We start from the raw sequence: 57,138 nt of genomic DNA on the forward strand, positions 1-57,138 counted from the left end.
GGAGCACACGAACCCGCAAGTTGCCTCCGTGGACTCGGCATAGCCGAGACTCCCAGCGTGAGGAAACCCCGGCGTTCACGCCGGGGAGGATGTCATTCGCCGTCGCTTTCGGTGACCCGACCGCGCTCCCGCTCCCGGCGCCGGTCGAGGACCAGTTCGAGTCCCTTCCCGGGACCGCCCTCGATCGGCCACCCCTTCGTGCGCCACTGGGGCGGCTCGGGCGAGAACTCCGCGCAGGACCCGGAGCACTCCCGCGCTGTCGGACTCTTCTCTTTCGCGGCGCAGTACGGAATGAGCGCCCGCCCCTCGCGGCGGAGCTCGAAGTGCCGGCAGTCCGGCCGCATCGTGTCGGCGAAGGAGCGCCACCCCTTCCCGTAGGCGCGCTCGGCGATCTCCAGCCGGCGGGTGACCGTCTCGGGATCACGGCGTTCGCCTTCTCCAGGCGCCAGACCGCTCGGGTGCCACGCCACGTCGGCCGCGTCGGCGTCGACGCCCTCGGAGAAATCGGTCGCGAGGATGCCGGCCTCGACGGGCATCTCGCGGAGCAGCGCGGGCTCGACGCGCTCGCCGGTCGTCTCCGTCGCGAGCCACGCCTCGTCCGCGAGGCCGGCCTCCACGTCGTGAGCGAGCTGGTCGGCGAGCCGGTCGGCCGCGGAGCGGTCCAAGTCCGGCTTGTTCTCGATCGCGACGATCCGCTCGACCCAGTCCGGGTACGGTCGCTTCCGGCGGAGCTGGATGCGGTTGTTCCGCCGGCGCTTCTCGATCAGATCTCTGCCCGCCGCGCGGTGGACCGCCTGCCGGACGTAGCGCCACGGGTATCCGGGGTGCGGGAGCGCGTCGCGGTACCACTTCCACTCGGCGGGCGCGTTCCGGACGACGTGGAGGAGGTCCGAGTCGATGGTCCGGTCGCCGAACGCGCGGCGGGCCGCGAACGCCGCCGGGTCGACCTCGATCACGACGGTGTCCCAGCGACGCTCCTCGGTCCCGAGCTGGCGGGCGACGAACGCTGGACGGGTGTCGTCGCGAGCGCCGTCGCTCGGGTGCCACGCCAACTCGGCGTACCGGCAGACCAACAGCTCGTAGCCGAACTCGGCGTCCGGAGTCACGGTTGATGTAGTCGACGCCGATATAAAAAACGAATCGCCACGGGTCGCCCGAGGGTCAGACGTACTTGCCCGTCTCCTCGTCCTTCCGCTCGTCGAGGTACTCGTGGGCGTCTTCGAGGATCTCTCGGGGCCCGGTCTGCGTGATCGTGTTGAGCGCCTGATCGTAGTCGCGCCACTGCAGGTCGCGGTGTTCGTTCGAGATCTCGGCGCTCGCTTCGAACGAGCGCGCGATGAACAGGTGCACCGTCTTGTGGATGGTGTCGCCGTTCGCCTCGAACACGTAGTCGTACTCCTTGCGGAAGCCGTCGATCAGCCGGAAATCCTCGATCCCGGCCTCCTCGCCGACTTCCCGTATCGCCGTCTGCTGGAGCTCCTCGTCCCCCTCGACCCCGCCTTTGGGGAACTCCCAGTCCCCCGGCCGGCTCTTCAGGAGCAAGTACTCCCGTTCGCCGCGGGTGTCGCGGAAGAGGATGGCTCCAGCACTGGTCGCTTCGACCGTCATTAGCGTCAGGTAAGCAACCACCCCTAAAGAGGGTGTCGGAGTCGCGAACGCACCGGCCGTTGCAGCCCTCTTCGGACGATCTGCGCGCCGCTGATCGCCGCTGGACGGGCGTTTTATACGACTTCCTCGGCGGCGGATGTTTGAACCCCCGCTCGGTAGATGCGTTTTTACTCCTCGGGCCACCATCACCGGACGACCCCCAGCCATGACCTTCGTCACGAAACTCTCCTTCGCGTCCGGCGACCGCGACGTGCTCGCCGAAACCGTCCAGGAGCTCAAGTCGACGCTCGAACGCAAGGGCGCGGAGTGTAAGGGCCCGCACGCCACGCCCGCCGAGACCGTCCGTGTCCCGCTTTACAAGCAACTCCGCGCCGGCGACGAGTTCTCGCCGTGGACCTACGACGTGTATAAACGCTCGATGGAGATCCACGGGGCCGACGACATCGCCCGCGAAGTCGTCGCCACCGACTTCTCTGACTCGATCCACGTCGAGGTTGAGGTCGACCAGAAGAAACCGCTCGGCCATCGCCGCGACTGACTCTTAGAAGCCGCTGCGCCGCAGGAATCAGTCGTCGTCGCCGGCTGCGACGATCCGCTCGCCGGAGACGAGCCACCCGTCGTCGTTCGCGCGCGCCGCGATCTGCGGCCGGAACACCCACGCCGTGAGTCCCAAGATCGGGATCATCGACGCCCCGACGATCGCGTAGCCGACGTGGAGGTTCGGGAGGAACGCGGCGGAGAAGGCGAGCGGGTACACCACGCCGCCGACCGTTCCAATTCCGCCCACGATCCCCGCGACCGACCCGGAGTTGTCGGGGAACATCGCGGGCACCTGCGCGAAGATCGCGCCCTCGGAGAACGCGCAGCCGACCCCCACGAGGAAGCCGGCGCCGACCGCGACGTAGATGTTGCCGGTCAGGCCCGCGGCGGTCATGCCGAACACCGACAGCACGACGAACGCCAGCGTGGCGAACGTCCACTGGTTGCGGTACTGCCCCTCGAAGAAGGGGAGCAGCTCCGTCTCGTTGCGGGCGACGCGGTCGCTGGCGTATCCGCCGATCGGCCGGAGAAGGCCGGCGGCGACCGAGAACGTCGCCGCGAACGTCGCCGCGATCACCACGTCGCCCTGTCCGAACGCCTCGCGGTAGTAGGTCCCGAGCCAGCCGTTCATCGCGAGTTCGAGCCCGAACGTCATCACGTACGCCACGGAGAGGACGACCGCCCCGTAGCGGGTGGCGATGAACCGCCACTGGTCCCAGCTCACGCCCGCCTTCGTCGCCTCCCGCTTCGCCTCGCTCTTCGCGGCGGCGCCGAAGACGTAGTAGACGGTTCCGAGCACCACGGCGAGCACGCCCGTGTAGAAGAACGCCGCCCGCCAGTTCGACGAGGTGGCGAGGAACGCGGACCCGAAGATCGGATCGACGTATCCCTCGCCGAAGATCCGCGGCAGGGTGAAGTACGCGCCCAGCCCGGCCCCCGCATTGCCGATCCCGGCGAAGATCCCCTCGGCGGTGCCGAGGTTCTCCTCCTCGAACCACTCGGCGACGTGCTGGATCCCGATGACGAACGTGATCCCCGACAGCGACGCGACGATCCGCGACCCGATGAACACCTCGTACGACTGCGAGAACGCGCTGACGATCGCGAACGTCCCGACCGTGACGAGCGTCACGCCGCCCGTGACGTTCGCCCCGAACCGGTCGGTCAGCGGCCCGATGACGATCCGGCCGAGCGGGACGGCGACGACGGCGGTGCTCGCGACGATCCCCAGCTGTTGGACCGAGAGACCGAACTCCTCGGCGATGCCGCCGGTGAACGGCGCGAACGAGAACCAGATCACGAAACCGAGGTTGAACATCGCCGTCGCGAGGACGAGGTTCCGGTACTTCCCGTACAGCAGGTCCGTCAGGTTCACCGCGCGTCACCCCCCGCGGAGCGGTCGGCGGCTGGACCGTCACCAGTCTCGATCGCCCGATCGACCGCGTTCTCGCACCGGAGTGTCCGGCTCGACGAGAATTCGGCGGCGTTGGAACCCGGATCGCGCACCGTTTGCGCGTTGAATTGTGTGTACATGGGATTTCGTACGTGAATTCAACATAAGCTAGATATTAATAAACAGATCGGTTGACAAACAGGTTATTTGAGGGCCTATACTGTGCCGTCCTCAAGAAATATTCTCACAGAGAAGAATTCCCTATTTCGGGATGGAAATTAAAAAATGCGAACCTCATCGGCATATCACCTGAAGAACGTCTCCGTTCGGCGCTAGTCGCTGATCTGTTTTACTTCTTTAACCACCATTGTATGGGTACCGGGCACACGGTGAGGACCCACGCCGGACAGAACTGACCGGTTGGCCGGCGGCTGCGGGGACGCGGGCCTCGGCGAGAGGCGTCGACGAAGGGGGGACTGCGGGAAGGAGGATACCGAAGAGAACTGCGAAGGGGTCGACGAAGGAGACTGCGGCGACCGGACCGTCTCAGGAGTAGGAGCCCGTCCCGTTCGGCTGTCCCGAACCGCCGGTGATCCCGGTGGTGGTGCGGTCCGGCGCTCGCAGTACGATCGCGCACTGTTTGAGGTTCGGCTCGGCCGACTCCGGGTCCGCGGCGGACAGCGTGAGCTGGTTCGCCGCCGGGTTGTGGACCGGGAGCCAGACGAGTCCCGGGGGCACGTCGGCGTCGGGCGCGACTCCGACCGTCACCGCGGAGCGCCGGGACTCGATCACCGTCTCGCCTCGATCGAAGGCCCGCAAGTGGTCGGCGATCGTCTCGGGGTGCATCCGCGCGGCCGTCGCGCTCTCGCGGCCGCCACCGTCGCCACCGTCGCCGTCAGCGGTGTCGGGTCGGGTCCGGACGCCGGTGTTGTACGCGTCCGGGCGCCGGCCGGTGGTGAGCGTGAGCGGGTAGGTCTCGTCGATCGGCTCCGGCACGCCCCCGTGAGACGCGTCCGAGAACCGCGCTCGGCCGGAGTCGGTGGGGAACGACCACGGGCCGTCGGCGTCTCCGGCATCTCCGGCGTCTCCGGCATCTCCGCCGCGTTCACCGCCGTCGTCGCCGGCGTCGTACCGGTACCCGCCCTCGCTGGCCTCGTCCGGGGCCGGCCACCGGACGGCCAGCTCCTCGGAGAGCCGATCGTAGGAGATCCCCGAGAGGTCGGCCGTCGTCCCGCCCGTCAGGGCGCTGACCTCGTCGAACAGCGCTTCGGGGTCGAGTCGCGTCGATTCGAACAGGTCCGGAACGACGCGGTCGGCGACGGCGCCGATGACATCCACGTCCTGCCGAACCCCTTCCGGCGGCTCCCGCGCGGCCGTGACCCGCGAGACGCGCCGCTCCATGTTCATCACCGTCCCCTCGGACTCGCCCCACGTCGCCGCCGGCAACACCACGTCGGCCAGCTCGACGGTGTCGGAGCGGAACGCGTCTTGGACGATCAGGAACGCGTCGTTGAGGGCGCTCTCGACGTGGCTCGCGTCCGGCATCCCCGCGACCGGGTTCGTCGCCACCGTCCAGCAGACATCGACGTTGTCCCGCGCCAGCTCGTCGATGATCCGAACGAACCCCGGACCCGGCGAGTCGGGAAGCCGGCTCAGGGGCACGTCCCACGCGTTCGCGATCGCCTTGCGGTGCGCCGTATCGTCGAACGCTCTGTACCCCGGCCACGACGACTTCGAGGCGCAGACGCGGTTCCCCATCGAGTTCGCCTGCCCCGTCAGCGAGAAGGGACCGCTGCCGGGGCCGATGTTGCCGGTGGCCAGACAGAGGTCGATCAGCGAGCGAGCGGTTCCCGTCCCTTGGACGCTCTGATTGACGCCCATCCCCCAGTAGACGAGGGTCCGCGCGTCGAACGCCGCGGCCAACTCGGAGACGCGTTCGACCGACACCCCGGCGGTCTCGGCCGCGACGCCAACCTCGGGCAGCGAGCCGACCATGGCCTCGAACCCGTCGGTGTGGCGGTCGACGAACTCGCGGTCGACGAGGTCGTCGTCGACGATCTGCGCGAGCACGGCTCGCGCCAACGCCAGATCGGTCCCCGGGTTCGGGCGAACGTGGAGGTCGGCGTCGGCCGCCGTCTCGCTCTCGACTGGATCGACGACGATCAGCCGGCAGTCGTCGCCGCTCGCGCTGTCGGCGATCCACCGGTACAGCACGGGATGTGCCACCGCGGGGTTCGCACCCCAGAGGACGTGGGTCTCGGCGTCAGGAACGTCCTCGTAGATCGGGGGCGGCGCGTCGCTCCCGAACGCCTGCATGTACGCCTGCACCGCCGAGGCCATACAGAGGGTGGTGTTGGCGTCGTAGTAGCGGGTGCCGAAGCCGCCGCGCGCGAGCTTCCCCAGCGCGTACGCCGCCTCGTTCGTCTGCTGGCCGCTCCCCAGCACGGCGACGTTGTCGTTCCCGTTCCTGAGCGCCTCGACGATCCGCACCGAGATCGTCCCGAGAACCGTGTCCCAGTCGGTCGGCCGGAGCGTCCCGCCGCGCCGGATCAGCGGTTCGGTCAGCCGTTCGCCGCTCGGATCGACCGTCTCGCGGACTCCCCGACTGCAGGTCTCGCCACCGTTCGTCGGGTGGCGGTCGTCGCCGCGAACGTCGACGAGCCGCCCGTCGTCGCCGCCACGCTGTCGGTAGCCGCAGCCGACCGCGCAGCGCATGCAGGTTGTTGGCTTTCGATCAGTCATTGACGGATTCGGTACGAGATCGTCCGGATCGAACTCGTTATCATACTCATTCGTGTGCTGTTCTCGGGTCAGTCTGGCTCTCCGTTTCCTCTCATTCGGGATAACTCTTTTTCCGGATAAATAACCATGTAGTATACCGCGCTTGAGGCTGTCACCGCCCGCCCGGCCCGGCGGAACGGCGGCGGTGGGGCATCAGTCGTCCGTCGAGGCGGGTTCGCCGTCCGCGGTGGGTTGTCCCCCGTGGACTAACGGATTCGACGGCTGCGGCGCTCGGACGTCGACCGCGCACTGCTTGAGGTTCGGCTCGTCGGACTCGGGGTCGACGACCGGGAGGGTGAGGGCGTTCACGGCCGGGTGGTGGATCGGCAGCCACACCATCCCCTTCGGCACGCCGTCGTCCGGGTTGACCGCGACCGTCGCCGACCCCCGTTTCGACGAGACGACGGTCTTCCCGCGGTCGAACGCCTCGATGTACTCCAGCGTCGTCTCCGGATGGATACGCGCCATCGGGGGGGCGTCGGTCTTGGCGCCCCGGCTGCGGACGCCGGTGTTGTACGCGTCGGCCCGCCGTCCGGTCGTGAGGGTCAGCGGGAACTCGTCGTCGGTCGGTTCGGCGAGGCCGTCGTGGGCTCCCGTCGAGAACCGCGCGCGACCCGACGGCGTGGGGAACGCCCAGCCGTCGTCCTCGACGTAGCGGTAGCCGCCCTCCGCCTCGGGCGAGGGCGCCGGCCACCGGACCGCCCGCTCCGCCTCCAGCCGGTCGTACGAGATCCCCGAGAGGTCCGCCGGCGTCCCGGCCGTCAGCTCGCGCAGCTCGTCGAAGGCCGACTCCGGCGAGACCGCCGGCCGCGGGAACAGCTCGTCGTCGATCGCGGCCCCGATCGCGACGATGATGTCGAGGTCCTGCTTGATCTTCGGCGAGGTCTCCGTGGCGGCGCGGACCCGCGAGACCCGGCGTTCCATGTTGGTGACGGTGCCCTCGGACTCGCCCCACGTCGCCGCCGGCAACACCACGTCCGCCAGTTCGACGGTCTCGGTCCGGAACGCGTCCTGCGCGACGAGGAAGGCGTCGTCGAGCGCCTCGCGGACCCGGTCGCTGTCGGGCATCCCCGCGACCGGGTTCGTCGCCACCGTCCAACACACCTCCGGCGGGCCGTCGGCGACGGCGTCGACGATCCCGACCGGTCCCGGCCCGGGATCGTCCGGGAGCCTGTCTCGGGGGACGTTCCACGCGTCGGCGATCGCCCGGCGCTCTCCGGGAGCGGTGAACTCGCGCTGGCCGGGCCACGTCCCCTTCGAGGAGCAGACCCGCGTCCCCATGGAGTTCGCCTGTCCGGTCAACGAGAACGGCCCGCTTCCGGGCCGGAGGTTCCCCGTCGCCAGACAGAGGTCGATGAGCGCCCGGGAGGTCGCGGTCCCTTGGACGCTCTGGTTGACGCCCATCCCCCAGTAGACGAGGGTCGGGTCCGTCAGGGCGTCGGCGACGCGCTCGACCGTCTCGACCGAGACGCCGGCGGTCTCGGCCGCCTCCTGCACCGAGGGGAGTGAGTCGACCGTCGCCTCGAAGCCGGTCGTCGCCTCGGCGACGAACTCGCGGTCGACGCCCCCGTCGGCGACCACCCGTGCCAACACCGCTCTGGCGAACGCTAGGTCGGTGCCGGGGTCGACCTGCGCGTGCAGGTCGGCGTCGTCGACGGTCTCGCTCTCGACGGGGTCGACCACGATCAGCTCGCCGTCGTCGTCGCTCGCGCTGTCGGCGATCCACCGGTACATCACCGGGTGTGCCACCGCGGGGTTCGCGCCCCAGATCACGTGGGTCTCGGCGTCGGGGATGTCCTCGTACGTCGGCGGCGGCGCGTCGCTCCCGAACGCCTGGTAGTAGGCGGTGACGGCCGAGGCCATACAGAGGGTGGTGTTGGCGTCGTAGTAGCGGGTGCCGAAGCCGCCGCGAGCCAGCTTCCCCAGAGCGTACGCCGCCTCGTTCGTCTGCTGGCCGCTCCCCAGCACGGCGACGCCGTCCCGCGACTCGGCGAGGGCGTCCTCGATACGCGAGACGACGGTCCCGATCGCCGTCTCCCAGCTCGTGGGGACGAGGGTCCCGTCCTCCCTGATGAGGGGTCGCGTCAGCCAGTCGCCGTCGGGGTCCGCGGTCTCGTTGATCCCGCGCTGGCAGGCGAGGCCGCGGTTGACCGGATGCGACGCGTCGCCCCGGACCGTGTCGAGTCCGTAGTTGTTGGTGTACCCCTGCTGGAGGTGCCCGCATCCGACCGCACACCGCATGCACGTCGTCGGCGTCCACTCGCTCATCGGCGGTGACACCCCTCCGCAGTGGGTCCACACCGCCCTGGAACGGTCGATCCGTAAGCGGTTCCGCTCCGTGACCGGTCCGAAATAGGTGGCCCGCACACGTAGTGTCGCATCAGTTGATTTCTGAATACTACATACCACATCCCCGGTGTAACTGTTCTGGTATGGATAAATTAGGCCGGTGAGGAAAAAGAACGTCCATCAATATCTTTATTTTCTAAATAAACTCGCGTGCGCTTGTGCAGACGGGCGTCGTCGCCCGCGGTACGCGCCGGCGGCGCACACGCGCGGGGCCGACTTCCCGACGCGAGGAGCGGGATCGAGCTTTCCGAAGCGCCGAGCGGGATCGATCCGCGGCGAGGAGACTCCGATCCGCGCCGGTCCGCGGCGGCGGATTGTATTTGTGAACTTCTGTCTGGCTTCGTTACCGCATATATAATTTCAGTTTTTCAAATGGGAAATATACACCGTTCTGACGGCGGGGTTTTCGATCGCTCCGTTACCTACCGTATTTTGTGATTTTATAAAAACCGAACTATTTTATGGTGTCCTGTGAAGTTCTAGCCGAAATGACTCACCATTCAGCCAATATAGTCGCAGCTCGCTTGGACACCACCGACGAGGGTGATCGGTGATGGCGAACAAGAAGGAAGAGTGGAAATCGGATCTGTACGGCGACGAGGTGCGGGAGAAGATACTGGAGTTCGCCGAGACGGGGTTCGAGTCGATCCCCGAAGACGAGCGGGAGGCGTGGTTCACCCGGTTCAAGTTCTGGGGGATCTTCCATCAGCGCTCGGGCCAAGAGGGGTACTTCATGATGCGGCTGACGAACGCCAACGGGATCTTGGAACCCGATCAGCTCCGCGCGATCGGCGAGGTCGCTCGCGACTACGCGTCGGGGCCGGTGTCGAACCCCGAGTTCGGCGACGGGTGGATCGACCTGACGACCCGCCAGTCGATCCAGCTTCACTGGATCAAACTCGAAGATATCCCGGAGATCTGGGAGAAGTTGGAGTCTGTCGGCGTCACCACCCGCTCGTCCGGCGGCGACACGATGCGGAACATTTCCGGCAGCCCGGTCGCCGGCAAGGACGCGAACGAGGTGATCGACACGCTTCCGCTGCTCGAACGGTTCCAAGAGGAGATCCGCGGCGACGACGACCTCTGTAACATGCCCCGGAAGTTCAACATCAGCGTTTCCGGGACCCCCGAGGGCGGCGCGCAGGACGCGATCAACGATATCGGCCTCGAACCGGCCACCACGGTGATCGACGGCGAGGAGATGCTCGGCTTCAACGTGCGCGTCGGCGGCGGACTCGGCGGCCGCGAGCCCCGCGTCGCTCGCCCTCTCGACGTGTTCGTGACCCCGGACGAGGCGTACGACGTCGTCCGCGGCTTCGTCGAGCTGTACCACGACCACGGGGACCGGCAGGTCCGCGCGAAGAATCGCTCGCGCTTCTTCGTCGACGAGCACGGCACCGACTGGATCCGCGACCTCCTCGACGAGGAGTACGTCGACGCCGACCTGCGGACCGCCGGCGAGGACATCCGCGACGAGTACACGTACAACGCCGGGTCGTCCCCCGACGCCGGGAAGAAAGACTACACCGGCGTCCACGAACAGGGCGACGGCAAGCGGTACGTCGGCCTCAGCGTCCCCGTCGGCCGGCTCCCGGCCGAGGAGGCGATCGAGCTCGCCGACCTCGCCGACGAGTACGGCTCCGGCGAGGTCCGGCTCACGCGCCGGCAGAACCCGATCATCGTCGACGTGGAGCCCGACCGCGTGGACGAGCTGATCGCGGAGCCGCTGCTCGCGAAACACCGGCCCGAGCCGAACCCGTTCGTCCGCGGCGCGATGGCGTGTACCGGCACCGAGTTCTGCTCGATAGCGCTCGTCGAGACCAAGACGCGGACGGCGACGATGCTCCGCTGGCTTCGCGACAACGTCGACCTGCCGAACGACGTCGAGCAGCTGAAGATCCACTTCTCCGGCTGTACCGCCGACTGCGGCCAGGCCAACACGGCGGATATCGGTCTGCTCGGCATGCGGGCGCGCAAGGACGGCGAGATGGTCGAAGCGGTCGACATCGGCGTCGGCGGCGGGATGGGCGAGGAGCCATCCTTCGTCGACTACGTCCAACAGCGGGTGCCGGCCGACGAGGCGCCCGGAGCCATCCGGAACCTGATCGAGGCGTTCGCGGAGCGCCGCGATCCGGGGCAGACCTTCCGCGAGTGGGCCGACGCGACCGACAACGAGACGCTCGCGGAGCTGTGCGAGCCCGAGGAGACCGACTACGCTGACCCGTCGCTCACCGACGCGAAGCAGTCGTGGTACCCCTTCGCCGATGAGGGCACGACGGCGGCGAACCCGGGGGTGGCCTCGTCGGATGACTGATCGTCCGATCGGTCCGGCGGCGGACGACGGCGCGACCGCCGGCGAGGACCCCGCGACCGTCAGCGGAGACGCCGCGGACGACCGCGCGCAACACGCGTCGGCCGACGTCGCACCGGAGCTGTTCGGCTGGTAGCCCGGCGCCGACGGGGCCGCCGTGACCGCTTCTCGCCCGCCGGTCGGAACTTCCATGGCGCTCCCCGCCGTCCGGCCGGGCATGAACGAGCGGATCACGTCGGTGACCGCGCACACCACGCTGGACCTCGTCGACGGGGCGGCCGTCGGCTACGACTGGACCGAGGACGCCACGGGCGTGCTGAACGTCACCGCGTCCGACGAGGAGCCGGACCGCGTCGAACTGCAGTTCGAACTCGATGGGCTCGAGGTCGACGGCCTCCCGAACCACGCCGACCGGGTCGACCTCACGCCCGAGCAGGCCCGGACGGTCGCGGCCGCGTTGACGCGACACGCGGACCGAATCGACGAGGGCGGAGAGGACGACTGAGGGACGGGGGAGACGGGTCTGACTACCGGAGGGCGCGGAACGCAGCGAGTTGCACCGCCACGCGAGCGTTTAAGCCCGGTCGCGGCCTCCCGCCGGTATGAGCGCTCTCGACGACGACGCGTATCGCGCGTTCCGCCGCGACCTCCACCGCCACCCCGAGCCGGCGTGGCGCGAGTTCTACACCACCGCCCGGATCGTCGAGGAGCTGCGCGAGCGCGACCTCACCGAGCTGTACGTCGGCCCGGACGCGCTGGCGGCCGACGACCGCATGAACGTCCCCGGCGACGAGGAACTCGCGGAGTGGGAGCAGCGCGCCCGCGACGCGGGCGCGGACCCGGAGGTCGTCGATCAGCTCTCGGGCGGGTACACCGGCTGCGTCGCGGTCGCGGAGCGCGGCCCCGGTCCCGTGGTCGGGCTTCGGGTCGACATCGACGCGCTCCCGGTGACCGAGTCCGCCGGCAACGACCACGTCCCCGCGGCCGAGGGGTTCCGCTCGGAGCGCGAGGGGTACATGCACGCGTGCGGTCACGACGCGCACGCGACGATGGGGCTCGGGACCCTCGACGCGGTGCTCGAATCCGACTTCTCGGGCACTCTCAAGGTGTTCTTCCAGCCGGGCGAAGAGCAGGTCGCGGGCGGCAAGCCGATGGCGGAGTCGGGCCACCTCGACGACGTGGACTACCTCTACGCGGTCCACGTCGGCCTCGATCACCCCTCCGGCGAGGTCGTCTGCGGCGTCGACGGGTTCCTCGCGGTCCGGCACTTCCTCGCGGAGTTCACCGGCGAGCCGGCCCACGCGGGCGCGCGGCCGGAGCAGGGCCGGAACGCGGTGCAGGCGATGGCGGCCGCGGTCCAGAACCTCTACGCGATCCCCCGCCACGCCGACGGGCCGACCCGGGTGAACGCCGGGATCGTCGGCGGCGGCACCGCGACGAACGTCATCCCCGAGGAGTCGCTGATCGAGGGCGAGCTCCGGGGCGCGACGACCGAGCTGGCCGACTACATGTCCGACCACGCCGACCGAATTCTGGAGTCGGCCGCCGAGATGCACGACTGCGAAGTCGAGGTCTCGACGAAGGGCGAGGCCCCCAGCGCGACGAGCGACGACGTGCTCGCCGGGATCGTCGGCGAGGTCGCGGGCGGCGTGGCGGGCGTCACCGAGATCGTCGACAGCGCCGACCTCGGGGGGTCGGAGGACGCCACCTACCTGATGCAGTCGGTCCAGAAGCGCGGCGGGCTCGCCTGCTACGTCGGCGTCGGCACGGACCACCCCGGCGGTCATCACACGAGCACGTTCGACGTGGTGGAAGACGACATCGCGGTCGGGATCGGCGTGCTCGCCGGGGCGATTCGGCAGGTCGCCGAGTCGCGGCCCTGAGTGAGGAGAAAGGGGTGACGCGGAGAGGGTGTTGAGCGGAAAGGGGGGTAAAGCGGAAAGGCGGTAAAGCGGAAAAACGGGCAAACGGAGACGGCTACTCTGTCGTCCCCGTCGCTCCGGCCATCTCCTCACCGCACTCGGGGCACCGCTCGCGTGGACCGTCGAACTCCTCACCGCAGGCGGGACACCGGAACGTCTCGGCGCTCTCGACCTCGCTCTTCGCCGTCTGCTTGAACTCCTCCACCCGTCGGCCGAGCTCGGTGAATAGCCCCATGGTCCTTCGTACAAGAGAGCGACGAGACAAAAGCGTTCGCCGGGACACCCCGGACGAGACACGCCCCGAAGCGACCGGAGCGCGACTCAGTACTTCGCGTCCGCGCCGGTCGTCTCGTAGATCCGGTCCATGATCGCGTCGCGCTCGCGGGTCCAGTTCGCCATCGCGGCGGGGCTGGTGGGGTACGCGTCGTAGTGGTCGAGCAGCTCGTCGGCGAGCGTCTTCGTCTGGTAGAAGTTCCGGATCGTCCCCCAGTAGCCGAAGCTCTTGACGGCCGCCTTCAGCTTCAGGCCGAAGGACATCGAGGTCGACCCCTCGTACAGCGCCTCCGCGAGCTTCTCGCCTGGCAGCGCCGCGAGCAGCCCCATCAGGTCGTCCACGTCGACCGCGGTCGAGAGCACGTTGTACACGTCGAGGCCGGCGTATCGGCCGCCGAAGTGGTCCATCACGCGGGTGTTGTACCGCCAGAGGTTCTCCTCGCTCACGTCTCCGTCGGAGACCGCCTTCACCGCCTGCTCGCCGGCGTACTTGCCCGCGTACGCCGCGCCCGCGATGCCGCCCCCGGTCGTCGGGTTGACGTGGCCCGCCGCGTCGCCGACCGCCATGTACCCCGGCGCGACCGCCGAGTCGTACGGGCGGCGGGTCGGGAGCGCGGCCCCGAGCTTGTCTTTGACCTCCGCGCCCTCGAACTCGGGGCGGTTCCGGAGGTCGCGTTTCAGCGCCTCGACGAGCTGCATCGGCTCCTCGTTCATCTGGAAGCCGAGGCCGACGTTGATCTCGGTCGCGGTCCGCGGGAAGTACCAGAGGTAGCCCGCGGCGCGGTCGGTCGCCTTGAACACGAGGGCGTCGTCCCACTCGACCGGCTCCGGAACTTCGACGATCTCGCGGTACGCCGAGCAGAACTGCGAGTACCGGACGTTGGTGTCGAACGTCGTCCCCTCGAAGTCCGCCTTGTCCTGTAACAGCGACAGCGACCCGGCGCCGTCGATGACGAGGTCCGCCTCGTAGGTGACCGGGTCCCCCTTGCGCTTGGCGCGCAGTCCCGTGACCCGCCCGTCTGCGGTCTGGATCACGTCGTTGATCACGGTGTCGTAGTGGAAGTCGACGCCGGCGTCCTCCGCGCCGGAGATGATCCGCCGGCCGTACTCCCAGCGGTCGATGACGGCGAGTTCGCCCGGGACGGGGATCTCGAGGACGGTGTCCTCCTGCGGGATCTCGAAGCGCCCGTGGTCGACGCCGGTGTTCGTGAACGCCGGCTCCAGCCGGTCTTTCGGGATCGCCTCCGGGAAGGCGTCGGCGCCCTTCAGCGCGTCGCCGCAGGCGATGTGGCCGGCCTCCTCAGCGTCCTTCCGCTCGACGATGACGACGTCGAGCCCCTCGTTCGCGATCGTCGCGGCCGCGTAACAGCCGGCGGTCCCGGCGCCCGCCACGACGACGTCGTACTCGTCGATGCTCATACCACGTGCGTGGTCGCCCCTGTGGCAAAACTCTTTGTTCCCGATTCGGTCGCCTGTTCGACGACACGAGAGGGATACGGACGGGAGAAAGTGGGAAAACAGCGACCGTGACCGGAAACGGTGAGCCGAGGCCCGCTTGGCTAGTCCTCGGTCTCGTAGTGTTCGCCCGCCGCCTCGGGCAGACGGGTCCGGCCGACCAACGCGAGCACCAGGATGACGACCACGTACGGGATCGTCTGGACCAGCGTGTCGGGGATCGCGTAGCCGAGCTGCTGGAGCCGGATCTGGACCGCGTCGAGCCCGGCGAACAGCACGCCCGCGCCGAGCGTCCCGACCGGGTTGTAGTTGCCGAACAGGTACGCCACGATGGCGATGAACCCCTTGCCCTGCACCATCGTCTCGCCGGAGCCGACGAACTGGCCGATCGAGAGCGCGAGCGCGGAGCCGCCGACGCCGGAGAGCACGCCGGAGAGGAGCACGCCGGCGTGACGCACCTTCGAGACGGAGACGCCCACCGTGTCGAGCGCCTTCGGGTTCTCCCCGGCCGCCCGCAGGTGCTTGCCGAACGCGGTGCGGTTCAGCGCCCACCACGAGAGCAGCGTCGCGACGACCACCATCGCCGCGGAGTACCGCCAGCCGACGCGCGCGCCGAGGTTCGGCGTGTTGACGCCGCCGAAGAACACCGTCGACATGAACGGCGCGAGCCCGAGCGCGATGAGCCAGACTGCCAGTCCCGCGATGATCTGGTCCGCCTTGAACTCGATGCAGACGATGCCGAACACGCCTGAAAGTGCGGTCGAGGCGACGATCCCGCCGAGGAAACCGACCCAGATGGCGGGCACGCCGAGGACGGTGTTCCCGATCCCGACGATCGAGGCGACGTAGACGGAGACGAACGCCGAGATGATCAACAGCCCCTCAAGTCCGATGTTGATGACGCCGGATTTCTCGGCGAAGATGCCGCCGAGCCCGGCGAGCACGATGGGCGCCGCCAGCCGCGCCGTCGACGACGCCGTGCTCGTCGAGAAGACGATCCCTGAGAGGTCGCCCGCGACGGACTCGGGGAACAGCGCGCCGAGCACCAGCAGCGCGCCGAGCACCCCGACGGTGCTCACGATCAGCGACCGCACGTAGTCGGACTCGATCAGGTCGTCGAGGACCGGGATCGTGACGTCCGCGAGCGGGTTACGCATCGGCCTCACCTCCTTCGACGGCGGCCGTGTCGTCCGCCGGCTTCGCGGCGGGCGACTCCGTGCCGTCCGAGCCGCCGCCGCCCGATCCGGCGGCCCCACCGGGACCCGACGACCCCATCCCCGCGTACCGGCCGAACATCCGGAAGAACTCCGGCATGGCCACGAACAGGATGATCAGTCCGCGCAACACGCCGACGAGCTGGGTCGGCACGTTCGTGCGGAAGCCGATCTCTAAGGCGCCGCCCTTCAGCAGGCCGAAGAGGAACGCCGCCGGCAACACGCCGAGCGGGTTGTTGCCGGCGAGGATGGAGACCGTGATCCCGTCGAACCCGAGGTCCGGGATCGACGCCATCCATCGCCCCTCCGACATCAGCACCCACAGCGATCCGCCGACGCCGCCGATCGCGCCCGAGAGCGTCATCGCCCGCACGGTCGTGGCCTTCGCGTTCACGCCGCCGTACTCGGCGGCGGCCGCCTGCACCCCGCTGGTGCGCAGGTCGTAGCCGAACGAGGTGTGCTCGACGAGGTAGTAGAGCCCGGCGATGAAGCCGATCCCGACCAGAAGCGCCAGCAGCGCGAAGTCGCTCGACTCCGGAAAGAGCCACGGGAGGAACTGCGCGTGTTCGGGGACGTACTCGGTGGCGACGACCGACGACCCCTCGGCGCGGAACACCTCCAACACGAGGACGTACGCGATGTTCGCCGCGATGAAGTTGAGCATGATCGTCGTGATCACCTCGTTGGCGTCGGCGTACGCCTTCAACGCGCCCGGTATCGCGCCCCAAAAGCCGCCCCCGACGGCGCCCGCGAGGAGTCCGATACCGATTAGCGCGACGCCCGCGACGGGACCCTCCGGGAGGAACGGCGCCGCGGCGAGTACGGTCAGCGCGGTCGCCAGCGCCCCGACGGCCAGTTGGCCCTGCGTCCCGATGTTGAACAGCCCGGCGCGGAACGCGACCGCGACGGAGAGCCCGGTGAAGATCAGAAGCGTCGTCTCCGAAAGCGTCAGCCCGAGAGAGAGGTTGAACGGCGTCCAGTTGGGGTTGAGCAGTCCCGGCTCACCGACCGCGAACGGGTATCCCAGCGCGCCGTTGAACAGGACGAGGTACACCTCGACCGGGTCGTAACAGAAGCCGATCCCGGTGAGCGGCATCGCCCACGCCGCGGTGCCACACTCGGCGACGCGTCCGGAGACGAGCACGATGACGAACCCGACGGCGATCGAAAGCAGGATCGCCGCGACGCTTATCAGGAGGCGCTCGGCGACCGATCGGTCGACGAACGGCGCGACGACCCGGCGTGCGATCGACGGGACCCGGTCGGACGGGGACCCGTCGTCGGCCCCGGCGTCGGAGCGAGTCACGCGTCCACCTCCCCGTTTCCGGCGTCGCCGTCCGTCTCGGCTGCGTCACCTGCCGCTGCGGCGTCGTGGACCGCGGCCCGCTCGACCGAGTCGTCGTCGAGCGTCTCCCCGGCCATCAGCAGTCCGATCTCCTCTTCGGTCACCGTGGCGGGGTCGACGACCCCAGAAAACTCCCCTTCGTGGATCACGGCGAGCCGGTCGGAGAGCCCCTGCACCTCGTCCAGCTTCGAGGAGACCAGAAGCACCGCCTTCCCCTCGGCGCGGAGTTCGAGCAGGCGGTCGTGGAGGAACTCCGTGGAGCCGATGTCGACCCCCCGAGTCGGGTGCATCGCCACGACCAGGTCCGGGTCGCGCTCGAACTCCCGACCCACGATGAACTTCTGCTGGTTGCCGCCGGAGAGCGACTCCGCCTCGGCGTCGGCGTTCGGGGGGCGCACGTCGTACTGCTCGATCACGGACTCCGCGTGCTCCCGAGAGGCGCGCCAGTCGAGCCGACCGTTCTCGGCAAACGGCGGGTCGTGCTGGCTCCCGAGGATGCCGTTCTCGGTCAGGTCGTACGACATCACCAACCCCCGTTCCTGTCGGTCTTCGGGGATGAAGGCCATCCCGCGGTCGATGTGTTCGCGACGACTCTCGTCGGCCATCGGCTCGCCGAGGTAGGTTATATCCCCGCCGGTCGGCTCTCGCATCCCGGTGATCGCCTCGACGAGCTGCGACTGGCCGTTGCCGTCGACGCCCGCGATGCCGAACACCTCGCCCGCGCGGATCTCGAAGGAGATCCTCGACACCGCCTCGACGCCGCGGTCGTCGTCGGCGTGGACGTTCGTGGCTTCCAGCACGCGCTCGCCCGGCTCCTGGGGCGTCGTCGCCGGGTCCATCAGCACCTCGCGGCCGACCATCATCTCCGCGAGCTCCTCGCGGGTCACGTCGTCGGTCGCGACCGTGCCGACGTTGACGCCGTCGCGGAGGACCGTGATCTCGTCGGCCGCCGACAGCGCCTCGCCGAGCTTGTGCGAGATGAAGATGATCGTCTTCCCCTGGTCGGTGAGCTCCTCGAAGACGTCGTACAGGTCCTCGACCTCCTGGGGCGTCAACACCGCGGTCGGCTCGTCGAGGATGAGCACGTCGGCGCCGCGGTACAGCGCCTTCAGGATCTCGACGCGCTGTTGGACCCCCACCGAGACGTCCTCGATCCGGGCGTCGGGGTCCACGTCGAAGCCGTAGCGTTCGCTCAGGTCGACGACCGCCTCGCGGGCGGCGGACTCGTCGACGCGGAGCCCGCCCCACGTCTTCGGCTCGTTGCCCAGGACGACGTTCTCCCACACCGTCATCGGGTCGACGAGCATGAAGTGCTGGTGGATCATGCCGACGCCGGCGTCGATCGCGTCGCGCGGCGAGTCGAACGACTGCGGTTCGCCGTTAAGGAAGACGGTCCCCTCGGTCGGCTCGTAGAGGCCGTACAGCACGTTCATCAGCGTGGTCTTGCCGGCCCCGTTCTCGCCAAGGAGGGCGTGGACGCTCCCGCGCTCCACCGCGAGATCCACGTCGTCGTTCGCGACGACCCCGGGGAATCGCTTCGTGATGCCGTCCATGTGGACCGCCGGGTTCATTCACCCGTAACTCCGCGTCGGAGCCTAAAAGAGCGCGGATTCCGAACTGACGCGCTCGAAACTGTCGTTCGATCGATCAGATCGTCTGAAAAGTCGTCGTCGCGGTGGGCGGTCCGGACACCCCGGGATCGGGAGTTCGCCGCCGCCGTACTGCGCTCAGTGGCTCGTTTCGCTCTGTCGCCCGTTGCGCTTAGTTGCTCGTGGTCTCCGGCACGTCGATGTTCCCGGCGATGATCTCGTCGCGCGCGTCCGAGACGGCGGTCTTGATGTCGTCGGGCACCTCGCCGCCGATCTCCTGGCCGTAGACGCACTCGACGCCGTTGGACTCCAGCCCGAGCGCGACCGTCTCGCCGCCCTGGTGGTTGTCGTCGATGACGTTCGAGATCGACTCGTACACCGCGGTGTCGACGCGTTTCACCATCGACGCCAGAATCACGTCCGCGAACGACTCCTCGGAGACCGACTGGTCCTGGTCGACGCCGAACGCGAACCGGCCCTCCTCCTGTGCGGCCTGGAACACGCCGACGCCCGTCGCGCCCGCGGCGTGGTAGACGATGTCCGCGCCGCTCTGGTACATCGACAGCGCCTGCTCCTGTCCGCCCGAGGGGTCGGCGTAGCTGCCGACGTAGCTCGTGGTGACGTCGACGTCGTCGGATGCGTAGTCGACGCCGGCCTCGAAGCCCGCCTGGAACCGGCGGATGACCGGGCTGTCGACGCCGCCGACGAACCCGACGTTCGTCGAGTCGGGTGCGGTCGAGCCCGCGCCCGCGGAGAAGTCGGTCTCGGTCAGATTCGCGGCGAGCACGCCCATCAGGAACGAGCCCTCGTGCTCGCGGAACAGGTAGCTCGCGACGTTCGACTCGTCGACCGTGGTGTCGACGACCATGAAGTCCTGGTCAGGGAACTGCGGCGCGGTCTCGGTGAGCGCGTCGCCCTGGTTGAACCCGATACAGGAGACCAAGTCGTAGTCCGGGTCCGTCGAACTCGCGTACCGCTGCTGGTACTGCCCGAACTCGCCGGTGCCGTCCGGCTCCGACTCGGCGTACTCGATGCCGAACTCCTCTTCGGCATCGAGGATTCCCTGCTTGGCCGCGTCGTTGAACGAGTTGTCGCCGAGGCCGCCGTCGGAGTAGACGATGCCGACCGTCGCGGGCACGTCGGAGCCGTCAGACCCGTCGGACCCGTCAGACCCGTCGGAACCGTCGTCTCCGTCCGAGCCGTCGGAACCGTCCTCACCATCCGAGCCGTCGGAACCGTCCTCACCATCTGAGCCGTCGGAGCCGTCCGACCCGTCGCCACTTGGTCCGCCGCTACAGCCGGCGAGCCCGACGAGGCCCGCTGCACTTGCCGCCTTGAGGAACCGCCGCCGATCGAAGTCGGATGCCATGTCACCTATAACGGCGGGTACGCGGCATAAATTCGTCGCTCTCCCCGCCCCGGTGTTGCACGTTCGCGCGATACCGCGGAAACATCGTCGCCTATCCGCCGCGATCGACCGGAGATCGTACCCATGTTCGTGATGTATCAGGATCGATCGGGATGGTTCGGCCCCTTCCCGTCTCGTCGACGGTAGAGCGAGCGCTTACTCGTCGTCGCCGACCGCGGCCACCGCGTCCTCGACGACGGCCTCGACGTCCGCGATCAGTTCGTCGACGTCGTCGCTCTCGGCGTACACCCGCACGTACGGCTCCGTGCCCGAGGGACGCACGAGCGTCCACGAGGCGTCGGGGAACTCCAGCCGGACCCCGTGGTCGGTGTCGACCGTCGCGTCCGGGAAGGCGTCGGGCAGGGTCGTCTCCAGCCGCTCCATCACGCCGGGCTTGGCCGCGTCCGGGCAGTCGACGCTGACCTTGCGGTACGGGCGCTCCGTGATCGGCTCGCGGAGCGCGTCGAGCCCCGACTCGACGACGAGCCGGGCGATCACGGCCGCCGAGGCCACCCCGTCGATCCACTCGCCGAAGCCGACGTGGATGTGCTTCCACGGCTCGGCGGCGAAGACGACGCGGGTGTCGTCTTCCGCCGCGGCTGCGGCGTCCGCCCGCACCGCCGCGATCCCCTCGTGGAGCGCGCCGAGGCGGATGCGCTCGACCCGGCCGCCGGCCTCGCGGACGCGTTCGTCGATCCGACCCGAGGCGTTCGGGGTCGTCACGACCACCGGGTCCGCGGCGTCGCTCTCGCGGGTGTACCGCTCCGCGAGCAGCGCGAGGACGGTGTCCTCGTGGACCACGTCGCCGTCGGCGTCGACGATCACGATGCGGTCGGAGTCGCCGTCGTGACCGATCCCGAAGGCGAACCCCTCGGCGTCGTCGCCATCGTCGCCTTGGTCGCCCGCGCTCGGGCGGCCGGGAGCGGCCACGCCCTCGTTGGCGTCGGCGACGAACGCTCGGAGGTCCCGCAGCGTCTCGGGCGTCGGCTTGCTCCCGCGGCCGGGGAAGTGGCCGTCGACGTTCCCGTTGAGCGTAACGACCTCGGCGCCCAGCTCCCGCAGGACGGTCGGCGTCGCGGGCGCGGACATCCCGTTCCCGCAGTCGACCGCGACCCGGAGGCCGTCGAGATCGTCGCCGAACCCCGCCGCGTACGCGCGGACCGCGTCGAGGTAGCCGTCGAGGGTGTCGACGCGCTCCGTCTCGGTCCATTCGTCCCACGCCGTCGGCGGCGCCTCGCCCGCGACGCGCTCCTCGACGGCGCGCTCCGCCTCGCGGTCGAACTCGCTTCCGTCCCGGAACAGCTTGATACCGTTGTCGGCCGGCGGGTTGTGCGAGGCGGTGAGCATCACGCCGTACCGCCCCTGCGAGGCGTGCGCGAGCGCCGGGGTCGGGAGCGGTCCGGCGCGAAGCACTCGCACGCCCCCGGACGCGAGCCCCGACTCCATCGCAGCCGCGATCGCCGGGCCGGTCACCCGCCCGTCGCGGGCGAGGACGACTTCGGCGGTCCCTCCCTCCTCTCCGGCCGATCGCACCTCGGACGCGACCGCGCGGCCGACGGCCAGCGCGAGTTCGGGCGTCACTCGCGTCTCGGCGCTGCCGCGAATCCCCGCGGTTCCGAACAGGTCCATACCTCCGGTGTCGGCCGGCGTTCGTTAGAAGCCGTCGGTTGCGGGTCGCGAGTGGCGTCGGGGTTCGCACCGCTCCCCGCGACGCTTAACAGGGCGGCGGACGCAGCCACCACCGATGACCGACCGAACGCGAGCACATGTGTACGTCTCGGGCCGCGTGCAGGGCGTCTACTACCGGGCGACGACCCGCGACACCGCCCGGGAGACGGGCGTCGACGGCTGGGTACGAAACCTCGACGACGGGCGCGTCGAGGCCGTCTTCGAGGGGCCGGAGGCGGCCGTCGAGGAGATGGTCGCGTGGTGCGAGACGGGGAGTAAGGCGGCCGAGGTCGACGCGGTCGACGCGACCTACGAGGAGCCGGAGGGACTCGACGGGTTCGAAGTTCGGTGGTAGGTGGTCGGCGCGTAGCACGCACCGCCTCCGACGGGGTCCCTACCCGCTGCACTCGGCGAGCCACTCGTGGGCCCACTCGTCGATCTCCTCGAAGACGGGCGCCAGCGACTCGCCCTTGGCGGTGAGGCTGTAGTAGGTCGCCACGGGCGAGTCCTCCTCCAGCCGGCGGTCGACGAAGCCGGTCTCCTGGAGGTCGTCGAGCACCCGCGAGAGGGTCCGGGCGTTCGCGTCGGTCTCGCGCTTCAGCTCGTTGAACCGCGACTCGCCGTTCAACAGCTCGTGGAGGACGACGAGCCGCCAGCGCGAGCCGATCTGTTCGAGCGAGTCGACGACCGGACACGGCGTCTCCAAGACAGCAGACGTGTCTGCGTCGGCCTCTGCGTCGGTCGTGTCCGCCGGTTCTGAGCCGGCGAGTTCCTGCGATGACATCGGGGTTACCTGCTTACCCTATTGTCCGGGAAGCGATAAATAGGTTACGTCCGTATACGTAGTTACACGATGTTAGCTGAGATCGCGACGATACCGCTTCAATTCGACTCCCCCTTCGCGGGCGAACTGTTCCTGCTCGGTCGCCTCCTGTTCGGCGTCACGCTCGCGTTCATGGGCCTGAACCACTTCATGGACGTCGACACGATGGCCGGCTACGCCGAGTTCAAGGGCCTCCCGGCGCCGCGCTTCTCCGTGATCGCCTCCGGGCTCGTCCTGGTGCTCGGCGGCCTCGGCGTCGCGGCCGGCGCGTTCCCGGTCCTCGCGGCCGGCGGGCTCGCGGCGTTCCTGCTCGCCTCCGCCGTGACGATGCACGACTTCTGGTCGATCGACGACCCCGAGGAGAAGCAGAACGAGATGACGAGCTTCCTCAAGAACCTCTACGGCGTCGGCGCCGCGCTCGCGCTGCTGGCCGTCGGCGGCACCGCGTGGCCGTACGCGGTGAATCTCGGGCTGTTCTGAGCCGGCGAGCCGACGAGTTCCGACCCGCGTCCTCGAACCACCCTCACCACTAACTGTTCTCCCGACGACCGGTCACACAGATATGACTGACGCCCCACCGACCACCGGACTCCACCACGTGACGAACATCTGTACCGACATGGACGAGACCGTCGCGTTCTACGAGGACGCGCTCGGCTGGCACACGGTCAAGCGGACGCAGAACTACGACGACCCGGGGACGCCCCACTACTACTTCTCGTCGACGCCGGAGGGCGAGCCGGGGACCAACGTCACCTACTTCGAATACCCGAACTCGCAGGGCGCGCCCGGACCGGGCGCGAGCCACCACTTCGCGTTCGGCGTCGAGGACGAGGAAACGCTCCGCGAGTGGCAAGACCACCTCCGCGAACAGGACGTGCGCGTCTCCGAGGTGAAAGACCGCACCTACTTCAAGAGCATCTACTTCAGCGACCCCGACGGGCTCGTCTTCGAGCTGGCGACGGCGGGTCCGGGGTTCACTCGCGACGAGGAGGAGCCCGGCAGCGGGGTCATCGACCCGTTCGAGGAAGGGTACGAGAGCTAGTCCGACTCTCGTCCGACGGACCCGATCCCTCGGCTGACCGATCCGGACCCCCCGGCGACGAGCGCGGCACCCGGACACGTCGATCGCCATCAGATACCCGCCGGAGTGCGGCTCACGCTTCCTCTGTTGGAGACCGATAGTTGACAAAAAATTTATTTGGAGTTAGTAACTATCTCTGGGTTGTATGACATCAATATCAATGAAGAATTCGGGCGGACGGGAGGAAGCGCTCCGTCGGATGTTGCTGATCCGCGAGTTTGACAGCACGGCGGGCGACCTGTTCGCCGACGGCGACATCCCGGGGTTCGTACACCTCTACATCGGTGAGGAGGCCGTCGCCGTCGGGGCGTGTGCCGCCCTCGACGGGGACGACTTCATCACGAGCACGCACCGCGGCCACGGGCACTGCATCGCGAAGGGGCTCGATCCGCGACGGATGATGGCCGAGCTGCTCGGAAAGCGCGAGGGGTACTGCAACGGAAAGGGCGGATCGATGCACATCGCCGACGTCGACGCCAACATGCTCGGCGCGAACGGGATCGTCGGCGCGGGCCCGCCGCTGGCGGCCGGCGCCGCGCTGACCTGCCAGTACCACGACGAGGACCGCGTCGCGCTCGCGTTCCTCGGCGACGGTGCCGTCGCGCAGGGACAGATCCACGAGGCGATCAACCTTGCCGCGACGTGGGACCTCCCGGCGGTGTTCCTCGTCGAGAACAACCACTTCGGCGAGGGGACGCCGGTCGAGGAACAGCACAACGTCGAGAAGCTCAGCGAGACCGCCGAGTCGTACAACATCCCCGGCTTCACCGTCGACGGAATGGACGTCACCGCCGTCAACGAAGCCGTTGAGGAGGCCCGCGAGCGCGCCCTCGCCGGCGACGGCCCGACGTTCATCGAGGTGGAGACGTACCGGTATCGCGGCCACTTCGAGGGAGACCCCGAGCCCTACCGCGACGAGGAGGATGTCGAGCGGTGGCAGCAGCGCGACCCCATCGACACGTTCGCCGACCGGCTGATCGACCGGGGCGAACTCACCGAATCGGAACTCGACGACCTCCGCGCGGAGGTCGAAGCCGAGATCGAGGAGGCCGTCGCGTTCGCTCAGGAGGCCGACGAGCCGACCCCCGAGGAGGCGTACGACGACATGTTCGGCGAGCCCGTCCCGGAGATCGAACGCTTTGCGAGCGCGCTCCACGCCGACGGTCGCGGAGGTGATCCCCAATGAGCACGCAACCCGACACCGCGTCAGTCGACAGCACAGAGTCGATGACCGTCCGCGAGGCGATCCGCGCCGCGCTTCGCGAGGAGCTGGACCGCGACGAGGACGTGTTCGTCATGGGCGAAGACGTCGGCAACTACGGCGGCGTCTTCGAGGTCACCGACGGGCTCTACGAGGAGTACGGCGGCGAGCGCGTCCGCGACACCCCGATCAGCGAAGCCGGGTTCGTCGGGGCCGGCGTCGGGGCCGCCGCCAGCGGCACCCGTCCAGTTGTCGAGGTGATGTTCTCGGACTTCCTCGGCGTGGCGGGCGAACAGATCATGAATCAGATGGCGAAGATGCGGTACATGTTCGGCGGGAAAGCCGAGATGCCGATCACCGTCCGGACGACCGAAGGCGGCGGCATGGGCGCCGCCAGCCAACACTCCGGCACGCCGCACACGTGGTTCGCCCACTTCCCGGGGGTGAAGGCGGTCACGCCCGGCACGCCGAAAGCGGCCAAGGGGCTGTTGAAGTCCGCCATCCGCTCGAACGACCCGGTGTTCTTCTTCGAGAACAAGCTGATGTACGAGCAGGACGGCGAGGTCCCGACCGATCCGAGCTACACGGCCCCGATCGGAGAGGCGGCAGTCGAACGCGAGGGGAGCGACGTCACGGTCGTCGCGACACAGCGGCTCGTCGGCGAGTCGCTTTCCGTCGCCGACGACCTCGCGGGCGAGGTCGACGTCGAGGTCATCGACCTGCGGTCGCTGTATCCGCTGGATACGGAGACGCTCGCTGACAGTATCCAGAAAACGGGGCGGATGGTGATCGCCGACGAGAGCCCGGTCTCGTACGGCGTCCACGCGGAGGTCGTCTCGCGGATGGTCGAAGACGAGTTCTTCAGCCTCGACGCCCCGCTCCAGCGGGTCGGCGTGCCCGACACCCACATCCCGTTCAGCACGCCGCTCGAGGACGAGGTCGTCCCCGACGGCGACGACGTCAGAAGCGCCATTCATCAGGTGGTCTGAGCGGTGCCGACGCCAACCGTCGGCGTCGTCGTGAACCCGGCGGCCGGCAGGGACGTCCGCCGGCTGACCGGGAGCGCGAGCGTCAGCGACACCTACGGGAAGCGCCGCGCGGCCGAGTGCGTGATCGCCGGACTCGACGCCGTCGACGAGCCCGTGGACGCGCTCTTCGCGCCCGATTCGAGCCGCATCGGTCAGCGCGCCGTCGAGGAGACCGACCGGCCGGGCGTCGGCGTGCTCGACATCGAGGTCGAGGGGACCGGTTCCGACACCCGTCGCGCGGCGGCCGCGTTCCGCGAGGCGGCCGACGCCGTGGTGGCGTTCGGCGGCGACGGCACCGCTCGGGACCTCGCCGTCGAGATCGGCGACGTTCCCGTGCTCGCCGTGTCGACGGGGACGAACAACGTCGTGCCCACGATGGTCGACGGGACGGTCGCGGGCGCCGCGGCGGCGTTCGTCGCCACCGGAGCTGTGTCCGCCGACGCCGTCGCGACGCGCCACGCGACGGTGGCGGCCGAGGTCGACGACGGGCGCTCGGTGCGCGGGCTGGCGACGGTCGGCCTCGTCGACCGCTCGTTCGTGGGGACCCGCGCGATCTTGGACCCGGACGACTTCCTCGGCGGGATCGTCTCCCGAGCGAGCCGCGGCGACATCGGTCTCTCGGGGATCGCCGGCGCGTGCACGCAGCTGGCCCCGATCGCGTCCCGAGGGGTCGCGCTCGATCTGGACCCGGACGCCGACCGGACCGTGTCGGCGATCACGACGCCGGGCGTCGTCGAGGAGGTCGGCGTCGCCGACTGGGAGCGTCTCGGTCCCGAGGGAGAGTGGACCTTCGCGGTCGACGAGGCGGTCGTCAGCGCGGACGGCGAGCGCGAACTCGCGGTCCAAGACGCCGCCGTTTCGGTCCGGCCGGTCGCCGACGGTCCGCGGATCGTGGACTTCGACGCGGTCTTCGAGCGCGCGCCGACGATCGGCGAGTAGTCGTCCCGGGGCGCTCCCGACCGTCAGGCGCGCTCCCACGTAAGTTCCATCGGGAGGTCCTCGCGCAGGAGCTCCGCCACGTGACAGCTCCGCTCGCCGAGTTCGACGACGCGGTCGAGCGTCTCGTCCGCCGCCTCCGGCGCGTCGATCGCGACGGTCACGTCGATGCGCTCCACCGACCCCGTGGCCGGTTCCCCGTCCGCGGTCACCTCGATCGAGCCCACGTCGACGTCCCGGATGTCGGCCTGATAGCGGACGGACAGCGACAGGCACGCGGACAGCGACGAGAGGAACAAATCCACCGGCGACGGGGCGCCGTCGTTCGCGCCGTACCCGTGGTCGAGGTCGGGGGCGCGCACCGTCCCCGCCATTCCCTCGCTGGTCGTGGCCGTCGCGAGGCGCGGCGGGCGGTCGGTCGCGTCGTCCGTCGGGGTCACCGCCTCGGGGAGCAGCGGCCACGGGTCCTCGATGTGGCCGACGAGCGACCGGAGGAACCGCGCGGCGTCCGCCCCGTCGACCACGCGGTGGTCGAAGGAGAGATCCAGCGGGAGCACGCGGCGCGACTCGGGGGTGCCGTCCGCCATGGTGACGCGTTCGCTGACGGCGTTCACCCCGAGGATGGCGATCTGCGGCGGATTGATGATGGGATCGAACGACTCGACGCCGAGCACGCCGAGGTTCGTGACCGTGAACGTCCCGCCGCGGAGGTCGTCCATCGTGTAGTCGCCGTCGAGGGTCCGCCGCGTGATCTCGCGGCGCGTCTCGGCGATCTCGGACAGCGACTTCGCACCGACGTCCGGGACCACCGGCGTGACAAGCCCCTCGTCGATGTCGACGGCCACGCAGACGTTGTGCTCCTCGTAGAGCCGGTGCGTCTCCTCCTCGAACGTCGCGTTGAACGCGGGGTGGTCGTCGAGCGCCGCCGACAGCGCGACGAGCAACACGTCCGGCATGGAGACGTCCGCTTCGAGGGCCTCGTCGGCGGCGTCGGCCGCCGCGCGGAGGGCGGCGGCGTCGGGCTCGCGGTGTTCCGTGACGTGGACGGCGTTGCGATAGCTCTCTCCGAGCCGGTTGGCGATGGACCGCCGCATCCCGCCGAACGCCCGCTCCTCGGCGAGCGTTCTCGTCGCTCCGCCGCCGGCGTCGGCCGTCGGTTCGCTCGCCGATTCCGCCGCCGCCTCGACGTCGTCCGCGGTGACGGCGCCGCCGGGACCGCTCCCGCTCACGCCGGCGAGGTCGACGCCGAACTCCTCAGCCCGCTGTTTCGCCCGCGGGCTCGCTTTCACCTCCTCGGGACCGCTCTCCGCGGCCTCGACGTCGTCGGCCGTGATCGCACCCTCGGGCCCGCTCCCCTCGACGGTGCCGAGGTCGACGCCGAGTTCCTCCGCGCGCTTTCGCGCTCGGGGCGTCGCTTTGCCGCCCGCGGACCCGGCGCTCGCGGCCGCCGTGTCACTCTCCGTGCTCGACTCCGCAGATCGCGCCGCAGCGGCGTCCTCTTCGCTGGAATCGGATGTCGGTGCCGCGTCGTCGAGGTCGGCTTCGGCCTCGGCGACGAGATCGGAGATGTCCGCGTCGGGGTCGGCGATGATTCCCATCGGAGTTCCCGGGGCCACCGCGTCTCCCTCGTCGAGGAAGGTGCGCCGGAGGACGCCGCCCTCGCGGGATTCCACCTCCGCGCTCGTCTTCTCGGATTCGATCTCCGCGACGACGTCGTCGACGTCGACGGAGTCGCCTTCCTCGACCGCCCAGTCGAGCAGTACCCCCTCCTCCATCTCTAAGCCGAGTTTCGGCATTCGAACAACGTATCCCATATCTGGAACGCCGGCCCCATTCCACATAATTATTACTGGAGGTTGGCGCAACTGGGAACCGCACCGCTCAGCGGGGGCTCGTGTGATATTAATACCTTATATGGTATCAAGACTCATTATCCCTTTCCACGAAGGGTTAATACGGAGATCCTCGCTATCCCGCTTCAAGATGGCAAACGATCGCGACACCATGAAAGACGTCTCGCACACGGCACCGAACGACACCTCGGCGAAAGGCGTGTGGGAACGAGGACGAGGCCCCGTCGAGGAAGCGGAAGAAGAGGAGTAAACTCGGCCGAACCGCCGTTTTTCGTCCGTTTTCGCGGCCCGCGTACCAGTCGGAGGCCTCGTTCGGACCTCCCGAGGCGGCGTCCTCTACCTCCTCCGGGTGATCTGACGCGGCGGCGCCGCCGGCACCGTCCGGCGCGTCGTCGCGGCCCTCCGTGACCCCCCGTCGATCGCTCATGCGGAGAGCGTTCTCGAAGCCGCGGGGTAAGGCTACCGGCGGGGTGTGTCCGTCGGGCGGTCGCGCCCGCGTCGTTCTCGCGGGTGATAGCCGCGGGCGTGGCTTTAACCCGCCCGACGGCGGACCCGAGCGCATGATCGAAGTGGAGGGGCTGCGGAAGACGTACGGGGAGTTCGCCGCCGTCGTCGACAGCACCTTCTCCGTCGAAGAGGGCGAGGTGTTCGGGATCGTCGGCCCGAACGGCGCCGGGAAGACGACGACGCTGAAGGTGCTCGCCGGGCTCGTCGACCCCACCGCAGGCGAGGTCGAGGTCGCCGGCTTCGCCTCCGACGACCCCGAGATGCGCCGGCAGTTGGGGTTTCTCCCCGAGGAGTCGCCCCTCTACGAGGAGATGACGCCGCTGTCGTACCTGCGCTTCTTCGCCGACCTGTACGACGTGCCGCGCGAGGCCGCCGACGAGCGGATCGAGGCCGCGCTCGACCGACTGGAACTGGACCACCGCGAGCGGCGGCTCGGCGACATGTCGAAGGGGATGAAACGCAAGGTCGCCATCGCCCGGTCGCTCGTCAACGACCCCGACGTGCTCGTGTACGACGAGCCGGCCTCCGGGCTCGACCCGGTGACGACGAACTCCGTGCTGGAGTTCACCCGCGAGCTGCGCGAGACCGGGAAGACCGTCGTATTCTCCGCGCACAACCTCTATCACGTCGAGTCCGTCTGTGATCGCGTCGCGGTGATGAACGAGGGCCGGATCGTCGCCCGGGGGAGCGTCGACGGAATTCGCGAGCGACACGGCGAGACGGCCTACCGGGTGTTCACCGACGTGTCGCCCGCGCGGACCGACGCACTGGTCGAGATTTTCGACGACCTCGGCGACCTCGACAACCTCGACGACCTCGACGGCGCGACCGAGGAGGTCGGCGACCGGTTCCGCACCACCGTGCCGACGATGGACGCGGTCGAGGCGGTCCGCGAGGCCGCCGCCGCGGCGGGCGGCGAGGTCGTCGACATCCGCACGCGAGAGCCGAGCCTGGAGGACGTGTTCCTCGACATCGTCGGGCGACCGATGCCGGGGCGGTACACCGGTGGCGGTGGGGATGCGGAACCGGAGGCGACGGAAGACGACGCGACGCGACCGGCGGAGCCGCCGGAGGGAGCCGAGTGATCGACCGACTCCGACGGATTCTTCGAGTCGCCCGCTGGGAGACGGCCCGCGCGGGCGGGGGCGTCGACCGTCGGACCCTGCTCGCGGCGCTCGCGCTCCTGCTCGTCGCCGGCGGCGTCCTCGGCGGGGGGCTCGCGGCCGGCGTCGTCGGGCTCGACGTCGACCGCGACGTGTACCGCGTGGGCGTCGACGGCGACTCACCGTACGCGGACGCGGTCGAGGCCGAGCCGTCGCTCACGGCGGTCCCGCTCGGGAGCGCCTCGCTCGGGGAGACGGCCGACCTCGTCGTCCTCGGTGGAGGTAGCAGTGACGGAGGCGAAGACGGAATGCGGGTCGAGACGGTCGCGGTCCGCGCCAGTGACACCCCGAAGGGGGAGGCCGCGGCGGCCTCGTTCCGGGAGGCGGTCGAGGCGCACAACGAGCGGCTGATGGCCGCCGAGGAGAACCGGACCGCGGCGTTCCCGATCACCGTCTCCCTCCAGTACGCCGGCCGGACGAGCGGGCTCGACGAGGGCTCGACGCTCGGCGGGGGCGACACGGGCTCCGGCGCCGACGGCGACGGAGGCGGTGACGGTTCCAGCGGGGGCGATGGCGGTTCCAGCGACGGGAGCGCCGGAGCCGGCGGCGGTGGGGGACTCGCAGGCGGGGGCGCCACAGACGGGGACGCCGCGAGCGATGACGACGGCGGGTTCGCGGTCCCCTCGGTCGGCGGCGGGGCGTTCGGCGCCGACACGGTCGGGTCGCCCGGGTCGATCTCTCCCCCCTTCCCGTTCGTCTCGCTCCTCTTAGCGTTCGTCTTCCTCGTGCCGATGAACTTCCTCATTCAGGCGTACGGCTCCTCCGTCCTCGACGAGCGCACGAACCGGCGCGGGGAGCCCCTGCTCGTCACCCCGCTCGCGCCGGTCGACATCGTCGCGGGGAAGACGCTCCCGTACGTCGCGATTGCGGCGCTCGTCACGACGCTTATCGCGGTCGCCGTCGGCGGCGGGGCGCTCTCGGTGATCGCCGTGCTCCCGGTGGCGTTGGCCTTTCTCGCGGCCACCTTCGTCGGCGCGATGTTCGCCCGGTCGTTCAAGGAGCTCACCTTCGTCACGGTCGGGGTGAGCGTCCTCCTGACGACGTACGCGTTCGTGCCGGCGATCTTCACGAACGTGACGCCCGTGGCGCTCGTCTCGCCGCTCACGCTGGTCGTCTTCGACCTGCAAGGGGAAGCGGTCGGGTTCGGCGATATCCTCTTCTCGACCGGGCCGATGACGGTCGGGGCGGCGCTCCTGTTCGGGCTCGGGCTCGGGGTGTACCGCGAGGAGGACATGTTCACCCAGAAGCCGGTCGGCCGGAAGTTCCTCGACGCGCTGGCGGTGCGGCTCGGGGAGGTCGGCGGGACGAAATCCGCCAGATCGCGGCGAGAACGGCTCCGGGCGCTCGCGCCGGTCGCGTTCCTCACGGCCTGTACGATCCCCTTCGTCTTCGTCGCGGAGCTGTTGGCGGTCGCGCTGCTGTTCGCGCTGCCGGTGACGGTGTCGATCCCCGTACTCTTAGTGACCATCGCGTTCATCGAGGAACTCGCGAAGAGCGTCCACCTCTACGCCGGGTTCGAGCGCGGCGCGTTCGCCCGGACCGATCGGGTCGCCGTCGCGGTCGGGGCCGCCTCCGCGGTCGGCTTCTTCCTCGCGGAGAAGGCCACCGCGGTCGTGCAGGCGGTCGGGCTCACGGACCTGTACGTCGGCCGCGCCGCCTTCGGGAGCGTGGCGGGGGTAGAGGGGCTCCCCCCGCTTGCTGTGGCCGCGCTGTTCTTCGCGCCCCTCGTACTTCACGGGTTCGCGACGACGGTCGCCGCGGTGGGCGCGAGCCGGAGCGGGACGTACTACGTCCTGACGCTGGCGCTGGCGACGCTGATCCACGCCGCGTACAACTTCGGGGTGGTGCGCGTCTATGCGTAACCGCGACAGCCGACTGACGATCGCCGGCCGGGAGCTGTCGGGGCTGCGCGCGGAGAAGACGATCCTGCTCGCGATCGCGATTCAGCTGTTCATCGCCGCGTTCTCGTCGTTCCTCGTGGTCGGGCTCGTCTCGATGTACGACCCCGGATCGCTCGGCGGCGCGGAGGTCGAGGTGGCCGGCGCCGGCGACGCCGTGAGCGACCTCGAACGCGCCGAGAGCGAGGTCGACGGGGCCTCCGTCACGCGCTACGAGGACGCCGCGGCCGCGCGGCTCGCCTTCGACAGCAACGCCGCCGACGCGGTGGTGGTTGCGAACCGGAACGACGACGGCGGGATCTCGGCGGTGGTCACCGCCCCGGACGCCACGGTCGAGACCACCGTGATCGTCGTCCAGCTCCGCGACCTGCTCCGGACCTACGAGCGACAGGAGCGCGCGGACCGAGCCGAATTCCTGAGCGAGTCGCCGCTTCCCCTCCCCGAGCGGACCGGCACCAGCCCGTACTTCACGTTCACGTACACCGTGTTGATCCCGGTGCTCGTCTTCCTCCCCGTGTTCATCTCGGGGTCGCTCGTGGTCGATTCGATCACCGAGGAGATCGACGAGGGGACCTTCGAGCTGCTGCGCGTCGCGCCCGTCACGCTCGGGGAGATCGTCGACGGGAAGGCGCTGGCGGCGGTCGCGATCGCCCCCGGACAGGCGCTCCTCTGGCTCCTCCTCCTCCGCGCGAACGGGACGCCGGTCGCCAACGTCCCCTCGATCCTCGTGCTGATGACCGCGCTCACCCTCCTCGTCGTCGTGCTCGCGCTCGCCATCTCCGCGCTCGCACCCGACCGGCGGGCCGCCCAGTTCCTCTACTCGATCGGCATGCTCGTCCTCTTCGGGGGCGCTACGGCGATGGCGGGCGGCCCCGCGAACGCGGTCGCGCGGCTCGCGATCGACAGCGCCGACGCGACGACGACCGCGCTGGTGGTCGCCTACGTCGGGATCGCCGCGGTCGCGTACGCCGGCGTCCGGACGATCGTCGCGGAGAACGGGTTCGAGAAGTGAGCGACGATCGCTTTTAAACGACGTGCGGTGGCGCGCGCCTCCGAGCGTCCTGTGAAGGACGCGAGGAGCGCGTGCGAGGGAGTCGGCCGACCGGAGCGAAGCGACGGGAGGCCGACGAGGCTGGGGAGGTATGAGGCTGCGGTGCGGTTGGGTGGGACTCAAAGGGGCAGGCGCGAGGACGAAGCCTGACGACGCAAGCACCGCAACGAGGGAGCGAGTGAAACGAGCGACTGAGTGAGGAGCGCAGCGAGTCACGCGAGTCGTCGCGGCTGGGGCTTTGGAAGTCGTCACCGTCGATCCACAGTCACTGATCGGGTTGTACCGAGCGGCTGGGGCTTTGGAAGTCGTCACCGCCGATCTGGTAGTAGCGATTTATAAGCGATCGACCAATCCGCGTCGAATCACAGTTCACTCAAAAACGACGCCCCGCCCGCACGATACGGATCAGTCGTCGTCGGCCGCTGCACCGTCGGCATCCGTGTCACCCACGTCCGTCGCCGCGTCGTCCTCGATGCTCGGCGGGTATTTCCCGCGGTCGAGCTTCAGGTCGGACTGCGGGCGCGCCATGCAGGTGAGCGCGTACTCCTCGGCCTCCTCGTCGGTGAGCCCGCGGGCCGCCGGCTGGGTCACCTCGCCCTCGACGATCTCCGCGGAGCAGGCGAGACACATCCCGACGCGGCAGGAGTACTCCTGGGCGATCCCCTCCTCGATACAGGAGTTGAGGACCGTCTCCGTGTCGGCCACCTCGATCGTCTCGCCGGTGCCGACGAACTCGACGGTGTACTCGGTCATAGCGCGGAGTACCGGCCGACCCGTCAAAAATGGTTCCCCTCGATCGCGTCGCCGTCGCGGGGACGGAACGCCCGCATCCCGACAAGTCTGATAGGCTCGACGACCGCGACGACCGAGCCGCTTGGTTCCGCTCGGCTACCCGTCCAGTTCGGCCACGATTCGTTCGCGGATGTCTCCGGCGTCGACGGGCGCCCACGCTTCGATGTCGTAGGTCACGTCGGCGAGAACCTCAAGCCGCTCCGCGTCGCCCGCCTCGATCGCGGCCACCGCGTCCGCGGACAGACGCTCTACCACCGCCTCGGAGAGCGCCTGGCGGTCCACGTCGCGCTCGGGCACGTCGAGGATGTGCGGGAGGTCCTCGGCGTCCGCCGGCAGCGAGGGGAACGCCGCCGGACCGACCGCGAGGGCGACCGCGTCGGCGTCCGCCCCGTCGGCGGGATCTGCGGGCTCTGTCGCCCGACCACCGTCCCCTCCCGCCTCCGAGAGCGCGGCGGGCGGCGCGGGGACGAGCGCGTACTCCGCGACCGCGACGTCGATGGCGGCGGCGATGGCCTCGCCGTCGACCTCGGCGCGCTGTTTGAAGGCGAGCTCCGAGAGCGCCTCGGACAGCTCCTCGCGGGTGAGCCACTCGAACAGGTCGACGACGCCGGCGAGGTCGTCGCGGGCGGCGACGCTGGGCGCGTCGCCTCCGGTCCCGCCGGGTCCGCCTCCGGTCCCGCCGGGTCCGCCTCCGGTCCCGCCGGGTCCGCCTCCCATCGGTCAGTCCTCCCCCGGCGCGACGTCCGCGCTCGGGTCCGCGGGCCGCGGCCGGTCGGTCTCCCGGGGCTTCCGGCTCGCTCTCCCCGAACGGTCCTCCCGCACCGCCGCGAGGTCGGCCCGCGCCGCGTCGGCGACCTCGGCGGGCGTGACGGGCGCGTCGCGCCACGCCGGCAGGCGGGTGTCAGGCCCCGGCTCGCCGAGGGCGTCGGCGTACGTCTCGACCTGCTCGCGCTCGGCCGCGCGGTCGTAGTCGAGGCCGTTGAACGCGGCGTCCGTCTCGTAGCCGCGGATCAGCCCGTCGGCCGCCTCGCGGTAGCGGTCGGCGAGCGCGTCGTACTCGACCGCGACGCCGGCGCCCTCGACCGCGCGGAGGGTGGCCTCGCCGACCGCCCGGCTCATGTCGGCGAGGCCGGTCGGGCCGTCGACGGAGCGGTGGTCGTGCTCGTACCGCCCCAGATCGACCTGCGCGCTCCCCGCGAAGCCGGCGTGCGCGAACGCCTCGCCGAGCGTCCCCACCTCCAGCCCCCAGCCGCGCTGGACGCGGAGCTTGGAGACGAAGTCCGTCGTCGCCGCGAACTCCCCGGCGAGCGCGTAGCGGAACGCGTCGAGGTACTCCAGAACTCCGGCCTCTCGGCGCTCGGTGGCGTCGGCGAGCGCGCGGACCAGCGGCCTGAAGAACAGCCGGAACAGCCGCCCGTACAGCGATCCGTCCTCGACACGGGCGTAGTACCCCTTCGAGAAGTCGTGGCCGTGCGCGAGCGGGAACAGCAGCCGGGTGACGAACGCCGGCGAGTACGTCCTCGTGTCGGCGTCGTGGACGACGACGAACTCCTCCTCTAGGGCGCGCCCGAGCCCGAGCCACACGTCCCGGCCCTTCCCGCGGTCCCCGTCGAGTCCGCGGGCCGCGAGCAGCTCCGTGAGCCGCGGGCCGCCGCACCAGAGGGGTTCCACGGTCACGTCGAAGCCGTCGAGCCAGTCGGCGAAGGGCCCGACGCGCTCGGCGGGGGCGCGGAGGGGGACGACGACGCGGGCGGGGTCGACGGACTCCAGCGCCGTCAGGACCCGATCGGCCGCGAGCGTTCCGTACTCGCGCTCCGTCATCGGCACGACGACCGCCGCGCGGCCGGTCGGGGCGTCCGGCCGGTGGTCGGTCAACGCGTGCAGCGTGGTCACGCGCTCTTGTACGTACTCCATCTATCCGGTACACGGGCGGGACGCCCTAAATTGGTGCGATACCCGTGCGCCCGTGCCGGTCTCGGTCGGGTAGGGAGCCGGCCACGGCGGACGGAAGGGCCGCTCTCACTGCGCGCGCTCCGTGCCCGCCGCGCCGCCCGGAACGCGCCCGGCGTACTCGAGGACCGCATAGGCGACGACGACCAGCGCGAGCCCTCCGACGAGCGTGAGAAAGACCGCGTCGTAGCCGGCGCCGGCCTCGATCGCCTCGCCGACGACCCACGAGCCGGCCGCCTGCGTCGTCATCATCCCGGCGGAGAAGACGGCGTACGCCGACGCCCGCGACTCGTCCGGCAGCGACGCGAGCAGGTAGGTGTCGCCCGCGGGGAACAGCATGTGGATGGCGAAGCCGACGACGACGCTGGCCGCGACGACCGCGGCCACCCCGGACGAGACGACCACGAGGACGACGCCCGCGAGGAACGTCGACACGATCCCGAGCAGGTACGGGACGTGCGGGAGCCGGTCGGCGAGGTCGCCGGAGACGAGGAACGCGGGGACGCCCGCGGCGAAGATCACCGTCAGCAGGTTCCGCGCGGTCGCCTCCGCGATCCCCTTGTCGATCATGTACAGCTCGTAGAAGTTGAACAGCCCCTGCCAGACGAAGCTCGTGAGTCCCATCAGCACGACGCCGGCGAAGATCAGCTTCCACTCCGAGAGCGCGCCGGCGACGAAGTCGGTGTCGCTCGCGCCGGCGTCCGGGAGGTCGGTCCGGCGGGCGAAGGCGACGAAGACGACGGTGGAGGCGGCGGCGGCGAGCGCGAGCCCGTAGAAGGCGAGCCGCCAGTCGTACCAGAGCGCGACCGTGACGACCGGCGCGGCGGCGACGGCGGCGAGCTGGCTCGCCATCCCGTGGACGCCCATCATGCGCCCGACGCGGGTCGGGAACAGCTCCGCGATGAGCGGGTTCGCGGCGACGAAGTAGACGCCGGACGCCAGGCCGATCGCGAACGCGGCGGTCATCAGCGTCGGGACGCCCGGGGCCAGCGCGACGCCGAGCGCGCCGAGCGTCAGCATCGCCCCGGAGACGAGGACCACGAGCTGTCGGGAGAAGCGCGTGAGCGCCCAGCCCGCCGGGAGCCGCGGGGCCGCCGAGCCGAGCCACGCGAGCGTGACGATCAGTCCCGCCGTCCCCTCGCCGATCGCGAACTCGGCGATGAACTCGCCGACGAGCGGCGCGAACACGACCCGCGCGAAGTTGACGAGGAAGACGATCGCGCACAGCGATCCGAACAGCCGGCTCCGTGACACGGTCGCCGTTGTCGGCGCCGGGAGACAAGGGTTGCGAAAGCGGCGCGGCGCGCCGTCGCGTCTGACCGACGTCGTACGTGGTTTTTATCCCCCCACGCGATCAATCCCGAGCCATGAAATCAACGCGGAAGGGACTTCGCGACGGCGACCTGTTCAAGGACACCTACGAGCGGCTGAACTGCGCCGACTGCGAGAAGGTGTTGAAAAAGCAGAACGACCCGGACGAGGTGTTCTCCGTCCGCGTCTGCCCCGAGTGCGAGTCCACGTTCAAAGAGCTGCGCTGACGCGCCCTCGAACGCCATCGCACCGCCGCCGAAACCGGCCGTCATCGGCTTCCCGCTCCTCGCTTTCTCCTCTCCGCTCCTCGCTTTCTCCTCTCCGCTCCTCGCTTCCTCTCCGCTCCTCGCTTCCTCTCCGCTCCTCGCTTCCTCTCCTCCCCTCGCTTCCTCTCCTCCCCTCGCTTCCTCTCCTCCCCTCGCTTCCTCTCCTCCCCTCGCTTCCTCTCCTCCCCGGCTACCCACCCTGCGGCTCGATCGCGCCGGTGACCGCCGACAGCACGGGGTCCGTCTCGTCGGCGACCAGCCCGATCCACCGGTACGTCCCGAACGCCTCGGCGACGGCGCGGACCGTGGGATCGGTCCCCGCGAGCGCGGCGTCCCGCTCGGCGAACAGGGGGCGGAACCGCCTCCCGAGCCAGCGCGCCAGCGGGTTCGCGCTCGTCACGAGCCCCTCCACCGACCGGACCGCGGCGTCGCGGGCCGCCTCGACCGCGGCGGCGTCCGCCGGAAACAGCGTCTCGCCGTCCTCGATCCGCGCGGCGAGGGCGTCGAGCGCGCGCAGCCGGACCCGGGCGAGCGTCGTTCGGGTGAGCGCCGTCGCCGGGTGATCGGGGGTCCAGTCGTCGACCGGGACGGGATCGAACCGGAGATCCTCGAAGGTCCGGTAGTTCGCGCGGGACAGGAGCGAGACGCTCGGCGCGTCGCACGCGCCGGCCTCGCAGGGCGCGTCGGGCGGCTGGAGCTCGCGGCAGTACTCGTACTCGACGTGGCCCGGCTGCCACGAGACCGACCGGATACGGAACCGGTAACACGACCTGATGCCGGCGCGGGCGACGAACACCGTCTCCGTCTCGTAGTCGGTGTCGTCGAGGAACGACCGGACCCGCGACCGGTCTTCGTCTGCGACGCCCGCGGCGACCGTCAGCTCGGCCGCTCGCTCGGCGGTCGTCACGAGTTTGCGCCCGATCGGGGCTGGATCGGTGTCGCCGCTGCTCTCATCGCTCTCGCCGTCGCTCCCGTCGCCCTCGTCGTCGGCGCCGTCACCTCCGTCACTCCCGGCGGCGAGGTCGACGACGACCGTCCGGCCGCCGGGATTTCGGACCTTCAGCACGGTCGGATCGCCGTCTCTACCCGTGGTCGATCTCGAATCGGACGCCGGGTCTGCGCCGTCGCCCGCCTCGGCGCCGAGACAGCCGCCGAGCGCGAGCGCACCGAGCGACGCGCTCCGGAGGAGGGCTCGCCGTGTGGGGGCCATGCGCCCGGCTTGGAGCGGTCCCGACAAACGTCTTTTGCCCGGTCGACGGCGCGGCGCGTCCCTCGGTTTCCCTCCGCGACGCTACTCGAACACCGCGTCGAACGCCGACGCGCCGAGGGGGTCGAACGTCCCGGCCGCGACGTTCTCGCGGAGGTGGTCGAGGTCGCTCGCGCCGACGAGCGAGGAGGTGACCCCCGGCGCGCTCCGCGCGAAGTTGAGCGCGCGCTGGGCCGAGGTCTCCCCCGCGAGCGTCGCGTCGACCTCGGCCGGGATCGACCCCTCGACGGCGAGCTCGCCCTGTCCGATGCTCGCGCTCGTCACCACGGAGAGGCCGGCCTCGTGGGCGAACTCCAGCGCCGAGACCCGGCCGTCGTCGGCGTCGCCGTCGGGCGAGCGCTGATTCCGCCGCGTGAACGCGTCCGCCATCGCGACGTTGAAGGGGAGCTGGATCGCCTCGAACCCGTGGTCGTCGTCAGGACCGACCACCTCGCCGGCGGCCTCGGCGAGCGAGAGCACCTCGGCGAGCGAGAGGGACCGCTCGTCGTCCTCGGCGACGCGGAACGCGTCCCACGTCGCGACGCCGTAGGCGCCGATGTCGCCCGCGGCGCGCCGGCGCTCGAGGAGTTCGAAGGCGGCCTCGATCTGGTCGTACACCGCCTCCCGAGACCGCGTCGCCAGTTGCGTCTCCGGATTGTGAACGTAGTAGCAGTCGACCGCGTCGAGCCCGAGCCGGTCCAGCGATCGGTCCAGCGACCACTCCAGGTAGTCGGGCGCGATCGCGTGCGCCCCGTTCGCGAGTTCGTCGGGGGCGACGATCCCCGGCTCGACGAAGCGTTCGCGAACGAATTTGGCGGGGTCGTTCGGGCGCTCGCCGTCGAACGGGAGGAATCCTCCCTTCGTCGCCACCACGACCGCGTCGCGGTCGATCGGGGCGTTCCGGACCGCCTCGCCGACGACGCGCTCTGCGCGCCCGCACCGGTAGTTGACGGCGGTGTCGACGTGGTTCACGCCGGAGCGGAGCGCGAGGTCGATCGCCTCGCGGGAGGCGTCGTCGACGGCGGGGGTGGGGTCGCCGAGGTACGTTCCGAGCCCGATACTGGAGGCCACGCCCGGGCCGAACCGGCGGAAGTAGGTGCGCCCGAAGGCGTCGCCGAACTCGTCGCGGTAGTCCCAGAGGGCCTCGCGGGTCGCCATATGCCCGGATAGTCGTCTCGCGGGTAAAAGTCGCGCGTCGTCATCGCGCTCTCGCACGCGGACCACGACCGCACCCGCGTCAGACGCCCGCACGACGCCGACGCAACGACTATACGTCGTCCGGGAGACGCTGAACCAATGGCCTCGCTCACCGACCACCTGTCCGATCTCGTCGAGGACGCCGACGCCGTGTTGCTGTTCTCGCCGACCAGTTCGTTCCACGATCGGTTCGAGGACGGCGACACGGAGGTCGTCGTCGTCGCCCCCGACAACGACGTCGACGCCGAGGTTTTCGTCGAGCTTCCGCTTCCGTTCGACAACGTCAAAGATCGGGTCCGGTTCGGGATCGAGGGGGCGATGGACGCCGACCTCGTCTCGGAGGGCGACGAGGTGGTCTGTATCGCGTCCGTCTTCGACGGCGGGTCGGACGCGGTGACCCGCGTCACCGTCGACGAGACGGTTCACACCGGGATCTACGACCTGTTCGTCAACTCCCGGGCCGAGCCGAGCGTGATCCGCGACGTGTTCGAGGTCGCGATCGAACTCGGACAGAAGGGGCAGAAGGGGAAGCCGGTGGGCGCGCTGTTCGTCGTCGGCGACGCGGGGAAGGTGATGAACAAGTCCCGCCCGCTGTCGTACAACCCCTTCGAGAAGTCGCACGTCCACGTCGGCGACCCCATCGTCAACGTCATGCTCAAGGAGTTCTCCCGGCTCGACGGCGCCTTCGTCGTCTCCGACTCCGGGAAGATCGTCTCCGCGTACCGCTACCTCGAACCCGGCGCGGAGGGCGTCGACATTCCCAAGGGGCTCGGCGCTCGCCACATGGCCGGCGGGGCGATCACCCGCGACACGAACGCGACCGCGATAGTCCTCTCCGAGTCGGACGGGCTCGTGCGGGCGTTTAAGGCGGGAGAACTCGTCTTGGAGATCGATCCGGAGGAGTACTGATCGCCATGTCCGCGGTACCGACACCCGTCTCCGAGTTCGTCGCGGCGGTCCCCGACCGGGTCTGGTTCGCCCTGTTCGTGCTGCTGTTCGGGCTGGTGGCGGCGTACGTCGTCGGCGTGATCAACCGCCGGCTGCTGACCCGCGCGGGCGTCCCGGAGGTGATCGAGGGGACCGCCTTCGAGCGCACCGCCCGCGAGTTCGACACCTCGACGGTGCGAATTCTGGCGCAGCTGTCGAGCTACTTCATCGTCGCCGTCACCGTCATCGTCGCCCTGACCGTCGCCGACGTCAACTACCTCGAACGGTTCTGGTCAGACGTGGCCGCGTTCCTCCCGCGGCTGTTCGTCGCCGTCGTCGTCCTCATCGTCGGCATCGTCGTCGGCGACAAGGCGGAACTCCTCGTCGCCGAGCGCCTCCGCGGGATCAAACTGCCCGAGCTCGGCGTGTTGCCGCCGCTCGTGAAGTACAGCGTCGTGTACGTCGCCGCCCTGCTCGCGCTCGGGCAGATCGGCGTGCAGACGCTCGCGCTGGTCGTGTTGCTGGCGGCGTTCGCGCTCGCGGTCGTGCTGTTCGCCGCGCTGGCGACCAAGGACCTCGTCGCGAGCGCGGCGGCCGGGGTGTTCCTCCTGCTCCGACAGCCGTACGGGATCGGCGACGAGGTGCGGGTCGCCGGCGAGCGCGGCATCGTGCAGGAGGTCGACCTGTTCGTCACCCGCATCGAAGCCGACGGCGAGGAGCACGTGGTGCCGAACCACTCGGTGTTCCGCGACGGGATCGTCCTGATTCGGGAGTGAATCCGGTGCGGTGCAGTCCAGCGGCGGTCGCCGGCTCTCCCTCTCTCCGTTCCCACGCAGTGGGACCAGCTGTCACGATATAACCACGTAGACGCCCAAGCGACGCGTATGAGCCACCACGCCACCGCCGCCTGCGACGGCTGGGACGGCAGCGAGTGCGAGGGGACGGTCCACTGTCCGCCGCGCTGTCCGCGCTTCGTGGACAAGCAGGGGGCTCGGTGGACGATCCGCCCCGCGGTCGACGGGGACGCCGCGGCCCTCGTGGAGATGTACGAGGGGTTCGAGACGGCCGACCGCGCGCAGGGGCTCCCGCCGGTGACCCGGAGCCGCCGGGCCGACTGGATCGAGACGATGCTCGCCGACGGGAGCAACGTCGTCGCCGAGCGCGGCGGCGAGGTGTTCGGCCACGCCATGTACACGCCGACCGACGCGGCTCGCCCCGAACTCGCCGTCTTCGTCCATCCCGCGATGCAGGGGCGCGGCGTGGGGACGGAGCTCTGTAACCACGTCATCGCTGACGCCGCCGCGGGGGGCCGCGAGGGGCTCGAACTTCACGTCGAGAGCGGGAACCGGGTCGCGCGCAGCGTCTACCGGTCGGTCGGCTTCGAACTCGCCGACCGCAGGGGCGACATCCGGATGACCCTCGACCTCGACGACCCGATCGCGATCGAGGTGCGCTGGCCGCCGCTCGCCCGCGAGGGGCCGGACGACCCGCTCCCGCGGGAGCCGCTCCCGATCGAGTTCGGCGGGGCGCAGGCCGCCGGGGCCGACGATTAGGGTTGGGGAGGCGGATTTCCGGATACGCACCACCCCGACCGCAACGATTAGGCCTAGCCGACCCCACGATACCGTAGCCGTGGAGGACGCCATCGAGTGGCTGCGGAATCGACCGTTCTACGAGGGACAGATCGCGGAGCACCGCCGCCTGCCCGCCCGCGAGCCGGCGTACCGCGATATCGACCTCGCGCCCCGGATGGCCGACGCGCTCGCGAAAGACGGGATCGACCGGCTCTACCGCCATCAGGCCGAGGCTATCGAGGCGGTCCGCGACGGCGACGACGCCGTGCTCGCCACCGAGACCGCGAGCGGGAAGTCGCTGGCGTACACCGTGCCGGCCTTCGAGGCCGCGATGGACCACGGGGGCCGGACGCTCTACATCGGCCCTCAGAACGCGCTGATCGCTGACCAAGAGGAGAGCCTGAGCGACCTCGCTCACGGGCTCGGCTTCGGCAGCGGCGTCTCCGTCGAGTCCTATACGGGGCGGCTCTCGCGGAGCGAGAAGCGGGAGGTGCGCGACCGCGAGCCGACCGTCCTCCTCTCGAACCCGGACATGCTCCACTACGCGCTGCTCCCGTACGCGGGGCGCCTGTGGGACCGGTTCTTCTCGTCGCTGGAGTACGTCGTGATCGACGAGGTGCACAGCTACCGCGGGGTGTTCGGCTCGCAGGTCGCGCTGACGCTGCGCCGCCTCGCCCGGACCTGCGAGCGGTTCGGGTCGAGCCCGCAGTTCGTCTGCTGTTCGGCGACGATCAACAACCCCGTCGAGCACGCCGCGACCGTGACCGGGCGCGACCCGGAGGGGATCGCGCTCGTCGACGAGGACGCGTCGGGCCGCGGCCCGCGCGACTGGGTGCTGTGGAACCCGCCGGAGTACGACGACGACTGGCAGGAGCGCGGGAGCGGCCGCCGGAAGTCGAGCCACGCGGAGAGCAAGCGGCTCTTCGTCGACCTCGTGACCGCGGGCGCCCAGACGCTGGCGTTCACGCGCGCCAGACAGACCGCGGAGCAGTACGCGACCGACAGCGCGAGCGACCTCCGGGAGCGGGGCGAGCGCGACCTCGCCGGGAGGGTGGGCGCGTATCAGGCGGCCCTGACCGACGACCGGCGCCGCGAGATCGAGGCGGATCTGCACGCCGGCGACCTCCGGGGCGTCTGGTCGACGAGCGCCCTCGAACTCGGCGTCGACGTGGGCGGGCTCGACGCCGTGATACTCGACGGCTACCCCGGCACGCGGATGTCTGCGTTCCAGCGCGCGGGGCGCGCGGGCCGCGGCGACGACCTGGCGCTCGTGGTGATGGTCGGCGGCGAGGACCAGCTCGACCAGTACCTGATGCGCAACCCGACCGACTTCTTCGAGGCGCCGCCGGAGGACGCGATCTGCGACCCCGAGAACGACCAGCTCCTCCCCGGTCACGTCGCCTGCGCCGCCGACGAGAGCTGGCTCTCGCCCGACGACGAGCGGTTCTTCGGGGAGTCGTTCCCCGGCGCCGTCGCGGACCTGACCGACGAAGGGGCCTTGGACAGACGGGAGGTCGCCGACGGCATCCGGTGGACGCACGTCGGCTCCTCCAGTCCGCAGCAGTCGGTGAGCCTGCGGACCGCGGGAGACCGCGAGGTCGACCTGATCGACGCCTCGCGCAACGAGACGGTCGCCTCGCTCGGCTTCGGCGACGCGCTCCGAGACGCCCATCCCGGCGCGATCTACCACCAGCAGGGCCGGACCTACGAGGTCGCGGAGCTCGACCTCGACCGCGACGTGGCCGAACTTCAGTCCTCGTGGGCCGACTACTACACCCAACCGCTCACCGAGAAGGACATCGTCGTGAACGCGGACCTCGGCGAGCGCGAGCTGTCGGCCCGCCCGGACGTGCCGGTCCGGTTCGCGGACGTGACGGTGACGGAGCGGATCACGGGGTTCGTCCGGAAGGACGCCACGACCGGCGAGTCGCTCGGGGAGTCAATGCTGGACCTCCCCGAGACGACGCTGCGGACGAAGGCGCTGTACTTCCCGGTGCCGGCGGACATCGAGTCCGAGATGCGGGCGCTCGGGGGGCAAAACGAGGACGGCGGCGCGGAGAGGACAGACGGCGCGGAGACGGCGACCGACGGCGGAGAAAGCCTTCCGCACGGCGAGCACGCCCTCAACGGCGGGATCCACGCGGCCGAACACGGGATAATCTCGCTGTTCCCCTTCCACCTGCTCTGTGACCGCGCCGACGTGGGCGGCATCTCGACGCCGTACCACCCGCACACCGACGCGCCCGCGGTGTTCGTCTATGACGGCCACCCCGGCGGCGTCGGGCTCACGCGGCGCGGTCACGAGCGGATCGAGGAGCTGATGGCTCGCACGGCCCGCCTGATCGACTCCTGCGACTGCGAGGGCGGCTGTCCGGCCTGCGTCCAGTCGCCCCACTGCGGCAACGCCAACGAGCCGCTGGCGAAGGCGCCGGCGGTGCGGCTGTTAGAGGCGCTGACGCCGGACGAGTGACGGACCCGGTGATTCACGACACCCGGTGGTTTCACGGTCTTCGCAGCCGTGGCGATCCCATGGAGCTGTTCTGGCACCGACGGGATCTCAGAGTCGCCGACAACGTCGGGCTCGCGGCCGCGACGGGGGCGCGCGACGACGCCCGCGGACCGGCCGCGCCCGTCTTCGTCTTCGATCCGGACGTGCTCGACCACGCGAGCGACGTGCGAGTCCGCCGCCTGCTCGACGGACTCGCCGCGCTCCGGACCGACTACCGCGATCGCGGCAGCGACCTCCTCGTCGCCCGCGGCGACCCCGAAACCGTCCTCCCCGAGCTGGCCGCCGCCACCGACGCCGACCGCGTCGTCTGGAACCGCGGCTACTCGGGGCTCGCACGCGAGCGCGACGCCGGCGTCCGCAAGGCCCTCAACGACGCCGGAATCGAGCGCGAGGCACACCACGACGCGGTCCTACACGAGCCTGACTCGATCCGGACCAACGCCGGCGACCCCTACTCCGTGTACACCTACTACTGGAAGAAGTGGACCGACCGCGAGACCGCTCCGCCGGCGCCGACGGCCGAGTCGGACGACCTCGTCGACGCGGAGGCGTTGCGGGCGGCGACGGGATCGGGTGGCGGGGCGCTGGCGGACGGCGGCGCCGAAACAGATGGCGGCGCCGAAACGGATACCGGCACCGAAACCGACCGCGTCGCCGTCGGCGACCTGCCCGCGCCCGCCGATCTGGAGTTCGCGGAGCCGGACGCCGAGGTGGGTCCCGCCGGCACGGAGGCGGCTCGCGACCGGCTCGACGCGTTCCTCGATGAGTCGGTGCTCTCCTACGAGGCGGACCGCGACTACCCCGTCCGCGAGGCGACCTCCCGGCTCTCGGCCTTCCTGAAGTACGGCGAGATCGGGGTGCGAGAGGCGTACGCGGCGACCGAAGAGGCGATAGCGGAGGCGGGGTCGGACGCACGCCCCGAGGACGCCCCCGAGCAGGTCGAGGAGTTCCAACAGCAGCTCGCGTGGCGGGAGTTCTACACGCAGGTGTTGTACCACAATTCCGAGGTCGTCACCGAGAACTACAAGGAGTACGAGGAGGGGATCGCGTGGCGCGACGACCCCGACGAAATCGCGGCCTGGAAGCGCGGCGAGACGGGCTACCCCATCGTCGACGCCGGGATGCGCCAGCTCCGGGCGGAGGCGTTCATGCACAACCGCGTGCGGATGATCGTCGCCTCCTTCCTCACGAAGGACCTGCTCGCGGACTGGCGGCACGGGTACGGCCACTTCCGAGAGAAACTGGCGGACCACGACACCGCCAACGACAACGGCGGGTGGCAGTGGGCTGCCTCCACCGGAACCGACGCCCAGCCCTACTTCCGCATCTTCAACCCGATGACGCAGGGGGAGCGCTACGACCCCGAGGCGGCGTACATCACGGAGTACGTCCCCGAACTGCGGGGGGTCGACGCCGACCTGATCCACGAGTGGCACGAGCTGTCGCCGACGCAGCGCGCGAACGCAGCGCCCGACTACCCCGCGCCGATCGTCGATCACTCGGAGCGGCGCGAAGAGGCCCTCGCGATGTACAAGCGGGCGCGGGGCGAGGACCCGGACGAATAAGTGGAAGATGTCGGAGGGTGCGTTATAAACGGGTAAGTACGGATCGGCGGTGAACACCGCCAAAGCCCCAGCCGCGAGGACGGGGCACGCTCGCTGCGGTCCTCGCTCACTCGCTCCTCTCGTTCTCTGCGGTCCTTGCGTCGCCTGCCCCGTCCTCGCGACTGGAGCTTTGAATCCACCCGCCCGCAACAGCACCACAGCCTCACGCCTCCCCAGCCTCACGCCTCCCCAGCCTCGCGGTTCGCGCTCTCCGAGCGCTCACCGCGTCCAGCGAGGGACCGGAGGTCCCTCTGGCAGTCGGGCTTCGCCCGACGACCTCGCGCGTGTACCTCGCGCCCGAGGGGCGCTCGGCGGCACGCGCCACCGCACCGCCGAGCCGATTTAAAACAGCGCCTCGCTCTCGTCGAGGACGCGCGCCGGGCCGCCGACCTCCCAGACGTCGGTGTCGATCCCGATCTCGCTGATTCGGCTCTCGACCTCGTCGACGTGGTCGGCGAGCGTGTTCACGTACACCGAGGCGCCGGTGTCCGTCGAGAAGTAGACGGGGACGCCCGCCTCCCGAAGTTCGCGGACCGCGTTGAACACGGCGATCGTCTCGGGCTGCCAGTACACCCACCCCGAGGGGCCGGTCATGGTGGTCGCCGTCAGCGACAGCGAGTCGTGCTCGGCGGTCTCGAAGATCCGGTCGAAGTCGCCCTCGCGGAGTGCGTCTGTCATCTCGACCAACTGGTCCTGGACGTGGGCGGTCCGCGCCTGCATCATGTGGCTCGCGGCGGCCTCGCGGTGGGCCTCCTCCGTCTCCTTGTACGCGGGGACGTGCGCGGCGACGATCCGGAGGTCCGCCTCGGGGTCGAAGCCGTCGTCGCTCACGCCCACGTCGAGCCGGTACGACCGGCAGTCCTCGTCGTTGAGCCCGGCGTCGAGCCGGGAATACGCGCCCGTCACCGACCGGGCCGCGGAGGAGGAGCCGCGGCGGGCGACCGTGGAGACCTCGGGGAGCGTCAGGTCGAGGCCGGCGGCCTCGGTGAGCGCGAGCGCGGCGGCCGCGAAGCCGGACGACGAGGAACCGAAGCCGATGTTCGACGGGAAGGAGTTCTCGCTCTCCAGCCGGGCCGCGGCGTCGACGCCGGCCAGATCGCGGACGTGCTCGACGACCATGTCGATGCGCTCGGCGGCGCGCCCATCGACCGCCTCGCCGCCGATGACGTACGTGTCCTCGCTCGCGTCGGGCTGCCACTCGACGGTGGTCGTCGTCGCGGTCGGGGCGGTACAGAGGCTGATGCTGTCGTGGTACGGGAGCCGCAGTTCCTCGTCGCGCATCCCGTGGTACTTGACGAGCCCCTGGATCGGATGGGCTCGCGCGGTGGCCTTCTCGGTCATACCTCGGGAAGCGTCCGGCGGGGGATTAGTCGTTGCGATGGCCGGACACCGCCGCGCCACGGGGATCGCTCCGGGGGCTCACGCCGGTATCGGCTCACTCACGTCAGGGCCGGACCACGTACGCCGGGACCGGACCACGTCACCCCCTCAGGCGCTCGCGTCGGCGTCCGCGAGCCGCCGCGCGAGATACTCGGCGATGGAGACGGCCTCCTCCTCGACGAACCGCGCGACCTCCTCGCCGTCGGCGGTCTCGACGACGACGGTCGGGATCAGCTCGATCCCGTACTCGTCGACGCCCTCGCCCTCCTTGCCGTCCGGCCCCTTCGTCACCGGGAAGTCATCGATCCGGTCGTCGGGGACGCCGGCCGCGGCGAGCGCCGCGCCGAACGCGGGGAGCTGTCGCCGACAGTCGCCACACCAGTCGCCGCCCCACACTTTAAACCGGTAGTCGTCGGCCGCGAGCGCGTCGAGCACGGCGGGGTCGAACCCGTCGGCGTCAGGGGAGTCTGGGGCGTCAGCATCGGCAAAATCCGGATCGAGCGTTTCGAGCGTCATACGCGGTCGTACGCCGGCGACGCTTGTAAACGCCGCGTCGGTGGCAACCGGTTGGCGGGGGTCCGCCGAACGCGGCTTGCCGGACGCGATTTGCCGGTGTCCGTCGGGCATTTGAGTGGCGCTCCCCTCGGGCCGTCCATGGATGATGACGCGTTGGACGGACTCGGCTCGTCGCTCGTGCGAGTCGACTCGCCGCCCGGGACGACGGTGGCGGCGAAGGTCGAGTCGCGCAACCCGGGCGGTTCCGCGAAGGACCGCCCGGCGCTGTACATGGTCGAGGCGGCCGAGGAGGCCGGCGAGCTGACGCCCGGCGACGGGATCGTCGAGCCCACCTCCGGCAACACGGGGATCGGGCTGGCGATGGTCGGCGCGGTGAAGGGGTACGACGTGACGCTCGTGATGCCGGCGGGGAAGTCGGTCGAGCGTCGGCGGCTCATGCTCGCGTACGGCGCCGACGTGGAGCTCGTCGACGGAGATATCTCCGAGGCCAAGGAGCGCGCGGACGAACTCGAGCGCGGCGCCGGGACGGTCCAACTCCGCCAGTTCGAAAACCCCGCGAACCCGCGGGCGCACTACGAGACGACCGGAGCGGAGATCCTCGAACAGGTCGGCGACCGGACGATCGACGCGCTGGTCGCGGGCGTCGGCACCGGCGGCACCCTCACCGGGATCGGGCGGCGGCTCCGCGAGGCGTTCCCCGACGTGCGGATCGACGCGGTCGAGCCGAGCGACAACGCCGTCCTCTCGGGCGGCGAGCCCGGCAACGACCGGTTCCAGGGAATGGGTCCGGGGTTCGTCGCGCCGAACCTCGACACGGACCTGCTCGACGAGGTGCACGCGATCGATCTCGAGGACGCCGAGGCCGAGTGCCGCCGGCTCGCGCGCGAGGAGGGGCTGCTCGTCGGACAGTCCTCCGGCGCCTCCAACCTCGCGGCCAAAGCCGTCGCCGCCGAGATCCACGAATCGGGGGCGTTCGCCGGCGACGAACCCCTCGTCGTCACCGTCTTCTGGGACAGCGGCGAGCGCTACCTCACCGCGGGTACGTTCGACGAGTAGCGGGACGGACGCGACCGAAGCGCCGGATGCGACCGTTCCCCTCGCCGTGATCCCCTCCCTCGCGGTGCGAACCGATGCGCAATCGGGGCGGTGAGCGGTCGTGCGCCGGCGTTCAGGCGCCAAGCGTCGCGACCACGTCGCCGACCCGCTCGACCGCGGCGTCGATGTCGTCGCCGTCAACGTCGAGGTGGGTAGTGAACCGCGTCGTGTGCGCGTCGAACTCCACGCAGCCGACGCCGGCGTCCTCGCAGGCCGCCACGAGGTCCGACGCCGGGATACCGGCGCCTTCGGTGTCGACGACCGCGATGTTGGTGTCGGGCTCTGGCGCGCGGACTCCGTCGAGCGCGTCGAGACCGGCCGCGAGCCGCTCGGCGTTGGCGTGGTCGTCCGCGAGTCGGTCGACGTTCTCCAAGGCGAGCAGGCCCGGCGCGGCGATCATCCCGGCCTGCCGCATCCCGCCGCCGAACAGCTTGCGGACGCGGCGGGCCTCCTCGACGAACACCTCGTCGCCGGCGACGATCGAGCCGACGGGCGCGCCGAGCCCCTTGGAGAGGCAGAACGAGACGGTGTCGACGGGCTCGACGATGTCGCTCGCGTCGACGCCGAGCGCGACCGCGGCGTTGAACACGCGCGCGCCGTCGAGGTGAACCGGAACGTCGGCGTCGCGGGCGACCTCGGCGGCCGCCGCGATCCGATCGGCGGGGATCGCCGCCCCGCCGCGGTAGTTGTGGGTGTTCTCGAGCGCGAGGAGCCCGGTTCCGGGGCGGTGGAGGTCCGCCTCGACGAGCCCCTCCCGGACCGCCTCCGGCGTCGGGACGCAGCGCTCGCCCGCGTCGATCGTTCGAGTCTGTGCGCCCGAGAGCTTCGCGGCGCCCGCCAGCTCCCACCGGTAGACGTGGGACTCCCGTTCGAGCAGGAGCTCCTGTCCGGGCTCGGTGTGGACGTGGACCGCGATCTGATTGGCCATCGTCCCCGAGGGGACGTACAGCGCGGCCTCGGTCCCGACCGCGTCGGCGGCGCGGCGCTCTAACTCGTTGACGGTGGGGTCGTCGCGGTACACGTCGTCGCCGACCTCGGCGTCGCGGGCGGCCTCCCGCATCGCCGCGGAGGGCGTCGTGACGGTGTCGGATCGCAGGTCGATGAACGCGTCGGCTTCGGGCATTCGTCGGCGACGGTTCGTCGGCCGGGCGGAAATAGGTCGCGTTCCGGGCGGGCTCCGCCGCCTCCACCGGCGGGAGAGTCGACTTCCGCGTCCGGTCCCTTCTTAACCGACGCGGCCGATCCGCGGCGTATGGCAACGGAAGCCGCGACCGACAACGACGCCGACACAGCCGACGCCCCCGACGCGTACGACGCCCCCGACACAGCCGACGCCCCCGACGCGTACGACGCCCTCCTCGACCGCGTTCGACGCTGGAACGCGGTCGGGAGCGCCGCCGGCGTCCTCGGGTGGGACCAGCAGGTGATGATGCCCGAGGGCGGCACCCCCGCCCGGTCGAAGCAGCTCTCGACGCTCTCGTCGATCCGCCACGACATAGTCACCGACGAGGAGACGGGCGAGCTGCTCGACGAGCTGGCCGACGCCGACCTCACCGACGAGCGGGCGGCGGCCGTGCGCGAGGTCCGCCGCGAGTACGAGCGCGCCGACGCCGTCCCCGTCGATCTCGTCGAGGAGATCTCCGAGACCGGAACCGAGGCCCTGCGGGCGTGGGAGGAGGCCAAAGCCGAGGACGACTTCGAGAAATTCGCCCCGTACTTGGAGAAACACGTCGAGCTGAAACGCGAGTACGCCGAGCACATCGACCCCGATCGGGACCCCTACGAGGTCCTCTTCGAGGAGTTCGAGCCGTGCCTCTCGATGGAACGTGCGGAGTCGATCCTGACGGAGCTCCGCGAGACGCTCGTTCCCATGATCGACGCGATCCGCGAGTCCGACGCCGACCTCGCCGTCGACACCTTCGAGGGGACGTTCCCCGAAGACGAGCAGGAGGCGCTCGCGCGCGACACCCTCGAACTGGTCGGCTACGACTTCGATCGCGGCCGCCTCGACGTCTCCTCGCACCCGTTCACCGCCGGCAACCAGTTCGACTGCCGGGTGACCACCCGGTTCGACGAGTCCGACCCTCTCGGCGCGATCGGCTCAACGGTCCACGAGTTCGGCCACGCCCAGTACAACCTCGGGCTCCCGCAGGAACAGTTCGGGACCCCGCTCGGCGAGTCCCGCGATCTGTCGGTCCACGAGTCGCAGTCGCGGCTCTGGGAGAACCACGTCGGCCGCAGCCGGGCGTTCTGGGAGCTGTTCCTGCCGACCTTCAAAGAGCACTTCCCCGAGACCGACGACGCCACCGTCGAGGACGCGTATCAGGCGTTCAATCAGGTTCACGAGGACAACCTCATCCGCGTCGAGGCCGACGAACTCACCTACCACCTCCACATCGTCGTCCGGTTCGAGATCGAGCGCGACCTGATCCGCGGCGACCTCGCGGTCGAGGACGTCCCCGAGGTCTGGAACGACAAGTACGAGGAGTACCTCGGAATCCGACCCGACACCGACGCCGAGGGCTGTCTCCAGGACATCCACTGGAGCCACGGCAACTTCGGCTACTTCCCGACCTACTCGCTCGGCTCCGTGATGGCCGCCCAGCTGTTCGAGACGGCCGAGAGCGAGATCGACGACCTCGACGACAAGATCGCCGCGGGCGAGTTCGACGACCTCCGGGAGTGGCTCGCGGAGAACGTCCATCGGCAGGGCTCCCGCTACGAGACGAACGAGCTGGTGAAGCGCGCCACCGGTGACGACTTCTCGGCGGACGCGTTCACCGACTACGTCGAGGCAAAGTACGGCGAGCTGTACGGGATCTGAGGCGGAGAGGTCGTTTCTTGGCCGGCCGGTTCCGGCGTCAGTTCACAGCCGGAAGCCGGTCATCAGGACGATCAGTCCGAGCATCACCGCGGCCTCGAACAGCCCGACGACGAGGTTCTTCTTCTCGATCGCTTCGAGCCGCGAGGCGTCCGGGTCCGGCGAGAGCGTCTCGTAGTACGCGCTGAGCTGTAGCCGATGCGGGACCGCGAGTCCGAACGCGAACAGCCCCCAGCCGACGCCGAGCGCGACCGACGACCACGTCTCGGAGAAGCCGTACCCGAACCCGAGATCCGCCGTCAGGAGGACGGTCCCGGACAGCACCGTCGTCAGCGAGAAGCCGACCAGGAAGAAGACCGCCTTCGGAACCAGCGTGGCCGTCACCGCGGCCGAGGCCTCTTCGCCGAGCCCGCCCAGCGTCGGTCCGATGATCGCCGGGAAGATCAGTGCGAAGCCGAACCACACCGCCCCGGCCGCGACGTGGGTGTAGAAGAGCAGTTCCGTGCTGGCGACGGCGAAGCTCATCGCGAAGAACGCCAGCGGGACGAGGAAACTCCCGGCCGCGAACGCCGGGTTCGCGGCGTCCGCGAGGTGTTGAATGCGCTCCACGACGTTTCCCTCTGCGACGCGACCGGTCTCGTGACTGACAGCCATGGAAAGTGATCGGTGAATTTTCTGATAAAAATTGGGGTCGCCGCAATCACCGAACCGAGATCAGTTTTTCTTCGGAAGCGAACCGTACAGTTCCTCGTTCTGGATCTGCGTGCCGAACTGCGCACAGAGCCGGCAACAGTCGGCCGCATCGGAGAACGTTCGCACGCTGGCGTCCCACCGGGAGTGGACCGACCGGAGCATCGCGGTTCGGACGGACGGTTCGGTCGCGACCATCAGTCGACGCGATCGCTCCGGCGGCGTCGCTTCGGCCGCCGGCGTCGCTTCGGCCGCCGGCCGATCCATCCGGTTAGTGGCGAGCAGATATTCGAACACGCTTCCGATCTCGATCCCGACGCCGAGGTTATCTACTAGAGAACGGTTAACTGAATGGTTGCCTATCCCTCTCGTGAGAACGCGTATGGGTGAAACAGATCGTCGATCCCCGGGTGAGATTCGCCGTCCCGAGCCGCCGCTCCCGGAGGAGAGCGAGCTGACGCTCGAAGAGTATCTCGCGATGCAGCGGGCGATCGGCCATCCGATGCGGTTCCAAATCCTCCGAGCGCTCGTGGCGAACGACGAGCTGAGCGCGACGGACCTGAAACGAGTCGTCGACGCCGACGCCCCGAACTTCCACTACCACCTCAGCGAACTGGCAGATGTCGGGCTCGTGGAGAAGCGCCAGCGACGGACCGCCGCAGTGAGGGGTTTTACACGTACTACCGGCCGACCGGGATGGGACGCGGGATCCTCGAACACGGCGTCGAGGAGTTGATGCGACGCGAACGGGAGTTCGACGACGCCTATTCGTGAGCGCGCCCCCGATCACGTCATAGCGACTGGCGCTGTTCCCCCGCTCGCATACGGGGTCTCCCGTGCGGTCGACCCCGCTACTCGCCGGCCTCCGGCCGGCTCGCTTGTAAGTGGCTTCCCTTCGGTCAGCCACTCACTTCTCGATGATGCTCTCTTCGACCGCCTCGCCGAAGTGGCGCGCCACGTCCTCGTAGTAGACGAGCGCCTCGTCGCCCGCCTCCAGATCGGTAACCGCCTTCTTCCCGTCCGCGGTCGCGACCTTCACGGTCTCGGCGTTCTGGATCAACGTCTCCACGCGGTCGATTCCCTCCTCCGTCTCGACCTCCGCCTGGAGCCGGAACATGGGGCGCTTCTCGATCTTCACGCGTCCGACAATCGCCTCGCGGGTGTGACCCGCGGTGTCGACGATCTGTACCTCGTCGCCGCTGGTCAGCTCCGCGAGGTAGTTGGTGCCCCCCTCGGCGTTGCGGACGTAGGCGTGGACGGCGCCGGCGTTCACGCGGAACGGGCGCGACTCGACGTACGGCGACTCCGCGGTCTCGGCGTGGACGAAGAACAGCCCGCGCGACATCGACCCGACCAGCATCCCCTCGTCGTCGTCCATCAGCGAGCCGGTGTCGATACAGACGCGGTCGGCCATACCGGTGCGCTCGACCGTGGTCACCTCGGCGTGCCGGAGGTCCAGCGTCTCGCGGTCGGCGGCGTCGCGGGCGTCGACCGCGCCGCGGATCTCGTCGGGGGAGTCGGTATCGAGGAGGACGCCGTCGGCGCCGATCTCCAGCGTCTCGAAGGCGGTCTTGGCCTCGGCGGCAGTGGTCGCGCCCGCGACGAGGTGCGTCTCCTCGCCGACCCGCGCGATCAGGTTCTCCAGCGGGATTATCGACCAGTCCTCGCCGACGATCACCGTGAACTCGGCGTCGTTGGCGGCCTCCTCGGCGAAGCGCTCGTACTCGGTACCGAGCACCCGGACGTACGCGCCCTGCGCGCGGTCGTCGCGCCGGCGGACCGTCGTGAGGTCCGCGGAGCCCGACAGGTCCTCCGGCATGTCGATGGTGCCGTCACCCTCGCCCCCCTTCCCGACGAAGTAGGTGTCGGCCTCGGGGCCGTCCTCGGCGTCGTCGATCACGTCCGCCTCCGAGCGGAACGCGGCGACCGAGATGTCACCGAGGTCGCGGACGCGCCCCACGTCGGTCTCGTCGACGAGCACCCAGTCCGCGCCGGCCTCGATGGCGGCCGTGATCCGTCGCTTGCGCGCCTCCCAGTCGCCGACGTCCCCGTCGGCTTTCACCCAGACCGTGCGTGTCATTGTCGGAACCTCACGGCGGGCGGGCTTGAAAACTGCGAAAGGAACAGGAACCGCCCGCCGCCTACGCCTCGGCGAATCCGCCGGCGGCGAGCGCCTCGGCGAACCCGTCCGCTGCCTACGCTTCCACGAACCCGCCCGCGGCGAGCGCCTCGTCGACGCTCGCGTCGTCGTGGACGACCGCCGACACCGCGCGGGCGATTCCCTCCGGGTCCTCGTGCTGGAAGATCGACCGCCCCATCGACACGCCGGCGGCGTCCCCGTCCATCGCGCCGCGGACCATCTCCACGGTGTCGCGGTCGGTTCCCTTCGAGCCGCCGGCGATGACGACCGGGAGCCGGGTGGACTCCGTGACGCGCTCGAAGGAGGCGCCGTCGCCGGAGTAGCCGGTCTTCACCACGTCGGCCCCGAGCTCCTCGGCGAGCCGCACCGCGTGTCCGAGCGACTCGGGGTCGGTCTCGTCGACGCCGGAGCCGCGCGCGTACGCCATCGCGAGCACCGGCAGGCCGAGGCGCTCGGCGTCGGCGGTCAGCTCCGCCAGCTCCTCGATCTGGTCGGGCTCGTGGTCGGAGCCGACGTTGATGTGGAACGAGACCACGTCGGCGCCCGCGCGCACCGCGTCCTCGGCGGTGGCGGTGACGCGTTTGTCGCTCTCGTCGGGGCCGATCGTCGTCGACCCGTTGACGTGGACGATGTAGCCCGCGTCGTTCTTGTTCTCGTGGACGCGCGGCGCGATCCCCTTCTGGGTGAGCACCGCGTCCGCGCCGCCGTTCGTCACGCCGTCGATCGTCGACTCGATGTCGACGAGGCCGTCGACGGCGCCCATCGTGAGCCCGTGGTCCATGGGGACGATGAGGTACCGGTCGTTTGTGGAAATGCGGTCGAGTCGTGCCGAGAGTCCTGCTGTCATGATGGTGTCGGTCGTTGTGTGAGAGTGTGGCAATCGTAGGTAAGTGGGTTTCGTTCGGGGACGTATTGGCTCGAAGCCGCGATCACCGCGACTCCGCCGCCTCGGCGCGCGCGGCGTAGCCGCGCTCCGCGCCCGCCTTCAGCTCACGCGAGAGCGCCTCCAGCCGATCGGCGACCTCCTCGGTCGAGAGGCCCTCTTCGACGCCCTCGGCGACGATGTCGACGAGCGCCGAGCCGACGATGACCCCGTCGGCACCGCCGGCGACGATGCGCTCGGCGTGCTCGCCCGCCGAGATGCCGAATCCGACGGCCTTCGGCACGTCGTACTCGCGGAGCCGGTCGAGGCTCTGCGTGGTCTGGTCGGACACGTCGCTGCGCGCGCCGGTGGTGCCGAGCCGCGCCTGCACGTAGACGTAGCCGGACACCTGACTCATGATCCGGTCGAGCCGATCGCCGACCGTGGTTGGCGCGACGATGAAGACGAGGTCGAGCCCGAACTCGTCGCAGGCCTCCCGCAGCGGGTCGGCCTCCTCGGCCGGGAGATCGGGGACGACGAGCCCCTCGATGCCGGCCGCGGCGGCGCGCTCGACGAAGGGACGGGGGCCGGCCTCGCTCTCGGTTTCACCGCTCGCGTCCGAGGCGCGCTGCGCCTCGCTATTCCCGTACTGATAGATCAAGTTGTAGTACGTCATGCAGACGAGCGGCGCCTCCACGTCCAGCTCCTCCGCGAACGCGAAGAACCGGTCCGGCGTCATCCCGGCGTCGAGCGCGCGGACCAGCGCCCCCTGAATGGTCGACCCCTCCGCGATCGGCTCCGAGAAGGGGAGCCCGAGCTCGATCACGTCCGCGCCGCCGCGGTCGAGCGCCTCGACGT

Annotated in this window: 48 protein-coding genes and 3 pseudogenes (1 of these 51 only partly in view); 23 read left to right on the forward strand and 28 right to left on the reverse strand. The window is 70.0% G+C overall.

All coding sequences use genetic code 11. From position 1 onward, the window contains the following. Positions 1-92 precede the first annotated feature (92 nt). Positions 93-1,106, reverse strand: coding sequence for a DUF5787 family protein (locus ESO89_RS08600; RefSeq protein WP_128905124.1), 1,014 nt, complete (start codon positions 1,104-1,106; stop codon positions 93-95). A gap of 55 nt (positions 1,107-1,161) precedes the next feature. Then, positions 1,162-1,608: a bis(5'-nucleosyl)-tetraphosphatase gene (locus tag ESO89_RS08605; RefSeq protein ID WP_128905125.1), complete on the reverse strand. Its 447-nt coding sequence runs from the start codon at positions 1,606-1,608 to the stop codon at positions 1,162-1,164. A 205-nt stretch (positions 1,609-1,813) separates the two neighbouring features. Between ESO89_RS08605 and ESO89_RS08610 the strand changes: the two genes are divergently transcribed. Further along, a complete protein-coding gene (locus tag ESO89_RS08610; RefSeq protein WP_128905126.1) occupies positions 1,814-2,146 on the forward strand; it encodes an uS10/mL48 family ribosomal protein in 333 nt (110 codons plus the stop codon). 27 nt (positions 2,147-2,173) lie between these two features. On the opposite strand, the gene ESO89_RS08615 is transcribed toward ESO89_RS08610, so the two are convergent. From ESO89_RS08615 to nasA (ESO89_RS08625), 3 genes are all read right to left on the reverse strand, one after another. After that, on the reverse strand, positions 2,174-3,523 hold the full coding sequence (locus ESO89_RS08615) for an MFS transporter (RefSeq protein ID WP_128905127.1): 1,350 nt from the start codon (positions 3,521-3,523) through the stop codon (positions 2,174-2,176). A gap of 564 nt (positions 3,524-4,087) precedes the next feature. Further along, positions 4,088-6,283 carry an assimilatory nitrate reductase NasA gene (nasA, locus tag ESO89_RS08620; protein ID WP_128905128.1) on the reverse strand — a complete coding sequence of 732 codons (2,196 nt, stop codon included), beginning with the start codon at positions 6,281-6,283 and terminating at the stop codon, positions 4,088-4,090. 192 nt (positions 6,284-6,475) lie between these two features. Continuing rightward, entirely contained in the window at positions 6,476-8,590 is a 2,115-nt protein-coding gene (gene nasA / locus ESO89_RS08625; protein ID WP_128905129.1) for an assimilatory nitrate reductase NasA, read from the reverse strand. Positions 8,591-9,224: 634 nt separating this feature from the next. On the opposite strand from nasA (ESO89_RS08625), the gene ESO89_RS08630 reads away from it, so the two are divergent. From ESO89_RS08630 to ESO89_RS08640, 4 genes are all read left to right on the forward strand, one after another. Further along, on the forward strand, positions 9,225-10,985 hold the full coding sequence (locus ESO89_RS08630; protein WP_128905130.1) for a nitrite/sulfite reductase: 1,761 nt from the start codon (positions 9,225-9,227) through the stop codon (positions 10,983-10,985). After that, positions 10,978-11,118, forward strand: coding sequence for a hypothetical protein (locus ESO89_RS18515; protein ID WP_164932769.1), 141 nt, complete (start codon positions 10,978-10,980; stop codon positions 11,116-11,118). The genes ESO89_RS08630 and ESO89_RS18515 overlap by 8 nt, the downstream gene beginning before the upstream one ends. Positions 11,119-11,199: 81 nt before the next feature. Continuing rightward, positions 11,200-11,487 (forward strand): DUF6360 family protein, encoded by a 288-nt coding sequence (locus ESO89_RS08635; protein WP_128905197.1) that lies wholly within the window; start codon positions 11,200-11,202, stop codon positions 11,485-11,487. 97 nt (positions 11,488-11,584) lie between these two features. Further along, positions 11,585-12,865, forward strand: coding sequence for an amidohydrolase (locus tag ESO89_RS08640; protein WP_128905131.1), 1,281 nt, complete (start codon positions 11,585-11,587; stop codon positions 12,863-12,865). A 94-nt stretch (positions 12,866-12,959) separates the two neighbouring features. Here the strand turns inward: ESO89_RS08640 and ESO89_RS08645 are convergent, their stop codons facing one another. The 7 genes from ESO89_RS08645 to ESO89_RS08675 form a co-directional block, all read right to left on the reverse strand. Further along, positions 12,960-13,139, reverse strand: a complete 180-nt coding sequence (locus ESO89_RS08645) for a hypothetical protein (protein ID WP_128905132.1) — start codon at positions 13,137-13,139, stop codon at positions 12,960-12,962. Positions 13,140-13,225: 86 nt separating this feature from the next. Beyond that, complete coding sequence (locus tag ESO89_RS08650; RefSeq protein ID WP_128905133.1) at positions 13,226-14,596, reverse strand: geranylgeranyl reductase family protein; 1,371 nt, start codon at positions 14,594-14,596, stop codon at positions 13,226-13,228. A gap of 140 nt (positions 14,597-14,736) precedes the next feature. Next, positions 14,737-15,789, reverse strand: a complete 1,053-nt coding sequence (locus ESO89_RS08655; RefSeq protein WP_128905134.1) for an ABC transporter permease — start codon at positions 15,787-15,789, stop codon at positions 14,737-14,739. Further along, positions 15,782-17,152 (reverse strand): ABC transporter permease, encoded by a 1,371-nt coding sequence (locus tag ESO89_RS08660; RefSeq protein ID WP_128905135.1) that lies wholly within the window; start codon positions 17,150-17,152, stop codon positions 15,782-15,784. The genes ESO89_RS08655 and ESO89_RS08660 overlap by 8 nt, the downstream gene beginning before the upstream one ends. After that, positions 17,149-18,762 (reverse strand): ABC transporter ATP-binding protein, encoded by a 1,614-nt coding sequence (locus ESO89_RS08665; RefSeq protein WP_128905136.1) that lies wholly within the window; start codon positions 18,760-18,762, stop codon positions 17,149-17,151. The genes ESO89_RS08660 and ESO89_RS08665 overlap by 4 nt, the downstream gene beginning before the upstream one ends. A gap of 190 nt (positions 18,763-18,952) precedes the next feature. Next, positions 18,953-20,149, reverse strand: coding sequence for a BMP family lipoprotein (locus ESO89_RS08670; RefSeq protein WP_128905137.1), 1,197 nt, complete (start codon positions 20,147-20,149; stop codon positions 18,953-18,955). A 195-nt stretch (positions 20,150-20,344) separates the two neighbouring features. Continuing rightward, positions 20,345-21,817: a phosphohexomutase domain-containing protein gene (locus ESO89_RS08675; protein ID WP_128905138.1), complete on the reverse strand. Its 1,473-nt coding sequence runs from the start codon at positions 21,815-21,817 to the stop codon at positions 20,345-20,347. Between the two features lie 115 nt (positions 21,818-21,932). Between ESO89_RS08675 and ESO89_RS08680 the strand changes: the two genes are divergently transcribed. Further along, positions 21,933-22,211, forward strand: a complete 279-nt coding sequence (locus tag ESO89_RS08680) for an acylphosphatase (protein ID WP_128905139.1) — start codon at positions 21,933-21,935, stop codon at positions 22,209-22,211. Between the two features lie 39 nt (positions 22,212-22,250). Here the strand turns inward: ESO89_RS08680 and ESO89_RS08685 are convergent, their stop codons facing one another. Then, the gene (locus ESO89_RS08685; RefSeq protein WP_128905140.1) at positions 22,251-22,640 is read right to left on the reverse strand and encodes a winged helix-turn-helix transcriptional regulator; all 390 of its coding nucleotides are present in this window, start codon (positions 22,638-22,640) and stop codon (positions 22,251-22,253) included. 69 nt (positions 22,641-22,709) lie between these two features. Here ESO89_RS08685 and ESO89_RS08690 point away from each other — a divergent pair, with 69 nt between their 5' ends. The 5 genes from ESO89_RS08690 to ESO89_RS08710 all read left to right on the forward strand — a co-directional run bounded on the left by ESO89_RS08690 (position 22,710) and on the right by ESO89_RS08710 (position 26,931). After that, positions 22,710-23,159: a DoxX family membrane protein gene (locus ESO89_RS08690; RefSeq protein WP_128905141.1), complete on the forward strand. Its 450-nt coding sequence runs from the start codon at positions 22,710-22,712 to the stop codon at positions 23,157-23,159. An 82-nt stretch (positions 23,160-23,241) separates the two neighbouring features. Continuing rightward, entirely contained in the window at positions 23,242-23,724 is a 483-nt protein-coding gene (locus tag ESO89_RS08695; RefSeq protein ID WP_128905142.1) for a VOC family protein, read from the forward strand. Between the two features lie 184 nt (positions 23,725-23,908). Next, positions 23,909-24,949, forward strand: a complete 1,041-nt coding sequence (locus ESO89_RS08700; RefSeq protein ID WP_128905143.1) for a thiamine pyrophosphate-dependent dehydrogenase E1 component subunit alpha — start codon at positions 23,909-23,911, stop codon at positions 24,947-24,949. Further along, complete coding sequence (locus ESO89_RS08705; protein WP_128905144.1) at positions 24,946-25,953, forward strand: alpha-ketoacid dehydrogenase subunit beta; 1,008 nt, start codon at positions 24,946-24,948, stop codon at positions 25,951-25,953. The genes ESO89_RS08700 and ESO89_RS08705 overlap by 4 nt, the downstream gene beginning before the upstream one ends. Positions 25,954-25,956: 3 nt before the next feature. Next, complete coding sequence (locus ESO89_RS08710) at positions 25,957-26,931, forward strand: NAD(+)/NADH kinase (protein WP_128905145.1); 975 nt, start codon at positions 25,957-25,959, stop codon at positions 26,929-26,931. A gap of 23 nt (positions 26,932-26,954) precedes the next feature. Here ESO89_RS08710 and ESO89_RS08715 read toward each other — a convergent pair whose 3' ends face one another. Then, a complete protein-coding gene (locus ESO89_RS08715; protein ID WP_128905146.1) occupies positions 26,955-28,742 on the reverse strand; it encodes a 2-oxo acid dehydrogenase subunit E2 in 1,788 nt (595 codons plus the stop codon). 599 nt (positions 28,743-29,341) lie between these two features. Between ESO89_RS08715 and ESO89_RS08725 the strand changes: the two genes are divergently transcribed. The 3 genes from ESO89_RS08725 to ESO89_RS08735 are packed head-to-tail and all read left to right on the forward strand — an operon-like array spanning position 29,342 to position 33,361. Next, positions 29,342-30,373, forward strand: coding sequence for an ABC transporter ATP-binding protein (locus ESO89_RS08725; protein WP_128905148.1), 1,032 nt, complete (start codon positions 29,342-29,344; stop codon positions 30,371-30,373). Beyond that, positions 30,370-32,313, forward strand: a complete 1,944-nt coding sequence (locus ESO89_RS08730) for an ABC transporter permease family protein (protein ID WP_128905149.1) — start codon at positions 30,370-30,372, stop codon at positions 32,311-32,313. The genes ESO89_RS08725 and ESO89_RS08730 overlap by 4 nt, the downstream gene beginning before the upstream one ends. Continuing rightward, entirely contained in the window at positions 32,306-33,361 is a 1,056-nt protein-coding gene (locus ESO89_RS08735) for an ABC transporter permease (protein ID WP_128905150.1), read from the forward strand. The genes ESO89_RS08730 and ESO89_RS08735 overlap by 8 nt, the downstream gene beginning before the upstream one ends. Before the next feature lie 444 nt (positions 33,362-33,805). Here the strand turns inward: ESO89_RS08735 and ESO89_RS08740 are convergent, their stop codons facing one another. From ESO89_RS08740 to ESO89_RS08755, 4 genes are all read right to left on the reverse strand, one after another. Beyond that, complete coding sequence (locus ESO89_RS08740) at positions 33,806-34,153, reverse strand: 2Fe-2S iron-sulfur cluster-binding protein (RefSeq protein ID WP_128905151.1); 348 nt, start codon at positions 34,151-34,153, stop codon at positions 33,806-33,808. A 135-nt stretch (positions 34,154-34,288) separates the two neighbouring features. Then, positions 34,289-34,909 carry a DUF7109 family protein gene (locus tag ESO89_RS08745; RefSeq protein ID WP_241686171.1) on the reverse strand — a complete coding sequence of 207 codons (621 nt, stop codon included), beginning with the start codon at positions 34,907-34,909 and terminating at the stop codon, positions 34,289-34,291. Between the two features lie 3 nt (positions 34,910-34,912). After that, entirely contained in the window at positions 34,913-36,106 is a 1,194-nt protein-coding gene (locus tag ESO89_RS08750; protein ID WP_128905152.1) for a glycosyltransferase family protein, read from the reverse strand. A 105-nt stretch (positions 36,107-36,211) separates the two neighbouring features. After that, entirely contained in the window at positions 36,212-37,396 is a 1,185-nt protein-coding gene (locus ESO89_RS08755) for an MFS transporter (RefSeq protein ID WP_128905153.1), read from the reverse strand. Between the two features lie 113 nt (positions 37,397-37,509). Here ESO89_RS08755 and ESO89_RS18520 point away from each other — a divergent pair, with 113 nt between their 5' ends. Beyond that, entirely contained in the window at positions 37,510-37,680 is a 171-nt protein-coding gene (locus ESO89_RS18520) for an HVO_0758 family zinc finger protein (RefSeq protein WP_164932770.1), read from the forward strand. Positions 37,681-38,383: 703 nt separating this feature from the next. Here the strand turns inward: ESO89_RS18520 and ESO89_RS19390 are convergent. Then, positions 38,384-38,929 (reverse strand): annotated as a pseudogene (locus ESO89_RS19390) (hypothetical protein); the annotation flags it as partial. Between the two features lie 81 nt (positions 38,930-39,010). After that, entirely contained in the window at positions 39,011-40,123 is a 1,113-nt protein-coding gene (locus tag ESO89_RS08765) for an aldo/keto reductase (RefSeq protein WP_128905155.1), read from the reverse strand. Between the two features lie 138 nt (positions 40,124-40,261). On the opposite strand from ESO89_RS08765, the gene dacZ reads away from it, so the two are divergent. The 5 genes from dacZ (at position 40,262) to ESO89_RS08790 (ending at position 46,737) form a co-directional block, all read left to right on the forward strand. After that, a complete protein-coding gene (gene dacZ / locus ESO89_RS08770) occupies positions 40,262-41,071 on the forward strand; it encodes a diadenylate cyclase DacZ (protein ID WP_128905156.1) in 810 nt (269 codons plus the stop codon). Positions 41,072-41,076: 5 nt separating this feature from the next. Then, positions 41,077-41,865, forward strand: coding sequence for a mechanosensitive ion channel family protein (locus ESO89_RS08775; RefSeq protein WP_128905157.1), 789 nt, complete (start codon positions 41,077-41,079; stop codon positions 41,863-41,865). A 108-nt stretch (positions 41,866-41,973) separates the two neighbouring features. Beyond that, positions 41,974-42,642: a GNAT family N-acetyltransferase gene (locus tag ESO89_RS08780; protein WP_128905158.1), complete on the forward strand. Its 669-nt coding sequence runs from the start codon at positions 41,974-41,976 to the stop codon at positions 42,640-42,642. A gap of 79 nt (positions 42,643-42,721) precedes the next feature. Continuing rightward, a complete protein-coding gene (locus ESO89_RS08785) occupies positions 42,722-45,133 on the forward strand; it encodes a DEAD/DEAH box helicase (RefSeq protein WP_128905159.1) in 2,412 nt (803 codons plus the stop codon). Positions 45,134-45,192: 59 nt separating this feature from the next. Continuing rightward, positions 45,193-46,737: a cryptochrome/photolyase family protein gene (locus ESO89_RS08790; protein ID WP_128905160.1), complete on the forward strand. Its 1,545-nt coding sequence runs from the start codon at positions 45,193-45,195 to the stop codon at positions 46,735-46,737. 381 nt (positions 46,738-47,118) lie between these two features. On the opposite strand, the gene mvaD is transcribed toward ESO89_RS08790, so the two are convergent. Beyond that, on the reverse strand, positions 47,119-48,117 hold the full coding sequence (mvaD, locus tag ESO89_RS08795; protein ID WP_128905161.1) for a phosphomevalonate decarboxylase MvaD: 999 nt from the start codon (positions 48,115-48,117) through the stop codon (positions 47,119-47,121). 147 nt (positions 48,118-48,264) lie between these two features. Next, positions 48,265-48,672 carry a TlpA family protein disulfide reductase gene (locus tag ESO89_RS08800; RefSeq protein WP_128905162.1) on the reverse strand — a complete coding sequence of 136 codons (408 nt, stop codon included), beginning with the start codon at positions 48,670-48,672 and terminating at the stop codon, positions 48,265-48,267. Between the two features lie 138 nt (positions 48,673-48,810). On the opposite strand from ESO89_RS08800, the gene ESO89_RS08805 reads away from it, so the two are divergent. Further along, complete coding sequence (locus tag ESO89_RS08805) at positions 48,811-49,728, forward strand: PLP-dependent cysteine synthase family protein (protein WP_128905163.1); 918 nt, start codon at positions 48,811-48,813, stop codon at positions 49,726-49,728. 112 nt (positions 49,729-49,840) lie between these two features. Here ESO89_RS08805 and ESO89_RS08810 read toward each other — a convergent pair whose 3' ends face one another. Next, complete coding sequence (locus ESO89_RS08810) at positions 49,841-50,890, reverse strand: threonine aldolase family protein (RefSeq protein ID WP_128905164.1); 1,050 nt, start codon at positions 50,888-50,890, stop codon at positions 49,841-49,843. Positions 50,891-51,019: 129 nt separating this feature from the next. Here ESO89_RS08810 and ESO89_RS08815 point away from each other — a divergent pair, with 129 nt between their 5' ends. Then, positions 51,020-52,591 (forward strand): carboxypeptidase M32, encoded by a 1,572-nt coding sequence (locus ESO89_RS08815; protein ID WP_128905165.1) that lies wholly within the window; start codon positions 51,020-51,022, stop codon positions 52,589-52,591. Positions 52,592-52,633: 42 nt separating this feature from the next. Here ESO89_RS08815 and ESO89_RS08820 read toward each other — a convergent pair whose 3' ends face one another. Both ESO89_RS08820 and ESO89_RS08825 read right to left on the reverse strand, forming a co-directional pair. Further along, the gene (locus ESO89_RS08820; protein ID WP_128905166.1) at positions 52,634-53,242 is read right to left on the reverse strand and encodes a hypothetical protein; all 609 of its coding nucleotides are present in this window, start codon (positions 53,240-53,242) and stop codon (positions 52,634-52,636) included. A 60-nt stretch (positions 53,243-53,302) separates the two neighbouring features. Next, positions 53,303-53,608: pseudogene (locus ESO89_RS08825) on the reverse strand (DUF7509 family protein); the annotation flags it as partial. A 52-nt stretch (positions 53,609-53,660) separates the two neighbouring features. On the opposite strand from ESO89_RS08825, the pseudogene ESO89_RS08830 reads away from it, so the two are divergent. Then, positions 53,661-54,052 (forward strand): annotated as a pseudogene (locus tag ESO89_RS08830) (winged helix-turn-helix domain-containing protein). 133 nt (positions 54,053-54,185) lie between these two features. Here ESO89_RS08830 and ESO89_RS08835 read toward each other — a convergent pair. From ESO89_RS08835 to trpA, 3 genes are all read right to left on the reverse strand, one after another. After that, positions 54,186-55,358 (reverse strand): 3-dehydroquinate synthase II, encoded by a 1,173-nt coding sequence (locus ESO89_RS08835; protein WP_128905167.1) that lies wholly within the window; start codon positions 55,356-55,358, stop codon positions 54,186-54,188. Between the two features lie 115 nt (positions 55,359-55,473). Next, complete coding sequence (locus tag ESO89_RS08840) at positions 55,474-56,265, reverse strand: 2-amino-3,7-dideoxy-D-threo-hept-6-ulosonate synthase (protein WP_128905168.1); 792 nt, start codon at positions 56,263-56,265, stop codon at positions 55,474-55,476. A gap of 82 nt (positions 56,266-56,347) precedes the next feature. Next, on the reverse strand, positions 56,348-57,138 hold the 3' portion of the coding sequence (gene trpA / locus ESO89_RS08845; RefSeq protein ID WP_128905169.1) for a tryptophan synthase subunit alpha. The gene runs 130 nt beyond the window's last position; only the last 791 of its 921 coding nucleotides appear in the window; the start codon falls outside the window, past its right edge; the stop codon is at positions 56,348-56,350.

This window comes from Halorubrum amylolyticum (assembly GCF_004114995.1).
GTDB lineage: Archaea > Halobacteriota > Halobacteria > Halobacteriales > Haloferacaceae > Halorubrum > Halorubrum amylolyticum.

Coding starts and splice junctions, on each gene's coding strand:
- ESO89_RS08775 (WP_128905157.1), top strand. CDS start 41,077: ATGTCCGCGGTACCGACACCCGTCTCCGAGTTCGTCGCGGCGGTCCCC.
- ESO89_RS08780 (WP_128905158.1), top strand. CDS start 41,974: ATGAGCCACCACGCCACCGCCGCCTGCGACGGCTGGGACGGCAGCGAG.
- ESO89_RS08810 (WP_128905164.1), bottom strand. CDS start 50,890: ATGCCCGAAGCCGACGCGTTCATCGACCTGCGATCCGACACCGTCACG.
- nasA (WP_128905128.1), bottom strand. CDS start 6,283: ATGACTGATCGAAAGCCAACAACCTGCATGCGCTGCGCGGTCGGCTGC.
- mvaD (WP_128905161.1), bottom strand. CDS start 48,117: ATGACCGAGAAGGCCACCGCGCGAGCCCATCCGATCCAGGGGCTCGTC.
- ESO89_RS08820 (WP_128905166.1), bottom strand. CDS start 53,242: ATGGCTGTCAGTCACGAGACCGGTCGCGTCGCAGAGGGAAACGTCGTG.
- ESO89_RS08675 (WP_128905138.1), bottom strand. CDS start 21,817: ATGGACCTGTTCGGAACCGCGGGGATTCGCGGCAGCGCCGAGACGCGA.
- ESO89_RS08800 (WP_128905162.1), bottom strand. CDS start 48,672: ATGACGCTCGAAACGCTCGATCCGGATTTTGCCGATGCTGACGCCCCA.
- ESO89_RS08695 (WP_128905142.1), top strand. CDS start 23,242: ATGACTGACGCCCCACCGACCACCGGACTCCACCACGTGACGAACATC.
- ESO89_RS08655 (WP_128905134.1), bottom strand. CDS start 15,789: ATGCGTAACCCGCTCGCGGACGTCACGATCCCGGTCCTCGACGACCTG.
- ESO89_RS08705 (WP_128905144.1), top strand. CDS start 24,946: ATGAGCACGCAACCCGACACCGCGTCAGTCGACAGCACAGAGTCGATG.
- ESO89_RS08680 (WP_128905139.1), top strand. CDS start 21,933: ATGACCGACCGAACGCGAGCACATGTGTACGTCTCGGGCCGCGTGCAG.
- ESO89_RS08815 (WP_128905165.1), top strand. CDS start 51,020: ATGGCAACGGAAGCCGCGACCGACAACGACGCCGACACAGCCGACGCC.
- ESO89_RS08750 (WP_128905152.1), bottom strand. CDS start 36,106: ATGGAGTACGTACAAGAGCGCGTGACCACGCTGCACGCGTTGACCGAC.
- ESO89_RS08715 (WP_128905146.1), bottom strand. CDS start 28,742: ATGGGATACGTTGTTCGAATGCCGAAACTCGGCTTAGAGATGGAGGAG.
- ESO89_RS18515 (WP_164932769.1), top strand. CDS start 10,978: ATGACTGATCGTCCGATCGGTCCGGCGGCGGACGACGGCGCGACCGCC.
- ESO89_RS08745 (WP_241686171.1), bottom strand. CDS start 34,909: ATGGGAGGCGGACCCGGCGGGACCGGAGGCGGACCCGGCGGGACCGGA.
- ESO89_RS08725 (WP_128905148.1), top strand. CDS start 29,342: ATGATCGAAGTGGAGGGGCTGCGGAAGACGTACGGGGAGTTCGCCGCC.
- ESO89_RS08685 (WP_128905140.1), bottom strand. CDS start 22,640: ATGTCATCGCAGGAACTCGCCGGCTCAGAACCGGCGGACACGACCGAC.
- ESO89_RS08630 (WP_128905130.1), top strand. CDS start 9,225: ATGGCGAACAAGAAGGAAGAGTGGAAATCGGATCTGTACGGCGACGAG.
- ESO89_RS08740 (WP_128905151.1), bottom strand. CDS start 34,153: ATGACCGAGTACACCGTCGAGTTCGTCGGCACCGGCGAGACGATCGAG.
- ESO89_RS08835 (WP_128905167.1), bottom strand. CDS start 55,358: ATGACACGCACGGTCTGGGTGAAAGCCGACGGGGACGTCGGCGACTGG.
- ESO89_RS08650 (WP_128905133.1), bottom strand. CDS start 14,596: ATGAGCATCGACGAGTACGACGTCGTCGTGGCGGGCGCCGGGACCGCC.
- nasA (WP_128905129.1), bottom strand. CDS start 8,590: ATGAGCGAGTGGACGCCGACGACGTGCATGCGGTGTGCGGTCGGATGC.
- ESO89_RS08605 (WP_128905125.1), bottom strand. CDS start 1,608: ATGACGGTCGAAGCGACCAGTGCTGGAGCCATCCTCTTCCGCGACACC.
- ESO89_RS08665 (WP_128905136.1), bottom strand. CDS start 18,762: ATGAACCCGGCGGTCCACATGGACGGCATCACGAAGCGATTCCCCGGG.
- ESO89_RS08640 (WP_128905131.1), top strand. CDS start 11,585: ATGAGCGCTCTCGACGACGACGCGTATCGCGCGTTCCGCCGCGACCTC.
- ESO89_RS08765 (WP_128905155.1), bottom strand. CDS start 40,123: ATGGCGACCCGCGAGGCCCTCTGGGACTACCGCGACGAGTTCGGCGAC.
- ESO89_RS08840 (WP_128905168.1), bottom strand. CDS start 56,265: ATGACAGCAGGACTCTCGGCACGACTCGACCGCATTTCCACAAACGAC.
- ESO89_RS08790 (WP_128905160.1), top strand. CDS start 45,193: ATGGAGCTGTTCTGGCACCGACGGGATCTCAGAGTCGCCGACAACGTC.
- ESO89_RS08635 (WP_128905197.1), top strand. CDS start 11,200: ATGAACGAGCGGATCACGTCGGTGACCGCGCACACCACGCTGGACCTC.
- ESO89_RS08670 (WP_128905137.1), bottom strand. CDS start 20,149: ATGGCATCCGACTTCGATCGGCGGCGGTTCCTCAAGGCGGCAAGTGCA.
- ESO89_RS18520 (WP_164932770.1), top strand. CDS start 37,510: ATGAAATCAACGCGGAAGGGACTTCGCGACGGCGACCTGTTCAAGGAC.
- ESO89_RS08610 (WP_128905126.1), top strand. CDS start 1,814: ATGACCTTCGTCACGAAACTCTCCTTCGCGTCCGGCGACCGCGACGTG.
- dacZ (WP_128905156.1), top strand. CDS start 40,262: ATGGCCTCGCTCACCGACCACCTGTCCGATCTCGTCGAGGACGCCGAC.
- ESO89_RS08735 (WP_128905150.1), top strand. CDS start 32,306: ATGCGTAACCGCGACAGCCGACTGACGATCGCCGGCCGGGAGCTGTCG.
- ESO89_RS08805 (WP_128905163.1), top strand. CDS start 48,811: ATGGATGATGACGCGTTGGACGGACTCGGCTCGTCGCTCGTGCGAGTC.
- ESO89_RS08690 (WP_128905141.1), top strand. CDS start 22,710: ATGTTAGCTGAGATCGCGACGATACCGCTTCAATTCGACTCCCCCTTC.
- ESO89_RS08700 (WP_128905143.1), top strand. CDS start 23,909: ATGACATCAATATCAATGAAGAATTCGGGCGGACGGGAGGAAGCGCTC.
- ESO89_RS08645 (WP_128905132.1), bottom strand. CDS start 13,139: ATGGGGCTATTCACCGAGCTCGGCCGACGGGTGGAGGAGTTCAAGCAG.